The following is a 57,671-nucleotide window of genomic DNA, read 5'->3' on the forward strand; positions in this document are numbered from 1 at the left end:
CTTGGAAAGATTGTTGAATGATGCGAAGGTAACCCGCCCCTGTTCCAGGGCCGGAAGCGGCGATATGTCTCCCGCCTCATCCGGCGGGGCATAACACAAAAACCCCTGCGGCAGCCGCACCAGTCGCTCGGTATGGTATGGGTCGGCCTCTCCCGCAGGATCGGCCACATCGTCTGTAATGCGATAATCCATGACCGGCATGCCCGTGGTGTTCGGGTACCCCAGCCAGGTCATCTGGACCGGTGCAGGCTTCCTGGCAAATACTAACAGACGGTTATTGGCCGTATGTCCTGCCAGGTCAACCAGGATATCGATCCGGTCGTCGTATATCTTCCGCGCCACATCGGCGTCACCGAGTCCCACAACAGAGCACCAGTGATCGGCCTGTCCCTTGATGCGTGTTGTCATGCCGTCCGGCCGTTTCACATCCGAATAACAGAAGATCTCCACCACATCCGGGTGATGACCCTGAAGCAGGGGCAGAAAAAAATAGCTGACCGAATGCTCTCTGAAATCGGGCGACACATAGCCCACCCTAAGCCTTCGGGAGGGGTCGGGCTCATTATGATGAATAAACTTCCCTGCATGAGGCGCCCCATGCTGCTGCCACCAGGCCTGGCATTCCTCAAATATCTCCCGGCTCCCTGAACCCGGATCATAGTGCATGGCAAAGAGGAGGTTGCTATGTGCCTCCGCATAGGTCGGTTTGAGTTCCAGTGCCTTTCGATGACATTGAATTGATTCTCCAATTTTTCCCTGGTCCTTGAGCAAACTCCCCAGGTTGTTGTGGACCTCAGCATTGTCCGGCGCCAGTGTTACGGCTTTCTGATAGCATTGGATGGCCTCATCGAGCCTGCCGGTCAGGTGATACACATTGCCCAGATTGTTCAGAGCATCGGCGTAGGCAGGCCTGAATGAAACCGCCTTTCGGTACCCCTCCACCGCCTCATCCAATTTCCCCAGCTCCTTGAAGGCCGTGGCCATGTTGCAGTATGCTTCGGCCGTATCCGGGTTGAGACGGATGGCGCTCCTGTAAGAGGCGATGGCTTCCGCCAATCTCCCCCTGCGCAGCAGGGCATTGCCCATGTTGAAATGGGCCGCAATGGAATCGGGGACCATCTGAATGGCCTTCTGATAACAGGCAATGGCTTCGTCCAATCGCGCTTGTGCCTGGAATGCATTACCCAATTCATAAATGGCTTCAACATGATCGGGCCGCAGTGTTATGGCCTTCTGATAGTAGGGAATCGCCTGGGCCGGCCTTCCGCGCCTCTGAAGCACATTGCCCTGTCGGTATAGGGCCTCCGAGGTGCCGGGATTCAATCTAAGATCTCCTGATTCATGGAGCTGCATTTCCATCTGTTTCTATGTGGTGTCTGAACGGAAATCCCGTCCCGAGTAATTGAGCCACTGTTTTGGAGTAAGGCGCCGTTTTCGAAAAGGGCCATACAAGCCTTCGCAGAGATTTGATTTCCCAGACTTTTGCAAAATCCATACCGCATCTGCTATCTCCGCAGGGATCCGATCAAACACCCATTGCCGGACCCCCTTTTCCAAGTTCCGGGGCTACGTCTTCCAATATTCGCTCTCTCAATGCATATCCTCCTGGTTGCGAGTCAATATTATGACGCATTCCGAATAGTGAAATGCCCCACTTTCAGGGATTTCGTTCGAAGGGCAACCGGCAAGATTTTTCCCTCCCCCTGGATATATCTGCTTGAGCATCATCATCCTTCTGGAGATGCGCTCCTGGAAATACTTTTTCACCGGAGCGGACTTTCCGCCGATTGAATAACGATAAACTGCTGTTTTAAAAAAACCTTTGCAGCACGTGATCGGAGTGAATACAGGGAGAAACCTGATGGGGATCCACTCAAACTGATTGGCATGAAAATTGTATCAATGTTGAATCGATAGGTGAATCGGCTTCGGTGAATTAAAGCCTGAATATTTCGGATTCGATGCTAAGACAAAGACAAAATACGGCGCCTCACAAGATGAAATCCTACTCAAAAATGGGAATATGGACAATTATCACCATGTTTCTCTTATCGGGGTGTGCATATCAGCGTGAAGCTACACTCCCTGCGGGTGAGCCTCCAGAGGAAATATATTTATTCCCTGAAATGAACGACACCACAGGGGCGAGAGTGGGGGTCTTTGCCTTTTCCGGACCTGACTATGCACCGGAGATGGGGCCGGTCGCAAGCCGGATATTGTGTAATCAACTTCAGAAGAGCCGGGCATTCCGAGAGGTGATATCTCAGCCTGACATATCGGATATGACCCTTGGCAATCTGGTCACCGTCGCCCGAAACAAGAGGTTTGACCTCATCATTACGGGCCGATTGCTTCACTATTTTGAAGGAGACGCTATTGAGGCATCCCGCGTCAGCGAAGAAATACGGGTAATCAGCGTTCGAGGGGGGAAACCGAGGGTTCTCTGGCATGCCAAGGCATCAGAAACCGCATCCCCTTCCAGGTCAAAAGACTTCATCTTTTTTCTGAGCCAAGGGGAATCGGCGCCAGACCCGGCTTCGCTCATGAGAAAAAATGCAGAGAAGTTCTGCCGTATGATCCTCACGGTTCCTCCACAGAAGTGACTTTCCATTTATCGAAGAAATGATGAGGATAGAGAGGAACCTTTCATAAGACGATGACAACCTATGGATAACCGCATATGTTAAAAAACATCATTCCTGAATATTTCCCTGAAGAAATTGAAAAGACGCCACATATCCAGACTTCTGAGATGCGCGGTTCGTCTTTTCTGAAAATCTTGCTGCAACCTCTCCTGGTATTGGGGCTGATACCCGTTCTGTTCGGCGCCTGCGCACCTTCTTACCATCATGACGGGCAAACTGCCAAAAATGCCGCTGTTTCCGGACCGATTGACACCGTTCCTGTGGAGCCTTATACGACGGTGCTCGAATCCAGTTATCTGGCTGCGGACAGATTGGCCGGCGCCCTCTTTAATCGACAATTTTCTCTGGATACGCCGATAATGGCCGCGAGTTTTGTCGACATTGACAGCCTGACAACATCCTCCACCTTCGGGCGAATCGTATCGGAACAGGTTGCCAGCCGGCTGGCCCAGCACGGCTTAAGGATCATCGAGATCAAACTTAGGCAGGAATCCGTGTTCATAAAGAAGGGACAGGGGGAATTCATACTCTCGAGGGAATTGAAGGACCTGGGCAGCTCCAGGGAAATACGCGCGGCGCTTGTCGGGACCTATGCGGTATCCGATCATTTCATCTTTGTTTCCGCCCGCATTGTGAGAACTCAGGACAGTTCCGTGCTGGCAGGCTGCGATTATGAAGTGCCGAACGACGACATCACCCGATCGATCTTGAGGTAATTGAACCGAATGGAGGAAATCCATATGCGCATTCACACAAAGGGCCTTTCCATACTCTTTCTGTGCCTGTTTGTTGTTGGGGGATGTCTGTCGGTTTCCCTTAAAAACCCACCCCCTGAACCTTTGCCCTCGGAAGCGCCTGTCCCGAAGCTCTTCCCCCTCACCACCCAGGAGAAAATCCAGGCGGTTCACCATTGGGATCATATTGCCGGGCACACGGCCGGCCTCGTCAAAAAGGGGCTGGAAACCAGCTATCCTCGGCGAGTCAGGGGCATTTACGTATCCCCGTCAGGGATCACGCCCTTTGAGAAGGTATTTCATGCCCTCCTGATTACCCATCTCTTTGAGCAGGGCTTAAGCGTCTCCAACGATCCGGAGGACAATCTGATACTCAGCTTTGATATAGAATTGGTAAAACACCCCAAGCGTGTCATTGGAATCGACAGCAAGGTGTATGATTCTTTGGGGCCTGGATTGCTTGTAAAGACAGGCCCCCCGGCCCCAGAGGACCGCAAAGATGTCGGCAGAAATTACCGGATCAGCAAAACGACCCGCCTGAGCCATGAGGTCGGAGACCATGTGTTTATCCTGCCGGAAAACGAAATCATCCTGACAACCTCCCTCACACAGAATGGAAGCTACATGATGCGAAATTCTTCCATTTACTATATCGATGATCCCGAATGGTGGCAGTATGTTCAAGAGACAGACATCACATATCCGCCTCAGTCCAATTATTCCCTTACCGATCGATAGGAGGCTGTCATGATTGCTGCCGCAAAACATCATTTTCGTCTCATTCTGACTCTTCCGGCAATCATCGTGATCGCCGTCCTCGGGTCAGGGATCTGTCACGCATCCCAGACAGTCGATTATGATGCGGACCTCATCAAGGCCGCATATGGGGCCGCCGACCATTTGGAAAGGCATCTGGTATCTGAACTCAACCGGATCATGCCCATACTCTCAACAGGCTTCATCAATCTTGAGCACCCAAAGGGATCTTCCACTTTTGGCACGTTATTGGGCGCACAGGTGGCATCCCGCTTTTCTCAACACGGGTACAGGGTAATCGATCTGAGAATGCCGAAACATCTCGCTTTTGCTGAAGGAAAGGCCGCCAACCCGGAACTGCTGCAAGACAGCAAGGGGATCACATCCCCCTATGAGCTACAGGCGGCAATTGTGGGAGACTTTATCGTCTCAGACGACCTGGCATATGTATCGGTGAGGCTCCTGAAGATCCCGGGCAACGCCATCCTCACGTCCTGTGACTTCTCCATCCGCCTGAACGAAGCGCTAAAAAAGGCGGCAAACACGATCCAACTTCCGGATGAACCCCTAATCCAAAAACCGATCGAGACCCGGCCTGCCGATAAAACAGAAAGTGGATTTTCAAACAAGCATCCGGAACAGGAAGCCCTTGACACAAAGATCCATAACAAGCCCACGGAAAATGAGATTGAAAGGCCGCAGAACGGTCCATTTGCCACAGGAACGATTGCGTTGAATCCGACCAATCCATTGGCTGCAAAGCTTATACAAGCGCGACTGGCGGAACTGGGCTTCTACAGAGACAGAATTGACGGGGTATGGAAGGGGCACTCAAAGGAGGCATTGAAGCGATTCAAAGAAACCCAGGGGCTTAGATACACCTTCAGGTGGGACATGGACACGCAAAAGGCCCTTTTCGAGGGAACAGGTCAATAGTGGATGCTGGAATGCCGGAATACAGGGATAATTCGAATGCCGGGGGTTCTAACCTTCGGCATCCGAAACCTCTGATCTCTGGCCCTTGCCGCTCGTTGCTCGCTCCTGACTCAGTCAATTCCAACTGTAGTCACTTGTTCTTGATGCCAACAGATGTCTGATATACCCAACAACTTCATTGATTGTCAGTATATTGCCGGGGCATCCCCGACGGCACCGCATACCCCTGATCTCTCCCATGAAGCCTTCACAGGGGATGTGTCTTTCCAGTCGCTACTGGTTGAGCAATCACCCCTATCAGATGGTGAGCCCATACAGCACCCCCCGTCCACATTGTTGCCTCCTGATCTCACGATGGAAACCAGAGGGTCTGGCCCAGTCATGACCGATACCCGGGCGGCAAGCCGGTGCAGCACGGTCTATGAAGAGGAACTCAGCGATTGGCAGAAATATAAGGACGACCAGCTCCTCAGCAATCCCGGCGGCGATCATTACGATTATAGGAAAAACACGGTTATTCCTCAGGAGAAAGGATCCGAACCCTTCTTGAACCGGATTGGAAAGGACATTTCTGATTCCTTTGACAACCTGAAAAATTGCTTCCACAATCTGTTTTTAGGGGCCAAGTTTCTGTACAGGGATGAAAACAATCAGATCCAGGAGGCAACTCACAAAGGGCTCTTAGGCGCAATAGGCGATTTTTTCACGGATATGGGCAGTGCTCTCAGTTTCGGGGCATGGCGTCCCGATGGGGAAGCAGCGCCCGTGGGGGTTACAGACCGGATGAAATTTTTCTTTCTGAAAATAAAAGAGGCTGTCTTTGGAGATATTGTCCAAGGGGTGGGAGGAAGCGCTGTCCGGAGCGGCGAAAGCCTTGTCCTTGCAGGTTGGAATCTTCTCGAAGTGATTCCGGATGCCACCATCGGCAATTTTAAAGAAGGGGCCAAGCTGACCACAACCATCTTTGACAACGGTCAGGTTGCCATCGATTATCTGACCGATATCGTCCCCACGGGCGAGGCATGGATTCGGGTCCATTCACCCGATTTCAGCGACCTCGACGATGCAAAAGCACCTGTTCTCTATAACATCCAGCTCCCCGAGCGATACAGCGACGATGCGAGATGGAAACATATCAGGAATACCTCCTTCAGAAAAACCATCGAGACCATCGGTGCTCTTCTTGCGGATGTTGCGACGGTGAAGATTCTGGGTGACACCAGTTTTTCGAGTGAAGGGAGGAAAGACTAGCCTGGAACAGAAGGCAGTTTTTTCCCGAGTTGGTCCGGACGGCAATGCTCGGCATCTGTCGACTCCTGAACCCGATGGCCCGGCATCCATAAGGAAATGTCTTATCCCAGGTAATGAAATAGTGACGGCATTTATGGCAGTCAATCATGGGTAACCAGAAAAAATGACTATGGTGAGCTAATGTTGTGTGACATGGGCCGCTATTATTGTCGGGGAACCGGATAATCCCGCCGACCGTCCACCAACAGACCCATCGAATCGAGCATGTCCCAGGCCCTTCGGTGTTCCATGTCGTCTCGATCTATGTTTCCTCTTGCGATTTCCTTGAGCACATCATCGCTGATGCCGGCCTCTTTCAGTTTGATCATGTCTTCAGGGCTGATGGACTTGAGGGTCTGGGTCGTTTTACCATAGACGACCTTCTGCGGACCCTTCATAAACGACCCCTTCTTTACAATGCCTTCAATCGCCTCATCTCTCATACCGGACTTCTTGAGATCGATAATTTCGTCAACCGTGAAGGCGCAGGTCTCAATCACCTTTTCATCAATGATCGTCTGAATCACGTTGCCGCCCAACCCGGCCTTTGTCAATCGGGCCATATCATCGGGATCGAGCGCCGCGGCCGTGCCATATCCCAGGCACCACAGCGCCATTGCCATTCCAAGAAAAGTTAACTTTTTCATTGTTTTTCCAGTTACGCCAGGAAGTCCAGAAGGTTCTTGTCCAATACACTCGACGCAGCGGCCAGGGCCATTTCATAGGCGGTTTCCTGGGCCTGCAGCTCGACAACCACCTGAGCCGCATCTGCATCTTCGGTCTTCGACAGCACATTCTCAAACTTCTGTTTCAGATTGTTCCAATAATTCTCGGTTTGATCAAGTCGTTTGAACGCAACGGATTGTTGAGACATGACATTTTCGACCTGATTCATCGCCTTGACCAGCTTGGAGACCTGGCCTTCAATGTCTGCCGGATTATAGACCGGTGCCTCCAGTGCGTCCTTGAGCTCTTTCAGCACTCCAAAGATATCAATCCCGTCCGTTACCCCCACCCCAGTAAAGGTCTCATCCCCGTGGGCGTTGATTTTTAATGACATCCCTTCACCCACAATGGCATTAATCTCTCCATCGTCGCCGTGGTATGTTGTCGCGTAATTCTCATCCGTGGTAAAGGGTGGGGCATCGGTCTTGTGACCCGCAAAAATGTATGATCCTCCCAGTCGCGTATTGCCGATATCGCGTATCCGGTCATAGATGCCGATTACCTCTCTTGCAGCAGTTTCCCTGCCGGATGCGTCATCCGCGGAAAATTGGGTGATGGCAATGTCCTTTGCATCATTGAGCAGCGCATGCACATCCTCGAGACCTGTCGCCGTCGTCTCAACCTGAATCTTTGCAGAAGCAATATTCCGGGTATACTGCTCGATGGAGGCTATCCTTTTACGGTAGTCAAGGACCTTGCTGATGCCGATCGGATCGTCAGAAGGCCGGTTAATCCGTTTCATGGAGGCAACCCTCTCCTGTGCCTTCAAGAGCTGTTGAGAACTGGTGGCCACACTTCGTGTCACGATATTCAGCAATTGCTTATTGGTAACCCTCACGCTTAATCTCCCTAAAATATGTCCGTTTATGCGATACTCATCAATGTTTCGAGCATCTTATCAACTGTATTGATCAGCTTGGCAGCGGCCTCGTACGCAGTCTCAAACTGGAGCATATTGATCATCTCCTCATCAAGGGATACCCCCGAGATGGATTCACGATAATTTTCCAGGTAGCTGACCATGGAATCCTGATGGTTATAACTGGAGGTGGCCGCTTGTACATCAAAGCCCACGCCGCTGACAATGGCATTGTAGAAGTCGTCAAAGGTTGCGGTGCTGCTGCTCATGGTCAAGGAATACTGGAGGTTCGCGATGGCAATGGCATTGTTGTTGTCGCCCGGCACGCCGAGCGCTGTGCCGGATGCGGCGATCTTGTTGACATCGGTCGAGAGGATCGAGGAAACCCCAAAGTCATTATCGGCCAAGGTGCCTGTAAAAAAGACGTTGCCCGAGGTCCCGTCCAGCCCAAAGCCGATTTCGTGTAGGCCATTGACAGCGTCCCGCATGCTGTCGGCGAGTTGCTCCAAATCCTCCTTGTAGCCTGAAATCACAACATCCCTCACCTCCAGATAGCCTTTCAGCGTGCCGCCTGAGATTGGAATCAAGGCGTCATCAGCTTCCCATGCCACATCACGAAAGCCGGAGGCATTCGTCACGGTTGTGAGGTCATTCGAGGTGAAATTATCCACCAATAGGTTCCCATCACCCAATGTGATATTGATGCTCCCGTTGTCTTGCTCATACGCGGTAATATCAATTATTCCGGCAAGTTCTTTAATCAGCAGATCCCGCTCATCCCTGTAATCATTTGCAGTCCCTCGGCCGGATTCAATCTGAACGATCTTTTGATTGATTTCAGCAATCTGCCCCGCCTTGACATTTATGTCGCTTACGGTCTGGGCGATATTGTTGTCCAGCTCGTCCTGAATCTCTCCCAGGTCATTATAGACCTGCTGGAAATTGGCGGCCAGGGCCTCCCCTGCGCCCAGAAGCATTTGCCGCTCCGTCTGTCCGGACGGATTGTTGGCAAGGTCCTGCCACGCATTCCAGAACTCCCCCATGGACTGGTTCAGCCCGTATCCGGACGTCTCATTAAACACAACCTCCACCTGTTCAAGACCGCCCTTCTCCGCCTCCCATCTTCCTAACGTTCCATTTTCATTTCTGATTTGATCAGTCACATACCGGTCGTAGACCCTTTCGATCCCATTGACCGTTACGCCGGTCCCCACCTGTCCAGCGCTCATGGTTACAGGTGCGTTTGTCTCCATCGCCACCCTCTGGCGAGAGTAGCCGGGGGTATTCACATTTGCCATGTTGTGCGCAGTCACATTGAGGGCCTCCTGCTGGGTTAACAGCGCTTGTTTCCCCACCTGAAGAACCCCGTAAATACTTGCCATCTCTTCCCCCTTATTTCCGACCGCCCTTGGACCTGTTGGACCAAATCCTCTAAAATCATTATCGACAAAAAGGCGGGCAAACTTTAGCCCGGTTTAAAACTTTTGGTTGCTGCTTCTCTGCACCATGCGGAGAAGTTGGTGCGCCATGGGTTAAGATCTTCTTTAGCGCCCTACCTTTCTGGTTGCGGCTACGCCGCCCTGGGTATTCTTCTCAAAACCCGATTTTTCCCTGAGCATGTCTATGATGGCGGCCGAGATGTGAAGCAGCGGGACGATTCTGTCCGCAGCCCGCATTTTTATGGCCTCCTTGGGCATTCCGAAGACCACGCAGGTCTTCTCATCCTGCACGATGGTGGGGGCGCCGCTATTTTTCATGGCCAGGAGCCCTTGATCCCTCCATCCACATAAATGGCCAAATCGCATTCCCCTTCATCGAATTCCAATCGAACCCTGGCCAAAGACTCTGATTCACGCATTTCATCCTGTGACAAAATCTTCGGCATTTCCATATTGAATATGGGCTCCCTCCCTGCAATGGCCGGCAACAGGTTTCCGCAGACAACATTCAAGGTTTCTTTCAGGGCATCATATTGCTGTTCCAGGGTGACATCCGCCTCATCGTGCAGCCCAAGCATGTTTGCCGCCAGTTCAGGAAGCAGGGCGGCGGATATGCCCATCAGCACCCGGCCCGAAAAAGGTCCGGAGAAGACCACACCGGCCAGGATCACATCTTCAATCTGCTGCCCGGGTTCTCCGGGTTCGGGAAAGGCAAACATAAATGCAAGTTTTTCAAAAGTATCGACTGCAACCTGTGAAAGGGCCTCACGGATCTGCTCTGCCATCGTCGTCCTCCATTCTCAAGAGATGTTTGACCGTATCCCGGATCGTTTCTGCTGAAAATGGCTTGTGAATAAAGGTGGCGCCCTTGTGCTGCAGGCTCTCGATTCTTGCCTTGCTCCCTTCAGTGGATATGACAACCACCGGGATCGCACACATTTCCGGATTCTCATTCATCCGATCGATCATCTCCTCGCCGTTCATTACCGGCATGTTGATATCAACGACCGCCAGATCTATCCAATGATTCTCCAGCAGATCAAGCCCCTCCTGCCCGTTCGCCGCTTCGTGGATCTCCGCGAGTTCAAGTCCCGCCATTCGCATGGTCTTCAAGATCATCGCCCGCATGACCCCACTGTCATCCACTACCAGGAGATTGATTGCCATGTTTCTCATCCCCCCCATAAGATGGGTATTATCCAGTATGTCAGACTTCCACAGTCCAGTCGGCGCGAGACCATTTACCGTGAACCCGTTTCAGAAAGGTCGGACAACTCATCGGCCCACTGCAATGTCTGACTTGCCACCAGCTCAAGCTGCGTTGTCTTTAATCCCAGCCGCCTTGTTGCCGCGGGAGACGGTTCGTATCGAAGACCTTCTCTTCCGACCCCGATGCCTATCATTAAACAGAGCATGTTGGCCACATGAACCAGGTCTATGATCGTGCTCGGCGCTTCCACGCCATCCGGCTCGTGGTGCCATCTAACCGATTCCACAAGTGATTTTGGAAAAGACCAACTCTCCAAAAGTCGAGCCCCGACCTCTGCATGATCCGTCCCCAGAACCCGGCGCTCTGCTGCCTGAAACGGGATTCCTTCTCCTGCTGCCGTCTCAATGGCCTGAAAGTCTTCTTTAACATAGTTTCCCAGCACCAGTTTTCCCATGTCGTGGAGAAGCGCTGCGGTAAAAATCTCATCATCGGCAGTAATATCGAGCTCTTTGGCAAGCAATTCTGCCGCGACGGAAACAGCGATGGAATGTCGCCAGAGTTCTCCCGAAGGCAAATCATATCCTGGAACGGGTTTATCCAGAATAGCGTTTATGCACGACGTCACCACCAACTTTCCCAAGCGTTTCCATCCCAACAACATAATCGCCTGTCTGATAGAGCCGATCCTGGCAGAAAGTCCAAAATAGGCGGAATTTGTCAACTTAAGAATATTCGCCGTGATACCGGGATCAACCCTGAGCAATTCCTCTATCCTGGACGCGGTGGATTCAGGGTCGTCAATAAGCTTCAGGATCTTCAAGGCCGTGCCAGACATGCTGGGAAACGATCTGACATCCGAAATAATATCATCCAAGCGTCCTTGTTTCACAGCTCACACTCCTGTTGCCCGCTCTTGATCACTGTTTTTCCGTTCGATATATGAAAATGGACCGTTCGGCTGACGGTTCCCCCGACATCCTCCGCATCCAGCAGGATGTTGTTCTTCCAGAGAAGCTTCTTCAAAACCGTATAATTTCTTTCCCCGATTTTGAACATCTCGTTGTTGCCCATCGGCCTGCCGCAACCAGCGGCCTTTACAACCAGCCTCGATTTCTTCCCTCCAAGGCGGTATATTTCTTTGAACAGCTTGACCACCCCTGTATCTACAAACATATAAGGGTTTACCTCAGCCTTCTGAGGGTTGATCTTGGAAAGGGGGAGCATGGCATGCAAAAGCCCTCCGATCCTGGCCACCGGATCATGTACCATCAACCCGAGACAACTGCCGAGCGCGTGGGTTACGACCACATCTCCATTCATCCCGACCTTCATATCGCCGACTTGAACAACGTGTCTCATTTTATTATCTGACCCGGAAGCATACCAAAAGGTTATTTCTTGTAGATTGCCGGTTGGACATATCGAAACCTGTGCTCGATTGCAGACAGGCCCTCAGAATGCCCCACAAAGAGGTAGCCGCCGGGTTCCAGGAGATCCCAGAACCGTGTGATCAACTCTTGTTGGGTGCGTCGATCAAAATAGATCATGACATTGCGACAGAATATCACGTTGAAGGGCCCCTTCATCGGCCATGGATCCATCAAATTGAGCCATGCAAAGCGTACATTTGCCATTACCTCATCCGTCACCCGATAAGTGCGCGGCCGCTCACTCCCAACTTGAACAAAATATTTTTTCAGAAATGCAGGAGGGAGATCACGAACCCTCTCTTCTTCGTACATTGCAGCGCGGGCTCTTTTCAGCATGCTCATGGAAATGTCTGTGGCCAAAATCAAAATGTCTTTAGACCGTATATCGGGAATGATCTCACGGAGGAGCATGGAAAGGGAAAACGGTTCCTCACCGGAAGAACAGGCAGCAGTCCAGAACCTCATCTTCTGGATGTTCATCTCCGGAATGATTCTGTCCCGGAGGTAGGTGAAATGTTCTGCCTCCCGGAAAAATCCGGTCTTGTTGGTGGTCATGACATCGATAAGCAGACCGACCTCCCCGGTTCCGTCATCGGTCTTGATAAAATTGATATACTCCTCGAAGCTTTCCATTTTGAGGGCTCTCAGACGCTTCATGAGCCGTGCCCTCACCAGGGCCTCTTTTCCATTTTTAAGATTGATGCCGCATATGCCATACACAATTTGGCTTACGTGCCTGAACTCCCTTTCATTCAACTCGGCTGACATCAGGTTCACAGAGCTGCTCCTTACGCGGTCCAAAAAACATATCTGGATGGACTCCCTCATCCAAGGGATATCTTAATTAGTGTCTGAACGAAAACCCCGTTCAGGCACAATTGAATATTCAAGAATTGAAAAGTGAAAATTGATGGAACAAGATTTACATTAACAGAACCTCCTCTTATATTTCACTGTCTCTTGATTTTCCGGGTTTCCGTTCGGGTACTAATTAGAAGGGAATTTGTTGAATTGGCGATTTTTACAACGCCCCCAACATCAAGAATCAGGCCGACCTGGCCATTGGGCATGATGGCGCCCCCTGAAATTCCAGGAATGTTCTTCATGCCTTCGCCCAGAGTCTTGATAACAATCTGCTGCCTCCCGACCAGATCATCTATGACCAGTCCCGCCCTTTTTTTGTTGTCATCCTCCACCACCACCACCAGCTTATTGTCATTTTGACCGGAGAGACCCTCCACATGGAAGAGCCTTCCCAGTTGAATCAGTGGAAGCAAATGACCCTGAAGCGATAACATCTCGCCCCGGTTTAGTACGGTTGAGAGCTCATTCTCTTGCGGTTTGACGGATCTAACGATGGAAACCGTCGGAATAATATAGGTCTCGTTTCCCACTCGAACCACCATTCCATCAATAATGGCCAGGGTCAGGGGAAGGCTCATCCTGAAAATGCTTCCCTTCCCCCATTCGGATTCGATTTCCACCTGGCCACGCAGGGACTCGATGTTCTTTTTTACCACATCCATGCCCACACCCCGACCGGAGACATCCGTTACTGTCTTGGCAGTAGAAAATCCCGGTTCGAAGACCAGATTGAAAATCTCCCTTTCTGTAAGTGAGGTATCTTCACCCACAAGGCCCTTTTCCCGGGCCTTGGCAAGAATCGAATCACGGTCAAGCCCTCTGCCGTCGTCTGCGATCTCCACCACCACGCTGCCTGCCGAATGATAGGCCGACAGCCGGAGCATGCCAATTCTCGGTTTGCCGACCCGCTCCCTCTCCTCAGGCGGCTCAATGCCATGATCCACGGAGTTGCGCACCATGTGCATCAGGGGATCATTGATGATATCCACCATATTCCTATCAATTTCGGTATCCTCCCCTTCAGTAACGAGATTCACGTTTTTTCCCACCTTCCGGGATATGTCTCGCACCAGCCGGGTCATTTTTCTAAACGTCCCTTTCAGGGGGATCATCCGCATGGACATGCCCAATGTCTGCAATTCCCTTACAATTTTACTCGTCTGGGTCACTTTCTTCGAGAGTTCGTAGTTATCTCCGTCCACCACTACCTTATCTTGTGCCACCATGGAATGGGCGATGACCAACTCGCCTACCATATCCACCAGTCTATCCAACCTGCCGGTGCTTACACGAACCGAAGAATCGACGACCTGCTTTCCCTGCATGCTGCGCTGCGTTCTCAGGGCCTGAGCCACGTCTTCCATCTTGGCAGCACTTGATTTCATTATCTTGACGCCGATCGGCTTTTCGCTCTTGCTGATTGCGGCCGCCTCCACATTTTTCCTGTCTGCCTTCCCCGTCGCCACCAGCAGATCCCCGATCCTCGGAGAGGGGGTACCCTCTTCAGACCCGTATTCATCGGATATGCCCGCCTCCTCCGGACTGGCAAGGAGCTCCATCAGGTCATCGTACCCCTCGGGTTTATATAAGGGTTTCCCCTCCAGGGCCCCGTGGACCAATTGAACCATGTGCTTGAGCATGTCCAGTGCACGTAGGGCCAGATCAGCATACGCACCCCCGTACCGGATCTCCCGGTCGCGCACGCGGCTGAGCAACGATTCAGCATGATGGGCCATCTCTGAGATGGTCATGAGTTCAAGAAATGCAGATACGCCTTTAACCGTATGAAAGGCACGAAAGACCGTGCCCACCGCCTCCATGTCCTCCGGGTCTGTTTCAAGGGCCAGCAGGGCTTCCTCTGCCGCCTCTATGAGATCAGCACTCTCACTGACAAACTCTGCAATGAGGTCCGTATCTGCGTCTTCGGGAAGGGCCATCGGTTCCGGGTCACCGGTTGAGGTCTGACACAAGGGTTCCCGTTCCGGAACCGGGAGCGGATCAGGCGGAGGAGATTCCATCTCATCTTCCACCATCGCATTCATGGCCTTTTCTACGAGTCTGCCGATGGCGGCCATGGCTTCTTCCACATCCGGCGCCTCCGATCCGATAAGCGCTTCCACCCTTAATGCCGCATCAGAGATGGCCTCCTTCGCCGAATCCGGATAGTCCTCATGTTTTTCCAGGGCGTGAAACAATTCCTGAAGACGCGTCATCTCAGTGAGATCATCCGGTTCCATCTGGATTAGCAGCGCTGCAGCGTCGTTAATGGAAAGCGTATCACCTCCGCCAATGGATCCCGTCACATCGGCCGCGTCACCGCCCCTAACCGGGAGGTCGCTCAGGACATCTTCCAGCATTCGCCCTGCCTTCCTGAGAAAGGCATCCCCATTTACATCCCCGCACAGGCATTCTGAAGAGGCGATCAATCCTTCGGAAATGGCCTCAACCAGGGACAAGAAGCCCTTGGCCGAATTTCTAGCAAGGAAGGTCAGCCCTTCTTCGCATAGACTCGACACGCTTTGCAAGTCAGGCATGGAAGAGGGAATGCGCCCGCTCACCTCCTGAAACTTTCTGCGGGTATCCTTCCATGCATCAATGTCACCGAGACCGGCACTCTCCATATCCTCAACAATCTTTTTGATGTCGTCAGCAATCTGATTTTCGCTCTTATTCATCCAATGCCTTGCCTTTCTTCCCTGTTAAATCGCCACAGGTTGAACACGTCATATCATCCACCACCCTGGCCAACGGTTTCGAACCAGCACCAAAAAAACGTGCTGTGCAAGCAATATTGCAAAAAACATGCCGCCTTATCCGGGGGATACAGGAACCCTTCCCCTCTTCGATGGCCGAACAGGTCATGGGGCATGGAGAGTTTACCGCCGTCAAAATTGTGACGTCACCGGCCATATTGCCATACGACCGGGCGTCTCACCGGATTTCCCCTCCCCCTTCCACAGGGGCGGGGAAGCCGAGCAGGCCCATGGCCTGATAGATATGCTTGGGCAAAATGAACGTCATGCAGGGGGAATAGAATTGGCCGGTCTTTTTCGCTAACGGACACTCGCCTTGACCATGTTCAAAACATGAACTGTACTCCCCGCGGGCAAATTCACACAAGGTCATTGAATCCACACCGATCGCATTCCTGTAATATTTCAGTCTGAGATCAGAATGGAACGGGCCGTACAATCCGATGAGGGGTCTTCGATACGCAGCCGCAACATGAAGCATGCTGCTGTCCGGCCCGATAACCAAATCCATCTCACCTATCAGAGCGGCGGCCTCGGCCAAGGCGGGCAGGTGTCTTGAGGCGTTAACGGCCTGTTGTTGCTTTTGTTGAGGCAGATGATTGAGGATTAAGTCCATCTCCTCCCACTGGGCCTCGCCTCCCACCAGGAATACCATAAATTCATCGCTCAGCCCTGAGACAAAATCGATAAACAATTGCGGCGGGACAGCACGAACAGGGAGGGAAGGCGAGACCTGAACGCCTATCTTATACCTCCTTGTATGTCCTGTTCTCGCCACAAAATTCCTTGCCCGCGTCCGAGCCCTTTCTTCCACATACACCCTGGGCAGAGGATCCTCCAGCTTTTCCAGATGGAACGCATCCTTGACCAAATCATAAGCATTCTTCTTTTCCGCCTCAGGGTTCCCTTCTATGATCCCCTGAAAAAAGAGAATGTAGTCGTATCGATCCATCATCTCCTTTTCAAGGGGCATGTATACCTGCTCAAACCCATCTCCCTTGCTGTCCAATATGGTGCTGAAGATGTAGTTGCACCCCAAGACCAATTGGGCAGAAGGAAATTTCTTTTTGAGCTGCCTGAGGGCCGTGGTGATGAAGAGGAGATCGCCGATTCCCCCTGTCCTGAAACAGAACAGGCTCTTCCCTTCAAGATCCTCTCCCCGATAGAAATTGTCAGGGACATAGTCCCTGGCCTCGACACAACCTGGACCCAATTCCTTCTCTGCTTTTTCAGGAAAATCGTCAGAGACTACGTACTCGATCCCTTTTTTCAGAATCATATTCGATTTGAAATCCTGGCTTACGGATAGGTCTAACCGCGCTGCAATTATCTTCATCCCTTCCTGCTTCCTCTTGATATTGGTTCGCTCCGCTTACGGGTCACGCCAAGGCGTGCTCCCGCCCTTCCATGCTCGGGGCGCAACAGGTCCTCTAAAAAAAATTTGGGATCATCTTCATTCTCCCGGAGGCACGTAAACCCTATGGGCGTCCGGGAAGAGCCTTTCACACAATGTATGGGTCACCCCCTTGTGAATCGCATACCAGTCAATCGACAGGCTCCCGTCAATCCCTACCAGGACCAATTTCCCGGCCCCCATATAGTAGGCCAGGTGCACGGCAGGGTGGGCGGAACTGGAATAACAGAACAGTTCTCTTGAAACAGCCAGTTCCTCCAGGGATTGATTCAGCCTGGAAATATCTCTCCATGTGGTCATTTTCCAAGGCACAATATTTTTTCCAGGCGCGGTCCGTTCTTTGGAAGGTATCCCGGGTCTTTCATTCATGTATTCGGGCAGGAACCATACCACCTCTTCGTTCCCATATTTGTCAAAAGCGTCTTTATCCGTTGTGATGCCATAGGTGCATCCAACGGTTTTTACCGCTTCATTGATTCCTATTGAGAAGTGGGGAACTTTTTCTGCATGGGCAAATTTCATTGAACTCGGACCCGCCCCAACGATGTAACATGTTTCACCCCGGTGTTTTAACTTGAAATCTCTGAATTCCTTGGTAGTGTTGATGCTGTCTTTTGGTGCGACCGCCTGTTGTCTCTTGACATCCTTGGCATCTTCACGGCCATCCATATTGTAGGTGTTTATGTCAATACGACCTGATAAGTTGTGATTGGTTGAAAAATACTCTGCCAGTTCTTTTTGTATGTCGGGCAAAGGACCTTCCAATCGTGATAACAGGAAAAGGAGCGCGTCTCGCAATTGGAGCTGTTCGGCCCTTTGCGACTGCATCACCTTCATGTTTACCTGCAATTCGTGGAGCTGCCGATAAAGAATATCTTGATCCGTACAGTTCCTGGCCTGTTTCTGCTGATGGGTCTCTTCTCCGGACCCCGAATGGTGCGATTTCGGCTTTTGTTTTCCTTTCTTTTTAGCCATTCTTCCCTCTCATGAGCATCCATCTGCAATCGTGCTGAGGACCAGCCCCACGGCACTCAATTGCGTCTCTATCATCTTCTAAATCATGATACAGTCTGCAATTAATGGGCCAATTAATTTCTCGAGACCTCTGAGTTTGGTATTGTACATGCCCCCGTGCATATGCGAAAATTCAGAATATAGCAGCCGTACTCAGGCTCACCCTTCCTGTTACGCGGGTCACTGGACAATTCCTTCGGGCTGGTTTCTTTCAACCCCATAATGGCTGGGTTATGACGAGAATACACCGGATGGTGTTGAAAATATTTGTTCTGCAGGAATCTGATCGAGAAAGGGTTCAGGCACTTCGGACGTTGGTCGCGCAGGGTCTTCAGGATTCAGAAGCGAAAGGGAAATCTTCCCGATAATGAGACCCCCTGCTCTCTTCCCTTATGAGAGCGCTCCTCACCACCAATTTGGACGTTACAATCATATTTCGGATCTCAACATATCTCAGGGCCGATAAGGCTTTTCTTTCTTTCATTTCCTCCAACCTCACACCACAGTCGTTGAGGCGGTTGCTGCATCTTTTTAGCCCATTTTCATCCCTTAGCACCATTGCATGCCTCCCCATGCTGTGTTTTAAATGCGCTATCATCTCCATACTGTCTTGGTCCATATGACACCGGCTTAACGCCGGAAATTTTGTCGCGTCCGGCGCCTTGGGCTGAGGAAAAGCAGATCGCCGCATCCGTACCCCACGCCTCGCTGCATATTTTCCTGCCCTGCATCCAAAAACCTGGGTCGCCGTCATCATGCAACCTCCGATACGATCCGCGCCGTGTGGGCCTGCGGCAACCTCGCCGCAGGCATACAATCCCGGGACCGTGGTCCGTCCCATTTTATCTATCTTGATACCTCCATTGAAGGCATGGGCGAAATGGTGCAGTGACGTATCGGCCCCGCCCGGCACCTCTTTTAAAAAAACGCTTCTCCCCCCCCTAATAGAGCGCCCGATACTGACATCCACCAGGTAGGATGAATCCCGACAGCTGAAAGGCGCATGACGCTCTCGATCCTTCAGGGCAACGGATCTCAAGTCCGGATCAGGAATGGCGACCTCAAGAAAATCCCGCCCCTCGGGGTCCTGGATCATGTGTGGCCGGTTGAGGCCGGAAAGGGATACGTAAGGACGGTTTTTTCCGGGCCTCGCACCCAACATAAATTGAATGAATTCCATGTTTGTGAGCAGGGCGCCCGCATGATGAGCGAGGGCATAGCCGTCGCCGATTTCAGCATCACTGACCAAGTTGTGTTCATAGATCCCTGCGCCCCCTCCGGTTGCCAGGACAGTGGCCTTTGAATCGATCCTCAGAAACTCGCCATTGGACAAGAGACAAACAGCGCCCCAGCAGGCCTGCTCAGCTGTAATCAAATCCACCGCATAACCCTTCAATGTCTTGACGGGAACGCGTCTAAGCGCTTTCAGAAACGAATGGCTGATATTGCGGCTGTCATGGGCAAGGAAGGACCGTTTCGCCTCACTGAAACACCCTTTGACCCGGATATAACGACCTTGAGAATCTTTTGAAAAATGAATTCCCAAAGCGATCAGATCGTCCACTCGGGGTCCGGACTCCTCCACAAGAATACGGGCCAACACCGGATCGCATTCCCCAAGACCGACCCTCATGATATCTTCATAAAAACGCTTCAGGCCGGCGTCTGTCCGCTCTGCACCAACAAGCCCCTGAATGCCCCAGCCTTTTGAAATCGGTTGAAATGTTGCGCCGGACGCGGCGACGGGGCCTTTCCCGAGGAGCAAAACCCTTGCCCCTTCTTCACTGGCGGCGAGGGCGGCCCGGATACCGGCCGCCCCCTCTCCTATAATCACGACATCTGTAGCTATGTTTTCCATTTTTCCTTGTGCGCAAAAAAGACCCCTCAAGAAGTAAAGCCACCTATTGCCAGAGAGGAATTCACTTTAACTGACGTATGGTTACAAATCCACAAGGATTTGCAGAAAAATATGCAGAAATCCCTTCTTCCCTGTTGCCCAAAACCGTCATTACGGACTTTCATGATGATGAAACATATTGAAAAACGTTGTTGATTCAGATATATAATTGGCGCCGGGGCATATGCGCCGAACCATTGAACCTCAACTTGAGATGATCATGAAAATCGTTCATTTTTCCATAACCCCCCTTGCCGGGGCCCCATTGCGCCTGGTGAAGGCCATAAACACCTTGTTGCCGGACCATGAAGCCCATCTCGTTGACTTAAGACGGTATGGTTCAGAGGATTTCGGCCAGGATGTGATCTTTTCGGAAGAGAAGGAGCGTGCGGTTGAACTCGCCAACGAGGCCGATATTATCCATCTTCACAATTACCTCTATTATGATTCCAGGCAGTTTGAGCCCATTAGCTTTAGGGAACTCAGGAATAAAGGCAAACCCTTTGTCAGGCAGTATCACAGCGAACCCAAACTCATTGCACGTGTTATGGGCATAACAGTGACGGAACTCATGGCGCAGGATATCCCTGGGCTGGTGGTCGCCCAGTTTCAGGAACGTAAATACCCCTATTCCATGGTTGTTCCAAACATGGTTCCCGAGAATGACCCGCCTTACACACCCTCTGAAGCGGATCCACAGTTTGATATCTTCTTTGCTCCTACCTTGACCATCGGTGCCTGGGATGCCAGGTGGAATACAAAAGGGATGCCGGAAACCGAACAGATTATCGTTGAAGTTTGCCGAAAAAATGGGGCAAAACATACCATCATGCACAGAATTCCGCTTGAGCAGGTGCTAACGGCCAAGAGATCATCCCGAATCGTGGTGGATGAAATGGTGACGGGCAGCTACCATATCTCAGGCCTCGAAGGGTTAAGCCAGGGCAAACCGGTGCTCTCATATCTTGATGACCGTGCCCGATGGATCATGGCCCATTTTGCAGGGACCTGCGCCTCTCCTTTTATCAATGTGCGCATGGAAGATGCGTATACGGTACTGGATTACCTCCTGACACATCCCGAGGAAGCCGCTGAAATCGGCCGCGATTCCCGTATTTTTGTGGAAAACCACTGGTCTCAGAAAATCCTTGTGGATCATTTTCGAGACGTATATCAAAAACTGGTTCATGACCCCGGGCTTATCTGCAGGCAACCGGAATTGCGGGTAGACAGGCGTGTCAACCGCTTTTTTGCGGGGACATTGCCTGATCTGATTTATAAGAGTCGAAAAGAGCATTTCAAAAGCGATGTAGTCCAAAGCGCAACGACAGGGGGCTGAAGTGAAAAAGGTGTCACTCATAGTGCCAAGCTACAATCACGGGGAGTATATTGAAGCCTGTCTCGATTCCATTTTTTTTCAGGACTATGGCAATATTGAAATTATCGTGGTTGATGACTGTTCCAACGACGATACCAGAGAAATCCTCCACGATTACGCCAAAAAGGTAACAACGGAAAAAACATCCTACGCCTTCAACTACGACGAAAAGAAAGATATGATAGAGCGCAGAGAGATCTTCCGTTATCCGCAAGAAGGGCGCGAGCTTCGCATCATTCATAACGATCACAACATGGGCGCAACCCGGACGTACAACCGGGGCCTCAAGGAAGCCAGCGGGGAGTATTGCTCTTTTGTTGCCTCTGACGACATCTGTCATCCTCTGATGATTTCGGAGCTGGCCAGAATCCTGGATGCAGGGCTGGCTGATTTTGTTTATGGAGACATGTTCATCATAGATGACAGGCACAGGATATTGAGGGAGTTCAAACTGCCGGACTACAGCTTTGAAGCCTCCTTTTGCAGCTGGTTTCTGTGCGGAGTAGCCACCCTTTACCGTAGAGAGCTCCACGATCAATTCGGATATTATGATGAGAATGCCGCAGCCGATGACCACGAATGCTACCTGAGATTTGCCCGAAACGGCGCCCGCTTTTACCATATTCCAAAGGTGCTCTATTCTGTTCGCAGCCATGCGCAGAGAAATGTGGGACTGCATGCTCCTGACCGTTTTGGCAAGCTCCTTCAGCACTCCAAGCAACTGGTGTTAGCAGCGAGAAGGCGGCATGGACGCATCGAGTCATAATCGGCATGGACACAGAGGTTGGCAAAGAATATCGTAAAGCGGAATCACGCGAGGGCAAGCGGAATGGCATCGACAAAGGTCGTCATCGTCCTGGGCATGAGCAGATCCGGAACCAGTCTTTTAACCAAGGGCATTAATGTCCTCGGTGTCGAACTGGGCGACCATTTGTTACCGTCAACCACCGCCAATCCGAAAGGATATTGGGAAAATGCCGATATTTTTGACATCAATGAGCGGCTTCTGGAGTTGATAGGCAGCAGCTGGCACAGCGTTGCATTAACCGGTGAGATCGATTTTTCCAGCCACTGCTTTGATCCTATAAAGGGCGCCGCGCGCGCCGTGATAGCAAACCTCGCCTCCCGATATCCTATCTGGGGATTTAAGGATCCGCGGGCATGCCGCTTGCTTCCATTTTGGCAGGGCCTCTTGAATGATTTGGATGCGGACATCCATTATGTCGTATGTTTAAGGTCCCCGACGGATGTGGCGCTGTCATTGGAGAGGAGAAACCGTTTTGGAACACGCAAAAGCCTTCTTCTCTGGCTTGTGCATATGTATTGCATCGCGAAATACATCAACAATGATCAATCTATCATAATTCAGTATGAAGTATTAATGAACAGTGCCCATGAGCAGATCAATAGAATTGCCAGTTTTTTGAACATTGACGTTTCTGATAAGCAAGAAGCCATTCGTGAATACTGCAGCTGTTTCCTGGATGCGGATTTGCATCATCATTGTTCCGATCGGAATAAATTGCAGGCCATGTCTGATTTCCGGCAAATTATTACCTGCTATGATCATCTGGTGTCGTTGGCCTCACGCGACCGTGTCAAAAGAGAAGATTGGATGGAGCTGTCAAGCCATCTTAATGGCATTGAACTTATTTGGAGCTTTTTTCATGAGGTTTCGGAATGGGAGATTAGAAATCTGAGGGCTGCTCCACTGACTCAATGCAGTTTTTTAGCGGAGCAACACCTTCTCTTGTTAAATGATCCGGATACGTCGCAAGGGCCGGAGGAATCCCTTATCCTTTTTGTGGATTACCCCGAAAAGACCCATCCTGCTCCCGTTTTTAGAAAGCTCGCCGTTTCCGGCTGGGCATTGTCCCTTTCGGGCATCGCACAGGTCCAAGTCTTGCAACCTGATGGCAGACTCGTTCACCTGGATTACGGATTGCCGCGAAAAGATGTACAAGAACTTCACCCAGCTTATCCGTATGCGGATTCAAGTGGTTTCAGCGGCTGCCTCAATTTGTCGCGCCTTGGGCCTGGGAGTTATGAACTTTGCGTAAGGGTCACCTCGCGATCAGGCGAGGTGAAAGAATCGCGCATACCGTTCGTCAAAATCGGACCCTCGGCCGCCGTATCAGACGCTTGATATGGATGGAGAATTTTATATGGTATTCAGCATCGTCATTCCCCTTTACAACAACCTTCCCTACACAGAAAAGTGCCTCCAGAGTATCCTGTTGCACACCCCGAAGGAACCTCTATTTGAGATCGTTGTCATTGACAACGGATCTACGGATGGTACGGGCGAATATCTCAACGCCTTTGCTGCCCGTCATTCCCGAACAATCTTCCGCGCCGTCTCCAATCCCGAAAACCTGGGTTTCGCCAGGGCATGCAATCAGGCGGCGAGACTGGCGGGCGGAGCCATCCTTGTCTTTCTTAACAACGATACGCTGGTTCATAGCGGCTGGAGCAGTGCCCTCATCGATGAACTTTCTTCTCAACCGGAAACAGGTGTTGTGGGTGCCAGGTTGTTATACCCGGATGGCACGATACAGCACAGCGGCGTGGCAATCGGCGGAAACCGTATCCCTTACCACATCCATCGCGGCCTCGATAAAGGCCATCCAGTGGTTAGTAACCGACGGAGGTTCCGCATTGTCACCGGGGCATGCATGGCCGTACACCGAGGAGAGTTTCTCCGACTGGGGGGGTTTGACGAGGGCTATGTAAATGGTCATGAAGATGTTGATCTGTGCCTCCGTTATGATGCAGCCGGACGGCATGTCATCTATCGTCCCGACTGCGTTGTCACTCATTTTGAGGAAAGCAGCGAAGGGAGACTGGCCTGCTGTCAGGCGAACACGCATCGGACCTTCTTCAAATGGGGCCGAATCCTTCGACAGGATGACTTCAACTTTCAATTTCCGGAAACAGAACGCCAACAACCCGACACGCCCTTGGCTTTTTCCCTTAAAATCTGCGCCCCGGATCGAAGATGCTGCGACTGGGGAGACCTCTTTTTTGCCCAAGGTCTGGCAAAGGCACTCTGCAAGCGCGGCCACGGCTGCCGTATCGACTATATGAACGAATGGGGAAGCCGCGACACCGATATCGACATCGTTGTTCACATCGCCGGGTTGTCGCGGTATTATCCTAAACCTTACAACTACAATATTCTTTGGATCGTCAGTCATCCCTCAAGGATCACTCCTCAAGAACTGGCGTCCTATGATTTGGTATTGGTGGCCTCATCGAAATTTGCGCCAAAAGTGAAGGCCATGACTCACACACCCGTGCATACTTTCTTACAGGCCTCTGACGTGGAACACTTCTATCCGTTTCCGGAGAAGGAGAAAGACCTGGACGTGGTATTTGTCGGTAACAATATCGGCACCGGGAGATTAAAGATGCGCCGGGTTGTGGCGGAGGCGTTAAGATTGGGACGTCCGCTGGCGGTATGGGGCAAGGGGTGGAAGGGGCTTCTGCCCGATGATGTATGGCAGGGCGAATTTGTTCCATGGGGGGAGTTGCCGGATACCTATAGAAGAGCCAAGGTCGTTCTCAACGACCACCATCCTGACATGCTGTGCAACGGTTTTGTAAACAACCGGACCTTTGACGTACTCGCATGCGGGGCACAACTGGTAACCGACTCCCTGTCCGGTCTTGAACAGGAGCTTGGATGCGTCCCTGTCTTTAGCGAAACAAGACCGATTAAACAGATTTTCCGCGGCCTGGAGGCGGTCAGAACCGAGGAAAGACAGCGCATTTCAAATGAATTGAGACGGATCGTACAAGACCGCTTTTCTTTTGATGCGCGGGCAGGGGAACTGTTGGCGCTTGCCGACCATTACGGTTTCTCATCTCGAAAGCTGAAGAAGCAGCGTGCCACTGCTGCAAGGACGGAAACGGAGGGACCTTTGGTGTCGGTCCTCATGAGCACCTACAACCGGAAGAATCTATTGCCCGCAGCTGTGAGATCCGTGCTCGACCAGACCTACCGTAGTCTGGAACTCATCGTGGTCAATGACGGGGGGGACAGCGCAAAAACGATCGTCGAAAGCATGGAAGATAACCGAGTGCTGTATATAGACGCGCCCCATGTCTCAAAAGGACACGCCCTCAACACCGCCTTTTCCCATTCCCGGGGGGAATTCATCGCATATCTGGATGACGACGATATCTGGTACCCCAACCACCTGGAAACCATTGTATTTTTTTTGCGAAATGTGCCCAGGGTACGTTTTGCCTACACCGACGCACTGCGTGCAGCCGATCCGTCTGAGCAAGACCTTTCTGTCGCGTCCAACATCTATAAAGAGTTGATTTATTCTCGACAGGTCTTTCTCCCGCAGCTTTTGGAATCGAACAGTATCCCGGGGATTGTCGCTGCCCACGATCGACACGCCTTTGAAGAAATCGGAGGTTTTGACCCTAAGCTCCAGGTGCTTGTGGATTTTGACTTTTTCAGACGGCTTGCCGCCATAACCGATCCCTATCATATTGCAGAAACCACGGCAGAATATTCCAAACGCCGGGACAGTGGCACCACCGGACAGGGGCACATGACCAACCTGCATAAAACGGACAGACCGCGCTATCTTGCCAACCATTGTCGGATCGTTAGGAAAAAACTGCCGCTTGATCAAAAACCGGATGCGACCGAAGTACTGGGTGAGGTTCGCAAGAAGATCGCCTGTATGTTTCTTAATGCACGAGGCGAGCATTTTTTTGCAGAGGGCAAACATTATCGCGCCGCTGCCAGCTTTCGACTGGCAGCAAAAATGGCATTCAAGGAAATGCGCAAATACCAAAGGTTTTAATCATCGTGGCTGACAAAATTGACCCGCATACAATATTTTCCCATTGGAAGCAGATGATGCCTCCTGAAGAATTGATCCTTGCGTATTCATTATACAGCAGCGGCGATGTCGTGCGGGCAAACGACCTGCTGGCGAAGTATGGGCTTCCCCCAGCGGTCTTGGCCGAAATGAAATATGTCCATGTATGGAGCGTCCACTCATATTTGGCGGACCCCGCGAACTGCGATATCCATAAGCCCCCAGAACAGTGGAATGTTGCTGCCGTTATCCCGGTACGCGGCGGGTCGCGCGGAATCCCACGTAAGGCCCTTGCATCGCTCGCCGGCCGGCCCCTGCTGGAACATGCCATTGAAAAATGCCGCCGAAGCCGTTACATAAAACGGGTCATTGTGAGCACGGATGATGAGGAAATCGCTGATGCCGCACGCCGGGCCGGAGCTGAAACACCTTACCTTAGGCCTCGTGAACTCTCTTCCGACAGGGCCACCCTGAAGGATGTACTCCGGTTTGCCCTTTACTGGTTGGAGGTCCAGGAACACTATTTTCATGATTTCCTGTTTATGGTTTCCGCGACCCACCCCCTCTGCCCAGCCGAAGAGATGGATCGCGCCTTGGAGCGGTTGTTTCAATCTGATGCCAAAAACCTCGCCTCTGTTGTGGAACGCATGGAGGAGGGGAAAGAATTCTTCAACCCGGAGGGGGAGGTTATTCTCATTCCAAAAGAGACGGGGCCGCTCTACGGTCAGTGCGGCGCATTTGCCCTCTGGTCGCGCCATCCCACCTACTATCTGCCGCAAGCCCTATATCAATCGCTCTTTGGGGCTGTTCCTCACTCGCTGCCTTATGTGCTCTGTCCAGAACACGGTTTGGACATTGACACGCCTTTTGACCTCAAATTGTGTGAGAACTGGTTGATGCGCGGCGATTTGATTCGAGTATTGGCCCCTGCAGATATCGACACCTTGTGGGACACCCCCTCTATGCACAAATCACTCCAGAATTCATCTCTCGGCGCTGTTATGTGGATAGAGGAATATCCCGAGGAATACGTGTTCGGTTCCAAGCCGGTTCTTTTCCACACCCTTGATGCGATACTCGACAGCGGCTGCTTTGGCATGGTTGTTCTTGCCGGAACAACCGCTGTCAGTGAGGCCCTGGCCAAAAAATCCGGAATGCCATTGTGTCGAAAACAGCCTTTTAACAGAAACGGCCGGCTTAATTTGGATGCGCAGTCTGAGTTGTGGAGGATATTGGGCCCGAATATTAAAGACACGGTGCTCATTAACGGGCACGCACCGCTTTTGGATGCGGCATTGATCCGCAAGTTTATTGAACACTATGAACGGATGGGGCAAAAGGGTTGCCGTTCAGTGTCGGAACCCAAAACCAACCCATATTGGTTGAAATATATAAAAAATGATCAAATTTATAATGTTTTAGAAAAGAACATAGGTTTTAGGCAAGAGCTTCCACAAATAGAGTATGTTGATGAAGTGCTGACCGCATACGGTGCAGGCAGGGGTGAAAGATTTGAGTCGCTGTTTCATATTCCACAAGACAAGGCCGTAATCGTCCGAGGCAGGCTTGATCTTATTCGAGCGGTTACAATCGCCCAGGAGAAGGAAGCTTCCCAGGAACGCTTAACGATACCTCCTTAGTTTTTTCAAAACCGTATCCTCACTTGGATAGACTTTTTTCATCCCATCACCCAGTGCCATCTCAATCTCGCGGATTTCCTCTACCAGTCTCTGCAAATCCGCAGGTTCAAGAGACGCAGCCTGATCATTGCCCCACAGGCCTCGATCAATGGTGATATGGCGTTCCACAAAAGAAGCCCCGATAGCCACTGCGGCACAGGTGGTAACCAGCCCCACCTCATGTCCTGAATAGCCGATAGGACAGTTGAACTCCCGTTGCAGCGTCCTGATCATATTCAGATTGAGCTCCTCCGGCGGACACGCATAACTGCTGGTACAGTGCGCGATGAGAAGGCGGTCCTGGTCGAGCAGGGAAACCGCATGCCGTATCTCTTCCATGGTCGACATGCCGGTAGACAGGATCAAAGGACGTCCCGTTGAATTCAGCCGTCGCAGGAGGTCGTCATTCGTGAGAACTGCGGAGCATGCCTTGTAGCAGGCCGGGGAAAACTGTTGCAGAAAATCAACCGATGGCTCATCCCAACACGATGCAAACCACAGGATGCCTCTTTTTTTGCAATATCGATCAATCTCCCTGTATTCGTCCTCATCAAACTCCACCTTATAACGATATTCCAGGTATGCCATGGCGCCCCAGGGGGTGTTTATCACGACGCTTTGTTGGTGCGGCGGTACACAGAGTTGAGGGGTCCGTTTTTGGAACTTGACGGCGTCACACCCAGCGGAGACAGCCGAATCTATCAGCTTTTTGGCCAGTTCGAGACTGCCGTTATGATTGATCCCAATCTCAGCAATAATGTATGCGGGCTGATGATCGCCTATCAGACGGTCTCCGATTTGGATGGACACGTGATCCATATCTCATATTCCCCTTGGCCAGCCGTCAGCCATGCCTTTTACAAATTGGACAGTTTCAGGACCCTGATCTTTGGATCCACAAACTGGCGAATAAAATCGTGGATTTCCTCCTGTCTGCCAAACGATGTGACCACCACAGCATCCACCTCCATGTCTCTCAAGGCCTCCGGCGGTTGAATCACCAGCCCCCCGAATCGATTCCCCTGTTTCTTCAGATCGCTGTCCACAATCCCCACCACATTCAATTGGACCTCGCTTATTCCGGCAGAAACGACCTCTGCAGTAGAGGAAGCCCCAAATAGCGCCACCCTGCGAACACCATCCTCGCGGATCTGACGAAGTCTTCCAACAATTTCCTCCTTGGCTTCGCCATAAAGGCGAATAATCTCTGCGGAATAGGAGATCAACAGGGAAAGGAGTTCATCCCTCCCCTTTGTCGTGAGGTGATATTCGCATGTCCTATTGGTATTTCCGGTGACGGTGATCAATTCCTGTTTCTGTAGCTCTTTCATATAATTATTGACCATTGAACTGCTCAGGCAGGCAATTTCACCGATCCTTCGCTGGCTGACTTCAGCAAAATTATGAATGGCCATAAGCACGGATAAGCGCCTGAAGTGTGTTTTAGGCGCGAGGAACTTGGACTCGAATAGCTGAATCATCTTACAAAACCCAGAGAATTGTTCGTTCAGTGAATGGACAGTAATATCACTTTTAAAACGTCAAATCTACTATTGGCTCAATGACCTTCGGGAATAAAGGGTTCTCCAGCGGACTAAAAGTCCCCGGACAGGACCCGGCCGCTACGATCCGATGTCATCGTCATTTTGCCGGTATTGCGGTAGACAGTGCTCGAAACAGTCACGTTGTTCAAGAAAAAAAAGGAACTCCGAACAAATTTAAGGCGATGGGTAATGAGTTCCCTATTCCGGAAACTAATGTCTGAAATGGATGCTGCCAGGCGTGAGAGGTGCGACCTGCACGCTTCCAATTGGGTGGCATAAGGTTCTTCAGCCAAACCCGAAATTTCACGAAGATTCAGCCCCTGAGTGGGTCGTCCCATGATCCCTGCCAGGTCTTCAGCAACGGCTTTCCTCTTTCGGTCCAGGTCCTGAATCCTGGGAACCAGCGATGTTTTTCCCTCCGTGGCCGTTCTGAGCGCATCGAGATCCGATCGCGTGACTGCATCTTTTTCGTCTTGCGCCAGATTCAGCATCATCCCGAAAAGGTCGGCTTCCTCTCGAAGGATCTTCAGAAGATTGTCCAGCATCCGTTCCATGTCACCCATTATTATGGTTTCGCGCTCCCTGCAGCGTCAGGTTTAGTGCCATACGGGTAAGGCGCCCTGTAAGAAATAGATAATCTTTGTGGTTTCGTGTCTTTGTTTGCCCCGTAGCTTCGGAAACTGGTACTGGGGTGTGGGTCCCGCTTGGGCGGGATTGGTTGCAGCTATCCGCATTAGACGGTGACTGCTCCTGCTTAAGCGCATAAAACACAGGAGCCCCCCTTCGCGAGCGCCCTGCCCCCCGCAAAGAGAGATGTCTCTTACATGACAACGCCGTCGGTCTGTCAAATCAGTTCATTTAACAGCGCTTCTTCTATCATTTTTGAGGCGATCTTTTCCCCATCAATCTGATATTCACCCGCTTCAATCCGGGCTCGTATTTCCGCCACTTTCTCCTCACGAATATCAGGAAGAGAATCTATCAATTCCTTTGCCCTCTGAATCTGTTTGGCTTCCGGGGATAACTCAACCTTATCCTTTGAAATACCGTCTCCTGAACCCGCGCCTGAAAAAGAATGGGGCTTTTCTCTGTCTCTGACATTCTTTGTATAGGCATCCAGATTTGCGAGACGATGGTCACCCGCTATTTTCACTTGAAAACCCTCCCTTCAACGGAACTGGCCCTGTGCGATCCCAAAAACAATCCCTTGCAATAGAAAGATATGCTGCTGATGTTTTCAGGCTTTGAATGATCATGCGGCCATACGCGATCCATTCAAAAGGATTATCGGTTGCCTGTATTAAAAACTTTAACATTTTTTTAGTCCTTGCCGCTATTTTTTTCTTCCGGTCCGGATGTCGACCCGAGACGCTCCATGAGAAGGGTCGAGAGGCCGATTCCACGTTCAGAGGCCAGTTCCCTCGCGATTTGAGCATCGAACATGGAGGTGTACATCTCTTCCCCCCTCCCTCCGGTCAAAAGACCGGCCTTGGGGACAGCTGACCGCATCTCCTTGAGCAGATGGAAAATGAAGAGGGACTCCAGCTCTGCGCAGGCCTTTTTCAGTTCAACGGGATCCCTCCCCTCTGCGGGGACCTGCCCGGCCTTGGGCCTTTCCTTTATCGGGTGGGTTTTACTGAGTGATTGAATGGCCTGCTGCATCTTGAGGGAGGATCCGGAGATGGCATCGGGCATTACATTACCTCCAGTTCGGCTTCCAGGGCCCCGGCAGCCCTGAGCGCCTGGAATATGGTCATCAGGTCCCGTGGAGATACCCCAAGGGCGTTGAGGCCCCTGACCACATCGGCGATGGTCACGCTCCGTTTCACAAGGAAGAGCTTGCTTTTTTCTTCTTCTGCGGAGATGTTCGTGTCACTGGTTACCACGGTGGCTCCTCCTGGAGCGGTGATGGTGCTCCCGTCCTCCGAGGTCATCGGCCCTGCCCCCGGCGCCGCGCCCGGGGCAAAGGGCATCGGTTGAGAGACATCCTCATTTTCCTTGATCTCGATGCTGAGATTCCCGTGGGCGATGGCGACCGTTGCAATCCGGACATTTTCTCCGATCACCACCGTACCGGTTCGCTCATTAATGACCACTTTTGAAGATTTGTCCGGATCAATATCCAATTGCTCTATCATGGCCACCAACTCAACCGTATGGCCTGAATATTCCTTCGGAATTTCAACCTCTATGGTGCCGGCATCCAAGGCCCTCGCCAACCGGTCTTTCAGTGCTGAATTAATGCTTTTCACAATCCTTATAGCGTTGGTAAAATCCGGATTTCTCAAGGAGAATGACAAGGCCCCCTTCTTGACAAACGCGTAAGGAATTTCATTTTCGATAATGCCGCCTCCTACAATCCGGCCTACGGTGGGGAAGTTCTTGGTGACCTTGGCCGCCTTTCCCGAAACCGCATAACCGCCGGTGCTGACCGGTCCCTGAGCCACCACATAGACTCTTCCATCGGCCCCCTTGAGCGGCGTAACCAGCAAGGTTCCGCCCGTGAGGCTTTCCGCATCGCCGATGGAACTGACCGTCACGTCAATTTTTGAGCCAACCTTTCCAAATGCGGGCAGATCCGCGGTAACCATCACCGCAGCGACATTTTCGATCTTTTCCACATTTTTGGGGTCCACCGTCACCCCCATCCTTTCCAGCAGACTGGCCAGTGACTGAAAAGTGAATTGGGAGTCCTTTCCATCCCCTGTTCCGCTCAACCCCACGACCAGGCCGTACCCTACCAGCTGATTGGTGCGAACCCCCTTCACTTCCGTCAGTTCCTTGATTCGGGAGGCGTCGGCGTCCCCAACGCAGAAGAATAGGGCCACACATGCAATCGTCGCCTTCGCAACCAAATTACTTGGGAACACGAAGATGTTTTTCATAATTCTCTCCTGCAGTGCCATGAGGGAACCATCTGCATTTAAAATGGCGACAATACATTGAAAAGGTTGGAAAACCAGCCTGGACGCTGACGTTGATTGATTACGCCCCTCCCCCTGTAAACCAGTTTTGCGTCCGAAATGCAGGATGAATCGACCTCATAGCGCCTCTTTTTGGGTTCGTAGCGGATGTCCCTCGGCTGAATAATCCCGGATATGAGCAGATCCTGGGTCTCATCATTTACCGTGATCTCCCGGCCCCCCACAATCACCAGGTTGCCGTCGGGGAGGACCTTGACGACTCTTGCAGTGATGGTTCCTGTGAGTATGCCGGTCCGTGTCGTTCTTCCACCACCCTTGGAACTGTTGCTGAGTTCTGCATCCGCGGATCCTTTATAGTCGCCCGCCTTCCAATTGGTGCCGGACCAGCCGGCCTTCATGCTGCCGCCGATGCCTCCTGTTCTTTCGACATCCGTATTGGCGCCTGACTCGCCCCTGAGTCTACTGTCCGGATCCAGATAAACCGTTACCACGTCTCCCACGTTGCTGGCCTTATAATCCTTGAATAATGAGCTCAGTTCCCCATTTTCCCGCCAGAGGGATCCCTCATATTTTGTCGGCTGCAGTCGATGCTCATAGTTGATTTCAGGACCGCCGGAGACGACTGGCATGGACAGGAGGGGTTCTTTACGGATCTCCTGGGAGCTGCCTCCGCATCCGGCAAGGGATAAGAGAAGGAAAACAACCGCAATTCCAAATGGTACTACCACCGTCCGCCCCCACCTGACAAACATCCCCTTGTCTCCTTTTTCAGAAATCGACCCGCACTGTTTTTGAATCCACCACCTGGGCGTAGATGCCCTTTTTGGAGTCAATATTTTCAACCAGGATTCTTTCCCCTTCACGACCTTCTCGTACCTTGACAACGCCTAATGCCGTTATCCTCATCCCCGCCGATTCGGCGAGCACCGTCACCACATCCCCCCGTTTGACCATGGGCGGGAATTCAATCATATCCGTTCTCAATACGGCCCTGACATTAACGGCCTTCCGAGTTCTTTTTCCAAGGATGTCTCCCAAATCCGCCAATGCATTGGAAGGGAGGTTCGCCACGTCCATTTCCTGCACTTCAATATCGTCTTCCGTGATCTCCCGGTATCTCCCCAAAGGCCTCTTGGCGACAATTACCTTCTTCAGAACTTCGACATCGGCTACGGCCCAAACCTTTTTCTCCAATTCTTCCCCGACATATATGCTGACCGCGAGAGGCATCTTCCCGGACCATTCCCTCTCCACGGGCGGTTCCACCTTGAATGTGACGACGCCCTTGGGGAGGATGATCTCCTTATCGAACTGGATCTCCTTAACGCGTATTTTTTCATTTCTGGGGATCACGGCCCGGCGGATATAGGCCAGGACCACCTCCTGGATCGTCTCTTTTGAAATCCGTTCAACTCCCCTTGTGACTTCAGCATTATCCGGGACGTGTAGCGCGACCTGCGACACGTCGACATCATACTGCTTCAGCCGAAGCTGTATACGGGCCTCATCAATACTGCGAGACTTTCCAGGCAGCGGAGACCTACCGATCTCAATGCCCCGGAGCTCCCGAACCAGCTTCCGATCGACACCTGTCACCTGCGAAATGTCCCCGAGACATATCTCATCCTTGTTCACCTCTGATTGCCGGGATACATCGACCACGACCACGGGGGCTGCGAACGCGGGCCGTGGCGTTCCCGGCATCGCGGACGTGAAAAACGCGATAAAAAACGTCGTGATGAACCATTTTGAAGCAGTCATAATCCGCATCTTACCGTTTGATGTTGTTTGCCATCTGAAGGATATCATCAGCCGCCTTGATGGCCTTGCTGTTGATCTCATATGCCCTCTGGGCGGCAATCATATGCACCATCTCTTCCACCACATTGACATTTGACATCTCCACATAACCTTGGGAAAGGGTCCCGAATCCGTCTTCGCCAGGCGTCCCGGTGATCTCATCTCCTGATGCTTTTGTGGGAAGAAAGAGGTTTTTTCCGATGCTGTTGAGCCCCCCGGGGTTCAGGAACTTGACCAATTCTATGCTGCCGATTTCGCTGGGCTCGACATCTCCTGCCTGAAGTACCGATACCGTCCCATCCGATCCGATGGATATGGAAGTGGCATCGTCTGGAATGGTTATCTCCGGCTCCAGTGAAAACCCGTCAGAAGTAACGATTCGTCCATCGCTGTCCAGCTTGAATGCCCCGGATCTCGTATAGGCGGTTTCTCCGTTGGGCTGAAGGATCTGGAAAAAACCATCCCCCTCAATGGCCATATCCAGCTCATTATTGGTTGCCTGGAAATCTCCCTCGCTGAAGATTTTCTGGGTGGCAACCGAACGTGTTCCATGGCCCAGTTGGATTCCCGTCGGCACCTCGTTCCCCTGGGCCGAGGATACTCCGGCCGGCCGCATCGTCTGATACAAGAGGTCCTGAAAATCGATTCGGCTTTTTTTGAAACCCGCTGTATTGACATTGGCCAGGTTATTGGCAATCACGTCAATATTCATATTCTGCGCCTGCATCCCGGTGGACGCAATCCACAATGTTCGTAACATACTTACCTCCTGCCGCCCTGAATCCTGCGGCCCCTGTTTATGCTACAGTTTGCCCACATCCGTTATCGCCCTGCGGGTGACATCATCAAGATGCTGGATCACCTTTTGATACGATTCATATCCCCTCATCACATCGATCATCTCGGTCATGGCCCGCAAACCGTTCACGTTAGACATTTCAATAAAGCCTTGTTTCACCATGGCATCCTCACTCTTGACTTCTCTGGCCTCTCTCTGGGACGGTGCGAACATGGTTTCACCCATCTTCCTGAGGTTGTGAAGATCCAGAACCCTGACCACTTTTATGGCGCCGACGGGCGCTCCGTCCGCATACACAGTCCCACTCTCGTCAATCCTCACATCCTGTCCGGATATGGTTATGGTGCCGCCCTCGCCCTCAACCGGATACCCCGCTTTTGTGACCAGCACCCCTTCCTGATTGAGGGCGAAACTGCCGTTCCGGGTATACTGTCTTCCATCGGGGGATTGGATACAGAAGAAGCCGCTCCCATCCAGGGCAAGGTCCAGGGGATGGTCGGTGTGTTTGAGGTCGCCCTGGGTAAAATCTATGGTGGTCCCGGAAGGCAGAGGGGCAGGTGCGTACAGGGAAGTCATCACTTTTGAATCCTCCACCCCGGTTGGCTTCTCTTTCGGGACCCTGAAGATCAGTCTGTCCTGCTTAAATCCGGCCGTATTGATATTGGACAAATTGTTTGCCAGGATATCCAATCTCTTTTCATGATATGTGGCGCCTGAAGCAGCGGAAAACAAGGCCTGGCTCATATATTCACCTCCAGAGGCTATAGGGACATCTTCTGCAATTTCCTAATCCTTCAATTTACTTAATTGCCAACATGCAAGGTGTATACCAGAAGCCCATATCCGAGGCATCCTCAATCTTGCTGAACCCAGGAAGTCTGTTTACAATCCTTATCTGCGACTTCTCTGCACCATGCGGAGAAGTTGGCGCCGTATCAGTCAGCGCTCAAAAATTGCCGGGATTTGCACCTATACCTTTTGGGTTGCGGCGTTAGGCCGCCTTGGGGAAACAGAACCTGAGTGGCAAAAGCCGGTAGGCAGTATTTTCCCCTCCAGCCGTTTTCCGCAACCGAATGCCGATCGGAAAACGTCCTTCCGGTCCTGATTAAACCAAAAATGAATGACCGGTCCGAACATCCCTCCCGGCGCCGGCTCTCAGACGACTCACCTTCAAAACCAGTTCAATCTCCCTTTTGGGCAGCCCAACCCTCTCAAAAATTTCATCCTTATCAAGACCCAAATCGGCAAGTCTCTTCACCTCTTTGTAGCGATCACCCGTGGATGAAACAGACACATCGCAACCTCTTTCCTCGGCATGTCCGCGTTCCTGAACCGGGTCGGAGAGGGGTTGCGCTATCGGGGGATCATTGTCTATGATATTTTCCGGGTTTGCACTCTCCCCCCCCTCGAATTCGCCCAAGGTCGCCAGAGACGCCCTGTCCGCCCGTGTCAATTTCCTGAATTCCTGGTTGAAATCCCTCACGCTTCCCGCGACGCCCCGCATCGGAAAATTACGCCTGTACCGGGCCCTCTGATGAACCAGCAATACCACGGTAACCGCACACATGCAGATCGCCACCACATCTCCAATCCATTGAATCTGTTCCACCATCAAGACCCCGTTTACACCCTGTCTGTTCGCGTCTTAAGCCGCATCTACACGTGAATATCCACAACCGATCCCGGCTGGGACGATACATCCGTCTTCCCTTCATTATCCGGACCCCGGTTTTCTTCCTCTTTCCCGAGGGAAGCAGCATCTATCGGTGAGATCATTTCCCCGGCCACGTCTTCCCTGTTGCCGCCAAAATCTGCCGTGTCTTCCTGATCCTGTGCATTTTCTTCGGTGAGCTGCCGTTCAAAGCGCCTTTTGTCAGGATCCCGGTTCTCTCGTTTCACAGAAGCTATCTTCTGAGCAGGCGCAAATGCGACACCCAGTTTATGCAAAACAATTTTGTCCGCCAATTTTCCACCTCCCCACTTATGAAAAAAATGGAGGCCCTGTTTCAACGGCCGAACACGGCCGATCCAAAAAGTCAACCACCCGGCCCGGACCTAATACACGGTGGGCCTGGGATCACGCAAATTCATCATTGCCGAAGCCCATTTTGCTCAACTTTTTCCTCAAATGGATTATCGCCTGTGAGTGAATTTGAGAGACTCTCGATTCGGTAATGTCCAAAGTTGCGCCGATTTCTTTCATATTCAATTCGTCCCAATAATAGAGCGACATTACGAGCTTTTCCTTCTCCGGAAGTTCTTCAATGGCATCGGCAATGCAGTCCTTCAGTTCCTTCAGACCCGTTAGATTCGATGGGTCCTCTCCACTCCCGTCAATCAGATAGTCCATGAGGCCGGCCTTTTCTTCTTTGGAAGAAAGGCCTATTTCTTCAAAACTCACAAAAGACATGTTGGACATGGCCCGTATTCTGTAAAAATCGTCGAGATCGAGATCCATCTCATCTGCGATCTCTTCGTCGGTCGCTTCTCTGCCAAGTTTCTGTTCAAGGGCCTTATGGGCAGCCATCAGTTCCCGTATCTTGCTCCGGCTTGATCTCGATAAATGATCTCTGGAACGAAGTTCGGTGAGGACGGCGCCTTTCACCTTGAAGACAGCATAGGTGGAAAATTTGTTGTCTCTTCGATGGTCATAATTCTCCATGGCGTGCATCAACCCTATCACCCCTGCATTGATCAGATCGTCAACCTCAACAGTGGCCGGGAGATGCACGGCAATCCGGTGTACGATATTCTTGACAAAGGGGAGATACTGGAGGATCGACTGATTCCTCAGAATGACATCATCCTGCTCATATGCATCGCATTCCCATTTCGGCAAACCCATAGTTAGTAGACTACCTCCACACATTCATTGATAACACAGGTAACCCGCATCCAACTTCTCTTGTCATTGCTGACAATCCTTTTCCACAACATTTCTCCAGAAGAAATTGGCGACGCCTTCCGGTGGCTGCAGCGCCGGTGTCTCGCAGATTTTCTTTGCCAGCACAGCAAAACATTTGCTCGCCTGGGAATTGGGGCAAAGTTCGCTGACAACTCTTTGCAGCTTCACGCCTTTTCTGACCTCTTCGTCGGCCAGTACATATCCGGTATACTCCAATGTAATGTCCAGGAACTTGTCCGTTACCAGTTTAAGCTGCCTGTACAGTTCACTCGCTTCTTTTGCGGTTTTGGCGAAATTGACAATCAGCTTGAAATACTTCTGCGAATAGTGCAGGCGCAGAACCTTCATTAACGCATATGCATCCGTAACAGACGTCGGTTCCGGGGAGACCACGACAATAATCTCCTGGGCGCTGCTGTTAAAATACATTACATTCGCTGAAATGCCCGCACCTGTATCGATTAAGAAGACATCCACGGAATCAAGCATACGCTCAAGGGAAGAAAGGATCCTGACTCTCTGCTGATCCGTCAGGTGCGTCAGAGATTCGATGCCGGAGGAGGCGGGGAGAATCTTCATATTGCCCGGACCTGTTATGGCAATATCCGATATGTTCATCGTACCCATCGCCACATGGGAGATGTTGTGCTTGGGTGCAAGCCCCAGCAACACATCCATATTTCCGAGACCCAGATCGGCGTCGAAGATCAGGACCCTTTTGTCCAGCTGCGTCATGGCGAATCCGAGGTTAGCGACAATATTTGTCTTTCCCACGCCTCCCTTTCCGCTCGTTATGGCAATGACGCGGGTATTCGACTTTTGAGTCTGTTTGGGCTCTTTGCCCAAAACAGTTCCCTTCTCGGCGAGTTTATCCGTCAATCTGATCACATTGCTACGGGAAGTCTCATGTTGCATTTTATTTTTCCCCTCGAGCCAAGCATAAGGTTGTCAGTAAGCGACGATTTCTTTCATTTCTTGGGTTGCGGCCCCCGTCAATGACGGTTCATCATTTTCTTCTTCAACTTCGGGTTGACACGCCCTGCAAGGACGAAAATTGTTTGCCAACGCTTCGGCCCGGGTATTAAAAACGACCCTGTTTCGGTTGCCGATTCTTTCCACCCATTTGCAGGAAGGATGGTGAAAAAGATCAGAATTCGTGTTGGCCACATATGCCTCGGCTTCAAACCCTCTCTCTCGGTTCCATTCGAGCGTCCGGGAGTTCTCTTCAGGCAATTGCTTCAATCCGTGTGCACGCCTTTTTTTCTGTCCTGCACATAATAGGCCTATCAGGCGATCCACCGATCCTTCTTCAATATTTTCCGGGATCTCCTGTCCGTTCGCAAAGTAAGACACCGGGAGCTTTGCGTGCACCACGGCATTCAGCATGGATCCATATTCAATCGTCTCATCGATTTTTGTAAACAGCAGCCAATCGATATGAAGCATATTGAATTTATTGAAAATGGATTCAAAATCCTTGCCTTTAGTTCCGGCCGCCGCCAAGAGATGGATCTCTAAAGAATCAAGCCCCTCCAAAAGCGCCTTCAGCTCATTAATTTCATATATGTCATGGTGACTGATTCCGGGCGTATCAATCAGGATGAGATCTTTATCCCTGAACCTTTTCAGACATCCCTTGAGTTCCTTCTGGTTCGACACAGCGGCTACGGGCACGTCCAGGATGTTCCCATAGGCTTCCATCTGCGCCGCGGCCCCGATTCGATGATCATTGAGGGTGATGAGTGCTATCTTTTTCCCATTCTGAAAAGTCTCGCTCACGGCCATTTTGGCCATGGTCGTTGTTTTCCCAACGCCGGTCGGTCCCACAAGGACCACAATGCGATGCTTCTCGGCACCCATTTTATGGATGCGGTCCGTCACTCCCAGCTCCTTGAGCTGGTCCTTCAGATGCCCCTTGACCTCAGCGTCCCCCAACACCTTTTCTGAGGCTATCTCCTCTCTGAGACTTTCAATCAAACCGGAGGCAATGGTTTCTTCCACACCCTGTTTCAGCAATTCCTCATAGAGATTGAGAAATCGGATGAGGTTGTCGTTTCTGCGAAAATGCGGCTTCGCCGGGTCGGAAGGCTGGATCCTTTTCATCCGCTCTCTCTGTCCAAGGTTCAGTTGACGGGACGCCCCGGTGTCCGATTGATCTTTGTGACCTGCACCCGCGGACCGGCCCTTTTGAAGCGTCCATTTCCTGGCCGCAAAGTATTCCATTTTGGGCTTTCCATTTCCATGGGGAGTGTCGGTCGCCGCGGTCACCTCCACGCCAGGGCTTCTCAGCAACCCAAGGACGCCTTTCCCCTTGGTGACGTCCCTGGCCGAAAGAATAACCGCCTGAGGCCCAAATTCCCGCTTGATCATTTTCAGGGCCTCTGCCATATCTCGTGCCTCAAATCTTTTGATCTGCATGTCACACCTTCACTGTTCCAATGGATTGAATTTTAGCACTGCTGACGATCTCATTGTATGATAGGACCGCTAAATCCGGGACAAACCGTTCCACAAGCCTCTTGAAATGGGGGCGGATTTGCGGTGAGCACAAGACCACGGGGTGTCTGTTGAGTTCTGAAAATCTTTCCATGTTCTCGCTGAGGTTTGCTATAATCTTTTGCGCCAGATGTGGCTCCAGGGGTAAAAATTGTCCCTGATCGGTCTGCTGAAGGGCATCTGCGATGGTCTTCTCCAGCTGTTGATCGAGTGTGATCACGGAGATATCCCCGTCGGGAGACTGATAAAGTGCGGTGATGGTTCTTCTCAATGCCTGGCGGACGTATTCGGTTAAGAGATCCGGATCCTTAATCACCGGTGCCCAATCCGCCAGTGTCTCCAAGATCGTCAGCAGATCCCGGATTGAGATCTGCTCTTTGAGAAGATTCTGCAGCACACGGACCACCGCCCCGATAGGGAGCAAATTGGGTATCAGTTCTTCAATGACCTTGGGATTCGTAACCTTCAGATTGTCCAGGAACTTTTGGACCTCCTGTCTTCCCAGACATTCGTGTGAATGATGCCGGATGACGTCGGAGACATGCGTTATCAGGACAGTAGCCAGATCAACCACCGTATATCCCTTGGCCAGCACATCCTCCCTGTCCTTTTCTTTGATCCAGACGGCCGGAAGACCGTAGGTGGGCTCTGTTGTGGAGATTCCATTAATTTTTTCAGTGGTGGTGCCGGGGTTCATCGCCAAAAGGTGGTTCTTCATCAATTCCCCGCTGGCCACCTCGTTCCCCCTCAGCAGAATGGAATATGCATTGGGTTTCAGCTTCATGTTATCCTGAATATGAATGGGGGGAACAATAATGCCCATGTCCCGAGCCATCTGCTCCCTGGTGGATTTAACCCGCTCCATGAATTGTCCACCCTGATCCACATCCACCAGGGGAATAAGCCCATACCCCACCTCCATAGCCATCACATCTACCGGGGGAACCGCTTCCACCCGCGCAGGGGTCCTTCTCTTCGATTCGGCCACTTCAGTGTCTCTGGCCTTCGCCGTATCAGCCTTTCTGGTTTTGGTTACCACGTATGCAACACCTCCGGCGACCGCCGATAGCGCCAGAAAAGGGACCGTCGGAAGTCCCGGAACCATTGCAAAACCAAAGAGCACTGCAGAAGCAACGATCAACGCCCGGGGCTCGGTCAGGATCTGGGATATCACCTCGTGTCCCAGTGCGGATTCAGAGCCGGCCCTGCTGACCACAATACCGGCTGCAGTGGATATCATCAGCGCGGGGATCTGGGTAACCAGCCCGTCGCCTACTGTCAGGAGGGTATAGGTCTGGGCTGCGTCGGCAAACCCCATCCCGTTTTGCAGGACCCCGATGGCAAGTCCCCCCACGATATTAATAAGCGTGATGATGATCCCCGCAATGGCATCCCCCTTTACAAACTTACTGGCGCCGTCCATGGCTCCGTAAAAATCAGCCTCCCTGGAAATTTCGCGACGCCGGGACTTTGCCTCTGCCTCGTCAATGAGTCCTGCATTCAGGTCGGCATCGATGCTCATCTGCTTGCCGGGCATGGCATCCAGGGTAAATCGGGCTGCCACTTCGCCGATCCGCCCCGATCCCTTGGTGATGACCATCAAATTGATGAGGACAAGGACCATGAAAACAATAGCGCCTACCACATAATTGCCGCCTACCACAAACCCGCCAAAGGCCTTTATCACATTTCCGGCTGCTGCAGGCCCCTCGCTGCCGTGCAGCAGAATTATCCGGGTCGAGGCGATATTAAGAGAGAGCCTGAACAATGTGGCGATCAGAAGCACCGATGGAAACGATGAGAAGTCCAATGGTCGCAACAGATACGTGCCTACCAGCAGAATGGTCAGGGCAAAGGTGATATTGAATGACAGCAGGAGATCCAGGACAACCGCCGGCAGGGGCATCACCATCAAGACCACAATGCCCACAACGCCTATGGAGGCGATGACCTCGCTGTTCTTGGTCAGAAATGGAATATTCACTGAATGACTTGCCTGATTGGGTATTGCCATGATTTTACTCTTCAGTTTAGGGACGTCGCACAGTCGGTTTCGGAATTATCGCGATGATCTCTCTCTTCAGTCAGAGGAGGCTTCTGCATTTTCCGTGCCCGAGTATACTGCGGGCCTTGCCGTAATCTGAGATTGGGCGCCTGTAGCCGGATGTGCGTTGCGCTTCAGCGATCTGCGGGATATGCGCACAGGTGAAACGGCGGTTGAGGGTGTGGCAGACCATCGCCGGTTCATCCCGGTACTGCGTGGACGTTCCAGGAGGTTTCGTCTGTCAAGGCGGGAACAAATATCGGTGAAAGCGCGCTTCAGGTCTCAACAGAGGCCAATACCCTATACGAATCAATGCGACCCCCATAATTTGACTGGGGGCGTCAAAAAATTGAACCTCTCTGCAAAGGCGTCAAAGCTCGAAAGGTATCACCCCGAATTGCCCATCCTGCGCAACCGGTAGACATAGGCCAGTATCTCTGCCACTGCACGGTAAAGGGAGTCCGGGATTGTCTCCCCTATCTCGCAGGTTTTATAGAGAACCTGCGCCAAGGGTTTATTTTCAACGGTCGGAACCCCGTTTTCCAGACCGATTTCCTTGATCCTTTCAGCAACAAACGCCGCCCCTTTTGCCACCACCTGGGGGGCGACCATCTCTTCCGCGTTGTATTTAAGGGCGATGGCCAAATGGGTAGGGTTGGTAATGATCACATCCGCATCCGGGACCGCCTGCATCATGCGCCGCATGGCCATTTCCTTCTGGGCCTGTCTGATTTTGCCCTTGATCCGTGGATCGCCTTCAGCCTGCTTCCATTCGTCCTTGATTTCCTGCTTTGTCATCATGAGGTCTTTGGTGTATTGCCATTTCTGATAGATGAAATCCAGAACCGCCATGACAAGCATGGCCAAGGCCACATAAAGAAGGATCTTCAGGGAAGCCGTCCCAATAAAGGACATAATCTGGCCTACGCTCATGGCCATGAGCGAAGGGAGCATCTCTATTTCTCCCATAATGACGGCATAGGCAATGCCGCCGATGAGAAGAATTTTTAACATCGATTTAAGGAGTTCAACCAACGATTTCAAGGAAATAAGATTCTTCATGCCTGAAATCGGATTGAATTTGGATAATTTGGGAACAAAGGGCTCCAGTGTAAACAGAAACCCCACCTGAATAAGGTTGGCCCCAATTCCCACAATCAAGAGGATCCCCATCAGGGGAATAATAAGGATGAAAACCTGTTCAAAAACCTCCAATAAAAACGTGGCCGCAGAGTCTCCCTGGATGTGAATCGTGCCGAGATTTCCGAAAATCCCGTGCATGAACTTGGTGAGGGTCCAGAACATCCAGGCCCCTGCGAAGGCCATCACCCCCAAGGAACCGATGAGTATCAGGGCAGATGACACCTCCGGGCTTTTTGTCACCTGACCTTTCTTTCTGGCCTCCTGGAGTCGCTTGGAAGTCGGTTTTTCAGTCTTTTCTTGGTCGCCTTTCTGGGGCATGCAACGCCTCTTTCATAATCGATTCAAAATTGCCCCGAAGGGGCCCGCTTTATCCGAGCAGAATCCCGGGAAACGCATAGGCCCTTACATGGCCTTGAGGAGATACAAAATAGTCATTTCCAGGCCCGTAAAAACCGTCTTCAGGAAGGATAACAGATAGGGAAGTGAAAAGCCTATGAACAACAGCCCCACGAGGATCTGTATAGGCATTGCCACAAAAAAGATATTCATCTGAGGGACGGTTCGGGCCGCTACGCCAAAGGCCACGCTCATGAGAAACAGGGCCGCTATCACGGGGGCCCCCACTTTGATGGCGATGACAAACATATCGCCCCCTAGACTTACCAACTGCTCCATCAGTGAGTTGCTGAAATGAAAGGCAAATGGGGGCACCAGCCGAAAGCTGTCCGCCACGGCATGAAGAAACCAGTGATGCGCATTGATGGTCAGAAAGATCAATATCGCAAAGATGTTGTTGAGTTCACCAAGGAGCGGAAGTTGCTCGCTGGTGGAGGGATCCATAACGTTGGCCATGGCCAGGCCCATCTGGAATCCCACCAACTGTCCTGCCAGCTGCACCCCTGCAAAAACCATCCTGACAGACAGCCCGATGATGACGCCCAGCATAATTTCGCTGATCATTCCTAAACTCAAGGGGAGGATACTCAGTTGAACCGGAAATTCCTCCAGATTCAATATGGGATACAGAAGCAGAGCGACGGCGAATGACAGCCCGACCTTGAATGCAGCGGGGATGCTCGCGCTTCCGAATATCGGCAGGGTGAGCAATATTGCGCCAACCCTTAAAAAGATGAGTAGAAATAACTGTACCTCCGTCAATGAGACATTGAAATATGCCATCTTTTTCCTGGAGTGAGACGTCTTCTCATCGCTTTGTCAGCGGGCAAAAGTGGGAATGTTTAAAAAAATATTCTGTGTAAAATCGATAACGACCTCAAGCATCCATGGGAAAAAAATCAGGAGCGCAACCCCGACTGCCAGCATCTTGGGTATGAACACCAAGGTCATTTCATTGATCTGTGTGGCGGCCTGAAACATACTCACCAGAAGGCCTACGATCAGGCCGGCGCCCAGCATCGGCGCAGCCAACAGCATGGCGATCTTCAGGGCCTCTATGAAGAAACCGGTTACGAAATCAGGACTCACGTCAACACCTCCTTACCGGCGGTTATTCAAAGCTTTTTACCACTGATCCGACAATCAAGTACCAACCATCGGCCAGAACAAACAACATCAATTTAAAAGGGAGTGACACCATGATAGGCGGGAGCATCATCATCCCCATGGAAAGAAGGACGCTTGCGACAACCATATCAATCACAAGGAACGGGACATACAGGAGCATGCCTATCTGAAACGCCGTCTTCAGCTCACTGATGATAAAGGAGGGGATCAGTACCATTGTCGGCACATCCTCCACACTTTTGGGTCGTTCCACCCCTGCGATATCCACAAACAGGGCCATATCCTTCTCCCTGGTCTGCTTTATCATGAATTTTCTCAGAGGGATGATTGCAGCGTCCAATGCCTCTTCATTGCTGATCCGCTTTTCCATGTAAGGCTGGATCGCATTCTGGTTAACCTCCGTCCAGACAGGCGTCATGATGAAAATGGTGAGAAAGAGCGACAATCCTATAATAATCTGGTTCGGGGGGCTCTGCATCGTCCCCAACGCCCTCCTGAGAAGGGAGAGGACGATCACTATGCGCGTAAAGGAGGTGAGGGTGATAAGGATTGCAGGGGCCAGGGATAATACGGTTAGCAGAAGAAAGATTTGAAGGACAACCGATACCTGATCGTTGCTTCCGGTCCTGTCCAAACCGATGTTTAGAAGAGACATCCCCCCTGGCGGGGTTGCCCCCCAGCACACCGTGTCCGGGATGGCGGCAAGGGCCATAAGAAGACATAGTGCAATCGCCAAGAATCTCAAGTGGATCCCCCTGTCGCCCCCAAATTTTTTAACGTCTCTGCCATTAATGATCATGATGAGGGTTTCAATACCCGATACTCCAAAAGCCTGCGAGGGCTCAACCTTACAGCCCGGTTCCTTTTAAGATTACAGCGCCGTTTCACCGCCAATGGAGGGCTTTATGGATAACCACTCCCTGCAATGCGCCCGGTGGTAATTTTTTTTGCTGAATGGCAGGATGCATAATGAACACAGACAACTCGTGACGATTCCGACAGGTTATCCGGAAGATGTTCCCCCCCAAACTAACGCCCTTCCTTTTTGTATCGTGATTTTATCTTGTGAATATGATCGGAAAACGACCACCCCATCGGCTCGTTCTCAGCAGCAGTCAGCTGTTGCATGAGTTCCGCATCGTCGATTTTGGTCAGAAGGCTGATACGATCGTTCGTAATTCCCAAAACCAGCACTGCACCGGGGACCTCAACGAGTGAGATGCTTTTTTTGACGCCGACATAGCTGTTTGCCAGGACCCGGATCATTTTCCCCTTTGCCTGGCCCTCCCTCCGGCCAATCATCTTTTTCACAAGGTAGAGAGAGACAATCAGGCCGCCCAGCAATACGCCAAAGACGATGAACATCTTAATGGCGGTAGCGATTAGATCAGGCGGCTGATTCATTTCAGTTTCTCGACCCTTTCGGTCGGGCTCACAATCTCGGTTATTCGGATCGCATATTTATCTTTGACCACAACGACCTCCCCCTTGGCAATCAACTGCCGGTTGGCCAGGATATCAAGGGTCTGCCCTGCGGACTTCGTAAGCTCGACAATGGATCCCTGGGCCAGTTTGAGAAGTTCACTGACCACCATTTCCGTTCGCCCGAGTTCTACGGTGACCTGCAAGGGGATATCCAGGACGAAGTCCAGCTTTACAGCGGCTGAAGCACCCGGTTCACTTCCCTGGCCTGGAACTTCGTACGATTCTTTGGCTTTCTCATTCATATTGCGCCCCGTCTCCCGGCAGTATAGGCTCTCCCATCGACTGCCTGATGCTTACCCTACTTTTCCTCGCCCTGGGTGTTAAACAGCTCCGTGACTTGGACGGCCCGATTTCCGGCCACAACGCCCGGGATGCCCAACATCTTCGGAATCTTCTCAATCATGACGGCAATCGGACTTTGGGGTCCTGTATTCAGCCTGATTACATCGCCTTCCTTGAGGTTGAGAACATCCCTCACCCGCCATGAAGATTTACCTAATTCAACAGACAGCGTTACCTCCGTATCGCTTAAGAGCTTTTGCAGTTGCATATTCCATGCATTTTCCAGTTCCGCTTCTCTGATATTCCGATAAGAAAGCTTGTCCTTGATCGGCTCCAGCAATAGGTAAGGGATGCATAGCCACAGCTGGCCTGAAAACTCATCTAATGATACGGAAAACGCCACCGCAATAACCAGATCACTTGGGGCAACCAGACGCACGAATTGCTGTTTTGTCTCACTTTTTCCTAACGACATCCGCAGGTTCTTGACAAATTCCCACGATTTTTCAAGATCTTTGAGTGTCTCGATGGTGAACTTTCGCATCACCCGTTGTTCAATAAGGGTGAAGTCCCTCTCCTGAGAGACCATTGATTTACCGGTCCCCCCGAACATGCAATCGATGAGAAAAAAGACGAGGTTGGGCTCAATTACCAGCAATGCGGACCCGATGAGCGGCTCCATTCGAAACGTATGGAAGCTTGAAGGGTTGGGAAGCCCCTCCAGGAAATCCCCGAATTTGACCATCTCAGTGGAGGCCAGAGTGGTGTCGATGGGGGCCCTGAAGGATGTTGACAACGAACTGCGAAAAAAATTGGCAAATCTGTCAAACACCTCATCGAGAACATCGAATTGCTCCCGCATCATGATATTCTGAGATGTCAGGTCATAGACCGGAATCTGCGTCGGGGAGCTTTCCGCTTCTTCTTCACTGACCTCCAGATCGACATCCCCTGCCTTCATGGAAGACAGGAGGGCATCCACTTCTTCCTGGCTCAGTATCTGGTCAGCCATCTAAATCCCCCTCTATTGGACCACAAACTCTTGAAAAAAAATATTCGTTATCTTACCTTCCTGCAATATTTCATTCAATGCAACGATGAGACTGCTTCTGAGCGCATGTTTGCCCTCCACACTTTGAATCTCTTTATAGGTTTTGGTGGGAAGGATCATCAATATTCGATCGCGAATCTCAGGCACCTTTTTTTCCAGGGATACGAGCAAATCCTTATCGCTGAACTCCAGGACGATTCTTGTACTGAAGTATCGTTTTCCTCCTGGATCAGCCAGATTCACTATAAAGCTTTCCAATGGAAAATTGATCTTATTTTTGTTAATTTCCGATTTTTTTGCACTGTCTTTACTTTCTTCAGTGCCCGTATCCCTTTCAGAATCGGATCCTTTGCCCTGAAAATAGAAAAAGCCCCCGCTTCCGACGATGGCTGCTATCAGCAGTCCGCTTACCAGTATGATCAGCTTTTTTTTCGACATCTCATCCTTCCTCGTTCGTTACCAAAACGATCTCCACCCTCCGGTTCCTGGCCCTCTGTTCCGGCGTATCATTCGGCTCGATGGGCCTCAATTCCCCGTATCCGACTGCCGACAACCGCTCGGGGGCGATATTTCCCTCTTGGATAAAGTATCTGGCGATATTTACCGCCCTTGCAGCCGATAGCTCCCAGTTTGAATCGAATTTCTCCGTAAAGATGGGAACATTGTCCGTATGCCCTTCCACGCGTACCCGGCACCAACGGGCCTTGATAATCTTGGTCAACTCGTTCAAAACCGGAAAGGCGTCAGGGCTGATACTGGCAGAACCCGATTCAAAGAGGGCCCTCCCGTCAAGCGTCATCACCTGATCCTTTCCCCTGAATCGAACCTCCGTGCCCTCGAATGATTTGAGGGCCTCGATGTAATCCTCAATGCTTTCTTCTCCCTCGGGAATCATCTTCCCTTTGATTCTCCCCATACGTGAACCCTTGTCGCCGAATGATTCAATGACCCCCACAGGCGCTCCCTCTCCCTTGTCGAGGACGCCGAGGCCTTTCATTACAGAGAACTGAAATTGCTTGAGCTTTGCCACATCCGTGGTCGCCATGGTAAACAGAAGAACAAAAAAAACCATCAAGAGGGTCACCAGATCATTGAAGGTGGTCAGCCATCCGCTGGCGTTTCCCTCCTCTTTTAATCGACGACGGCTCATTTAGGACCATCCTCCTTGAGGGCATCGTCAATGGTCGTGTTCTCTTTATCTAATGTAAAAATAATTTCCACCCGCCTGTTTTGTGCGCGGAGTTCCGGGCTTTCATTTGAAACGATCGGTTGGAACTCTCCAAACCCTGCTGCAGAGAGCCGTTCTGCTGAGATTCCCGGGATTTCCAGAAAATATCGCAAGACATTGACTGCACGTGCGGTAGACAATTCCCAGTTTGAAGGGAACCTGTGTGTGTGGATAGGAAGAGCATCGGTATGGCCCCGTATTTCTACGGAGTAAGACCCCTTGGATATGATGGCCCCTATCTTGTCCAAAAGGGGAAAGGCGTCTGATGAAATCTCCGCAACCCCCAGGTTAAACACGGCCTTATCCGCCAACCGGACCACAAGGCCATTGCGTAAGGAGGTAAAGGAAAGCTCTTCTGCCAATCCAAGCTCATCCACGGCACTCTGGATTTCTTGAAAAATCAAAGCCATTTCACCCTGATCAAAAGCAATATCCGGCAGGGAATGGCGGGACTGGTCTCCGGGACGGACCTTGACGCCACCTGGCATGACACTTACTGCACGCGTAAAGGACGCAACAAAGTGTTCCACCTTTGACTTTTCAATCGTCGAAAATGAGCACAGCATGATGAAAAAACAGAGCATAATGAGGATGAAGCCGGTATAGACGACTTCCCATCCTGGTCCAGAGGCCTCCCCCGATCTCTTTCGGGTGTTTCCGGCGTCTTCTGCCATCGTCCGCATCACTCACTCCCGTCGCTTTTCTCTTGCTCCGCTGGGTCTTCACCAACAGGGACCTTTGTGCTCTTGGGCAGGAAGGCCCTCAATTTCTGTTCAATAACCCGATGGTTATCGCCTGATTGGATGGACATGATGCCCTCGAGCACAAGTTCCTTCAGAAAGATCTCCTCCTTGCTCCGCGTCTTCAATTTGGCGGCAATAGGGAGAAAAAGGAGGTTGGCCAGAAGCGTTCCATAAAATGTGGTTAGGAGGGCGACCGCCATCGGGGCGCCTATGGAACTGGGGTCTTCCATCTGCATGAGCATCTGGACCAGACCGATAATGGTTCCCAGCATGCCGACGGCCGGGGCATAAGAACCCATGCTGACAAATATTTCGGCACCCAGGGAGTGACGTTCCTCCACATAGGATATCTCGGTTCTGAGAACATTCGCTATTGCCTGGGATTCCACCCCATCGATGGCAAGTTCCAGACCCTTCACAAAAAAGGGATCATCAATGTCCTTCAGCTTTGATTCAAATGAGAGAATCCCCTCTTTCCGGGCAAGTTTGCCGAACTCAATCATCATGTTGATAACTTTATCCGTCGACTGGGAGCGATGAAAAAAGACATTCATGACGATCTTGAACACGCCTAGGATCTGCGCAAGAGGATAACTGAGCAGTGTGGCACCCATGGTCCCCCCGATGACGATCATCAAGGAAGGTCCGTTAATGAACCAGGCCCCTGAACCGCCAAGCAGAATAGCGCTGACTACCAGCACACCGGAAAAAAGAATGCCGGCGAATGTAGCAAGATCCAACTGAATATCCTCCTTTACACGTGGATTGCACGATACATTAAGCAAGCATCGTGCCATGAATTGAGCATCCCTTTCACGGCAGGAGGGCGTCCACCCCAATCTTAAGATGACATGAAGTTTTTGGAAATCAGGTGAAGATTGTCCTCAGGGACACGGCATGGAGGCGTGGTGGGTAAAGGATTCCAGGATATCTTTCCCCGGGATTCCTTAACAATAGAAATGTTCCTTGTTTTCAGCCGGGCATGACAAGCTTTGGTTCAGAAACTCATACCTGTTTCTGAACTATTGAACAGGCTCAAATCACGCAACACCCGCCGATCCAATGCGACCGTTAATCAGAGGATATCCCCAAGCCTGTCAAAGTCATATTTTTTGGCAATTGTCATCGAATTGACGTTTTCGTAAGGAAAGTATTCTTCCTGACGGCAAGGGGAGGACCGCAGGATTGCCCGGGGGTGCGCCTAAAGGCCCGGCGGATCGCCTTTTACTGAATAGTAAAGAGATCTGGGCCAGAGGCCCCGGCTTTACGCTCGACTCATGGCTTCGCCATCACGATTTCTAGGGCGTCACGAGCAACAGAACCGTTATGGTTCTGACCTGGCCCAGAGGGCCAGGGTTTCCATGGTGCACTGAATATGGATCTTCTCTTTATATCGAAGACGCACAGGAATATTCATACCGCATTTTCCGCATTCTCTTCGGCATATAAGTGATCCCCATCGCTGTGGATGGTACGCTGATATGCCAAGATCCTCCTGGAGATCTCTTCCACCGGCTCCTTTACCATCATCCTGTCATGGGTGGTAAAGGTGATGATCGTATCGGGGGTTGCCCTTAAAGACTGAATCATTTCCACATTTAACACCATCAGGGTATTATCTAACCGGGTTACCTGAATCATGATGCGTTCTCCCAATTCAAGAAAATTGTTGTCACTTATGCGAATGATATTTTCTCATCATTACCGTTTAATGCTAAGCAGCTGCTGCAGCACCTCATCACTTGCCGTAATGACCTTGGCCGCGGCCTGATAAGATCGCTGGGTGGTGATCATTTTGCCGAACTCCGATGCCAGATCCACATTGGACATCTCCAGCGAATAGCTGCTGAGGCTTCCTTTTCCTGCACTTCCAGGCGCCCCTGTGGACGCCTCCCCCGACGCATCCGTGGTTGTATACAGATTCCTGTCCATAGCCGCCAGTCCCCAGTTGCACGGGAATGTGGCCAGTGTAATGGTTCCCACCTCCGTCCCAGCTGTGCTGCCCGTACTATATGAGGTGATAACTCCCGCACTGGAGATTGAGATGCTTGTTGTCCCGGTGGTATCCGTGAGCTGCAGGTCGCCGTCCACCCCCTGGACCTTGTATCCGTTATTGTCAACCAGGTATCCTTCCTTGTCAAAATGGAAGGTTCCCGCCCTCGTGTAAAATTCGTTTCCGTTTTCATCCGTTACCACGAAAAAACCGTTTCCGTTGATCGCAAGGTCTGTGGCGTTAGACGTAGACTGAATCGAACCCTGGGTCCAGTCACGACTCAATTTTTGCACGGTGACACCGGAGCCCACCTCCTGTCCGCTATATCCCCCCACAGACTGGCTCAGGAGATTTGCAAAATCCATCCTGCTGCCTTTGAACCCGGTGGTGCCCACATTCGCGATATTGTCTCCTATGACGCCCATTGCCTGCGTATTGGCCTGCAATGCCGTTATTCCGGAAAATAGTGATTTTATCATCAGCAATTCCTCCCTTACTTTTTAACTGTCTGTTTAAAAACGCTTCTGCCCTAGTCTATCCGTATCATATCCTCAGCATCATCTGGGACCTGATTGATCTTGATGACGCTGCTCAAGGGGATTTCAATATCCCCGATCAGCAGATATGTCATCCCGTCACCAAAAGTTGCACCCGTAACTATCCCCTTTATCAAGGAGGTAGATTCAACGATGTTTCCACCCGTGTCCACGGCCTGAATGTCTACGGTATATTTTCCGTCGGGAACCATATTTCCGTTGTCATCTCTCCCATCCCATGCCAGGGTCTGTCTTCCTTCGCCCAAGGGACCGACTTGCATGGTCCTGACATACACTCCGTCGGAATTACTAATGGAGGCAAATACGGCTGTGGCATCCGAAGCAAGATTAAAACGTATTGCATCCGCAGCCCCATCCTCGACTTTCACGATCGTGCCCAGGGCCTCCACTTCACGGTCGATCAGATTCGACGCATCTGAGAGCTTTGCAGTCAAATCATCTAATTTGTCGTTGATATTCTGTAGCTGTTCCAGGGAACTGAACTGGGCAAGTTGTGAAATATACTCTGTACTGTCCATCGGGTCCAGCGGATCCTGGTTCTGGAGCTGGGTAATAAGCAGCTTCATGAATTCATCTTTCCCGAGACTCCCGCCTACCTCGTAAGAAGAGTTGTTGTTCGCTGTGACGCCTGAAATTCCTGAAACGGTCATATTAGGTCATCTCCTCTCTCAAAACACTCAGTTTTCCCCATCACCGATCTCTCACAATTCTGCGTCAGAGGACGATTGTCGTCGGCCCCACTAACGTCCTTCTTCTCTCATGCAAACAGATTGATGGCGCCATTGCCGGACAATGGCAGTCGTGTCCAATCATCTCTTTCCGCGTCGGGCGCTGACGAGATTTCCTTTGCCCGCCCCCCTTGTCGAAAGGCCTTTTTCATCTTCTTTGATCCGGAAAAACCCTGCTCCACCCCACTTTTGTCCGAACCCTGCGAAAGAGAGACCTCAAATTTGTCAATTTCGAGGCCATGGCCATGAAGTTCGGCCTTGAGTTGATGGACATTGTTTTCAATCATCTCTTTGGCCAGGGGGAGTTCTGTCAGGATCCGGATGGTGACCTGGTGATTCTCTGTGGATACCTGGACCTTGACCTCCCCTAAGGATTCAGGTTTCAGCGCAATCCTGAATTCCTGCTGGCCGTTTCGTAAATTCAGGGACGCCTTTTCAACAAATTGCCGCACCCCACTTTCCTTGAAGGATTGCCTGACCATTTCCGTTTCTGCGAAACGGGGGATGTTCCCCGGAATTTTTGCAGAAGAGGACGTGTTGCCTGCAGAGAGCGTGGGATTATCTGAAGTGCTTGTTTCAGATTTTGAAACGCTCCTATCAAATCCCTGTTCGCCGGTGAGGGAGGATACCCTGCTTGCGAACTTGGCCGCCCCGGTCTCTTCCCTGTTTTTTTCCCCTGTCATTTCCACCCTCTGTTCCCCGGACCCGAGCTTGGAAGTGTCCCTCTTCTCCCGGCCATCCCGGGGAAGATCAAATCTCGAGGCCCTATTCCCGTTGCGGTCTTTCCGGGTTTCTCTAAGTTCACCCGCACCCGTAGGGTATCTCGATCCGGTCTGGCGTGGTTTGGACGCTGATTCCACGGAAGCCGCACTTTTTTTCGATGACTCCGCTGAATGCCTTCCAGACCCTTCCCTCCCCTGCGCAGAAAATGCGCCAGGAGAAATAAATCCTCCCCTGTGGGCTAACGCCTCATTGAAATGTGTCTTCAGCCATCCCCTTTCACTCCCCTGGACAGGCGATCCGGCCCCATGCGAATCGTTTGCTTTTGAATAGCCGATTTCCCCTTTTCCTGTCCCTGTCTCTGTATTGGAATGGCCATCGATCTTTACCTGAGAACCCGACCCGGAAACTGGGGTTCCCTTGTCTTTCGCCCCGGCCGTCTCCATCTTCAGGTCAGAGAGGCCACCTTTTCCTGCCTCAGCATTGATCCGGCCACCGACTCTTTCTGAAGAACCCGACCCGGAAACCGGGATTCCCTTGTCTTTCGTCCCTGTCGTCTCCGTCTTCAGATCAGTACGTCTGCTTTTTGCTGTCTCTGTATTGACCTGACCATCGATTTTTCCGGATGACCCTGACCCTGAAACAGCGATTGAAATTCCCTTGTCTTTGGTCCCGGCCGTCTCCATCTTCAGATCAGTATGTCCGTTTTTTACCGACATTGCACTGACCTGACCATGGAAATGCCTAACCGGCCGTTTACCGGCCGAACCGGCTTCACCCTCTGTTTGCCGGGTGGAACCGGAGCTTTTTTTCGCCGGAGATGTCTCTGAAAAAATGAGAGCGGTTTTGGGATTTCCATTTTCAGCCGATGCTATTCGTCTTTCCGGTTCCAGAATCGCCGGCCTGCCGGCCTTGAGGGTTTCCCATTCTTTGACGTCCCCTGCTTTTGCGTAATCTGAAAATGCCCGTTCTTTTGTCCCGGAATCCACAATTGCAGGGGTAGCGGATACATTTTCACCATCCATCTGAGTTGACGCCAGACCGACGGGCGCGGAAATCCCATTTTCCTCATCCGTTCGCTTGGAATCAGTTCCGGCCCCGGCCTCCATTTCATCCCCAGGCTCCAATGACCGGTCACCCATATCATCATCCTGCGGTCTTCTTCCGTTCAATTGATCGTCGATTTCAGAGGAACCATCATCTCGATGGTGGGACACTTCCATAAAAGTGGAATGGAAATCTACCTGTCCCCTGGAAGTCTCATCCTCCGAATAAAACTCGCCGAACATGTCTCCTGTCTTCCCCATTTTGTGCATTGCACTTTCCGAAGACGCACTTGTTTGCTCTTTAATCAGGAAAAATTCTGTCAGCATTTTATTGATTTCCATTCCCCTTGGCGAAATTTATTCGTGTTGTTGCTCTCATAATGCAACGTGAGTGCCAATTGGTCAGAGGTGGCCTACCCGCATATGAGAAGCAGACCCTTCAGATCGTCAAAGTCGTTTTAACACACTGTAATAACGATTAATATCTCCACATCACCCGTATTTGAATTCTTTGCACCTGGGATATTTGACCGGACTCTGGTAAACCCTGGAGCCTCCTTGCGGCAAAAGATGCCCTTTTGAGGGTAAACTTTTGCCGGATCAAAAATGGACCTTTCTTTGGGCTGGATCGTGCACGCCAGGATTGCGAAGGGGGGGGCATGTCAGACGTGTAAAGAGGGCGTGCTTTGGGACTTTCCCGTGCTGCAGTAGATCGATATCCACATAAGGGGTACCGACAGTCGTTCTATGGACCAGGCAGAAGGGAAGATTGGATTATTGAGGCTGTTTTCTCAGATTGAACCCGCTGACTGCAATTTCGCTCATGAGGATCTGTTCTTTTCGGTCCAGTTCTCTCCTGTATGTTTCCAGTTCCTTTTCTTTCAGTCTATCCAGGATCTTTCGGTCCTTCATGGCTTCAACCAGCGCGCTCATTTTTTGACGAAGTTGATTTTTTAATTCAATAATTCTGTGGATGTTTCGATCTCGGTCTATTGAGATTTGTTTGATGTATCTATCATACAATATAATATCCGAAACCATGACTCCGGCCTTCTGTTTCTCCTGAAGCGCTTCCAGATTCTGCATGATGACCTTCTCACGCCTCGCCAGCTTTTCTTCCTCCAGAAGGAGTTCCTTCTTGCATTTAGCAAATTCCTTCTGCAATGCGTCTTCCATGTGCTTTCGATGGGTCAAAACGGTTTCTAAACTGAATCTGTACATGCTGGCCTGGAATTGGAGGGATGTCGAGGTTTCTGTTGTCTATCTTGATAAGTAGAAACGCCTGTTTCCGAATCGCTCATGACGAATTTTCAAACATGGTGCACAGTTTCTGAATACTATCCTCAAATCTTTCCCTTTCCTCTATACCCTGTCTCAAGTACCCATTTGCCTGATCGATCATTTTTATTGCATAATCGATCTTGGGGTTGCTGCCCGCAGCATATGCGCCGATGTTTATAAGATCCTCGGCCTTCCGATAGGTGGCCAGAACTTCCTTCAGACGGGCGACCGACTCCTTGTGTGCTTTGCTTGAGATATCGCCCATCAACCTGCTCACGCTGTTCAAGATGTCGATGGCGGGATAATGGTTTTGTGCAGCGAGATCCCGTGACAGGACGATATGCCCGTCCAGGATGGCCCTGACAGCATCCGCAACAGGCTCATTCATGTCGTCTCCTTCAACCAGGACCGTATACAGACCCGTAATGGTACCGGAACCGGAACATGTTCCTGCCCTTTCCAGGATCTGAGGCAACAAGGTAAAAACAGACGGGGTGTAGCCTTTGGTGGTGGGCGGCTCTCCAACGGCGAGGCCCACTTCTCTTTGGGCCATGGCAAACCGGGTGACCGAATCCGTCATAAGGATCACGTGCTTCCCCATATCCCGGAAATATTCAGCGATGGTTGTGGCCACAAAAATTCCTCGCATCCTTACAAGGGGCGGGCTATCGGATGTGGCGACGACAACCACGGATCTTTTCAGGCCTTCTTTCCCAAGTTCCCTCTGGATAAATTCATTCAGTTCTCTCCCTCTTTCTCCGATCAATGCAATGACGTTCACATCCGCACTGGTATTCCGGGCGATCATCCCCAGCAGCACGCTCTTCCCAACGCCGGACCCTGCAAAAATACCCATCCTCTGGCCGCACCCGATGGTCAGGGCGCCATTTATCGCCCGGATCCCAAGATCCAATGGCTGACGAATCCGTTTCCTCAAAAATGGATTCATCGGTTTTGCATAGATGGGGTACATGGCCTTTGTCGCAACAGGACCTCTGTTATCGATGGGATTGCCGAGCCCATCAACAATCCTTCCCAGGAAACCCTCGCCCACGCCGATTACGGCCTGTTGTTCTCTGGCGACCACGCGACCCCCTGGCGCAATTCCTCGGATATCGCCAAAGGGCATTAAGAGGACCCGATTTTCTCTGAACCCTACAACCTCAGCCTTGACTTTAAGAGCGTTTCCCTTAAGATAAATATCGCAGACGCCGCCAAGCCTGCATGCAGGCCCTTCTGCTTCTGCAATGAACCCCACAACCTTTGTGATCCTTCCGCTTTCGGTTATTGGGCTGACCGCGTCGACGATCGAATGATAGGCTTCCAGATGTAATAATCCCATGTCTCGCCCGCTCAGCGCGCCCTTGTTCCTTCGTGAAGCAGAGCTCTCAGAGACTCTTCAACAGTCTGAAGCTGGCTTTCCATCCTGGCGTCAATATCCCCGAAATCGGTTTCAATAACGCATTCCCCCCGGCATATACCGTCTCCAGGTTCGAGAACGACAAGCCCC

The 57,671-nt window shown here is 51.3% G+C and carries 58 protein-coding genes (1 of these 58 running past the window's edge); 10 read left to right on the plus strand and 48 right to left on the minus strand.

The annotated features are described in order from the left end of the window. Window positions 1-1,323 (minus strand): tetratricopeptide repeat protein (locus tag K9N21_04685; protein MCF8143198.1); only part of this gene is annotated, 1,323 nt, incomplete at its 3' end. Between the two features lie 692 nt (window positions 1,324-2,015). Here K9N21_04685 and K9N21_04690 point away from each other — a divergent pair. From K9N21_04690 to K9N21_04710, 5 genes are all read left to right on the plus strand, one after another. Further along, window positions 2,016-2,603 carry a hypothetical protein gene (locus K9N21_04690; protein MCF8143199.1) on the plus strand — a complete coding sequence of 196 codons (588 nt, stop codon included), beginning with the start codon at window positions 2,016-2,018 and terminating at the stop codon, window positions 2,601-2,603. Window positions 2,604-2,680: 77 nt separating this feature from the next. Next, window positions 2,681-3,361, plus strand: coding sequence for a hypothetical protein (locus tag K9N21_04695; protein ID MCF8143200.1), 681 nt, complete (start codon window positions 2,681-2,683; stop codon window positions 3,359-3,361). 24 nt (window positions 3,362-3,385) lie between these two features. After that, window positions 3,386-4,117, plus strand: coding sequence for a hypothetical protein (locus K9N21_04700; protein MCF8143201.1), 732 nt, complete (start codon window positions 3,386-3,388; stop codon window positions 4,115-4,117). Window positions 4,118-4,126: 9 nt separating this feature from the next. After that, window positions 4,127-5,071, plus strand: coding sequence for a peptidoglycan-binding protein (locus K9N21_04705; protein MCF8143202.1), 945 nt, complete (start codon window positions 4,127-4,129; stop codon window positions 5,069-5,071). Window positions 5,072-5,452: 381 nt separating this feature from the next. Then, window positions 5,453-6,322: a hypothetical protein gene (locus K9N21_04710; protein MCF8143203.1), complete on the plus strand. Its 870-nt coding sequence runs from the start codon at window positions 5,453-5,455 to the stop codon at window positions 6,320-6,322. Window positions 6,323-6,525: 203 nt separating this feature from the next. Here the strand turns inward: K9N21_04710 and K9N21_04715 are convergent, their stop codons facing one another. The 13 genes from K9N21_04715 to K9N21_04775 all read right to left on the minus strand — a co-directional run bounded on the left by K9N21_04715 (window position 6,526) and on the right by K9N21_04775 (window position 19,928). Then, window positions 6,526-7,008, minus strand: coding sequence for a hypothetical protein (locus tag K9N21_04715; protein ID MCF8143204.1), 483 nt, complete (start codon window positions 7,006-7,008; stop codon window positions 6,526-6,528). Between the two features lie 11 nt (window positions 7,009-7,019). Beyond that, entirely contained in the window at window positions 7,020-7,925 is a 906-nt protein-coding gene (gene flgL / locus K9N21_04720; protein ID MCF8143205.1) for a flagellar hook-associated protein FlgL, read from the minus strand. 26 nt (window positions 7,926-7,951) lie between these two features. Then, on the minus strand, window positions 7,952-9,328 hold the full coding sequence (gene flgK / locus K9N21_04725) for a flagellar hook-associated protein FlgK (protein MCF8143206.1): 1,377 nt from the start codon (window positions 9,326-9,328) through the stop codon (window positions 7,952-7,954). Between the two features lie 162 nt (window positions 9,329-9,490). Next, window positions 9,491-9,751 (minus strand): hypothetical protein, encoded by a 261-nt coding sequence (locus K9N21_04730; protein MCF8143207.1) that lies wholly within the window; start codon window positions 9,749-9,751, stop codon window positions 9,491-9,493. Continuing rightward, window positions 9,700-10,170 (minus strand): chemotaxis protein CheX, encoded by a 471-nt coding sequence (locus tag K9N21_04735; protein MCF8143208.1) that lies wholly within the window; start codon window positions 10,168-10,170, stop codon window positions 9,700-9,702. The genes K9N21_04730 and K9N21_04735 overlap by 52 nt, the downstream gene beginning before the upstream one ends. Then, complete coding sequence (locus K9N21_04740) at window positions 10,151-10,552, minus strand: response regulator (protein MCF8143209.1); 402 nt, start codon at window positions 10,550-10,552, stop codon at window positions 10,151-10,153. The genes K9N21_04735 and K9N21_04740 overlap by 20 nt, the downstream gene beginning before the upstream one ends. Window positions 10,553-10,626: 74 nt before the next feature. Continuing rightward, window positions 10,627-11,484, minus strand: coding sequence for an HDOD domain-containing protein (locus K9N21_04745; GenBank protein MCF8143210.1), 858 nt, complete (start codon window positions 11,482-11,484; stop codon window positions 10,627-10,629). Continuing rightward, a complete protein-coding gene (locus K9N21_04750; GenBank protein MCF8143211.1) occupies window positions 11,481-11,954 on the minus strand; it encodes a chemotaxis protein CheD in 474 nt (157 codons plus the stop codon). The genes K9N21_04745 and K9N21_04750 overlap by 4 nt, the downstream gene beginning before the upstream one ends. A 32-nt stretch (window positions 11,955-11,986) precedes the next feature. After that, a complete protein-coding gene (locus K9N21_04755; protein MCF8143212.1) occupies window positions 11,987-12,802 on the minus strand; it encodes a protein-glutamate O-methyltransferase CheR in 816 nt (271 codons plus the stop codon). 173 nt (window positions 12,803-12,975) lie between these two features. Further along, window positions 12,976-15,564, minus strand: a complete 2,589-nt coding sequence (locus K9N21_04760; GenBank protein ID MCF8143213.1) for a chemotaxis protein CheA — start codon at window positions 15,562-15,564, stop codon at window positions 12,976-12,978. A 256-nt stretch (window positions 15,565-15,820) separates the two neighbouring features. Further along, window positions 15,821-16,978, minus strand: coding sequence for a hypothetical protein (locus K9N21_04765; protein MCF8143214.1), 1,158 nt, complete (start codon window positions 16,976-16,978; stop codon window positions 15,821-15,823). Between the two features lie 117 nt (window positions 16,979-17,095). Next, window positions 17,096-18,031, minus strand: coding sequence for a hypothetical protein (locus K9N21_04770; GenBank protein MCF8143215.1), 936 nt, complete (start codon window positions 18,029-18,031; stop codon window positions 17,096-17,098). Window positions 18,032-18,401: 370 nt separating this feature from the next. Continuing rightward, the gene (locus K9N21_04775) at window positions 18,402-19,928 is read right to left on the minus strand and encodes an FAD-binding protein (protein MCF8143216.1); all 1,527 of its coding nucleotides are present in this window, start codon (window positions 19,926-19,928) and stop codon (window positions 18,402-18,404) included. Window positions 19,929-20,187: 259 nt separating this feature from the next. Here K9N21_04775 and K9N21_04780 point away from each other — a divergent pair, with 259 nt between their 5' ends. The 5 genes from K9N21_04780 to K9N21_04800 all read left to right on the plus strand — a co-directional run bounded on the left by K9N21_04780 (window position 20,188) and on the right by K9N21_04800 (window position 27,829). Beyond that, on the plus strand, window positions 20,188-21,306 hold the full coding sequence (locus K9N21_04780; GenBank protein ID MCF8143217.1) for a glycosyltransferase family 1 protein: 1,119 nt from the start codon (window positions 20,188-20,190) through the stop codon (window positions 21,304-21,306). A 1-nt stretch (window position 21,307) separates the two neighbouring features. After that, entirely contained in the window at window positions 21,308-22,111 is an 804-nt protein-coding gene (locus K9N21_04785; GenBank protein MCF8143218.1) for a glycosyltransferase, read from the plus strand. 63 nt (window positions 22,112-22,174) lie between these two features. Then, window positions 22,175-23,491 (plus strand): hypothetical protein, encoded by a 1,317-nt coding sequence (locus tag K9N21_04790; GenBank protein ID MCF8143219.1) that lies wholly within the window; start codon window positions 22,175-22,177, stop codon window positions 23,489-23,491. 19 nt (window positions 23,492-23,510) lie between these two features. Beyond that, the gene (locus tag K9N21_04795; GenBank protein ID MCF8143220.1) at window positions 23,511-26,171 is read left to right on the plus strand and encodes a glycosyltransferase; all 2,661 of its coding nucleotides are present in this window, start codon (window positions 23,511-23,513) and stop codon (window positions 26,169-26,171) included. Between the two features lie 5 nt (window positions 26,172-26,176). Further along, a complete protein-coding gene (locus K9N21_04800; GenBank protein MCF8143221.1) occupies window positions 26,177-27,829 on the plus strand; it encodes an NTP transferase domain-containing protein in 1,653 nt (550 codons plus the stop codon). On the opposite strand, the gene K9N21_04805 is transcribed toward K9N21_04800, so the two are convergent. From K9N21_04805 to K9N21_04970, 34 genes are all read right to left on the minus strand, one after another. Further along, window positions 27,812-28,687, minus strand: a complete 876-nt coding sequence (locus K9N21_04805; GenBank protein ID MCF8143222.1) for an N-acetylneuraminate synthase family protein — start codon at window positions 28,685-28,687, stop codon at window positions 27,812-27,814. The genes K9N21_04800 and K9N21_04805 overlap by 18 nt on opposite strands. A gap of 38 nt (window positions 28,688-28,725) precedes the next feature. Continuing rightward, window positions 28,726-29,349, minus strand: a complete 624-nt coding sequence (locus tag K9N21_04810; GenBank protein MCF8143223.1) for a hypothetical protein — start codon at window positions 29,347-29,349, stop codon at window positions 28,726-28,728. Between the two features lie 113 nt (window positions 29,350-29,462). Beyond that, window positions 29,463-29,975, minus strand: a complete 513-nt coding sequence (locus K9N21_04815) for a flagellar protein FlgN (GenBank protein ID MCF8143224.1) — start codon at window positions 29,973-29,975, stop codon at window positions 29,463-29,465. 281 nt (window positions 29,976-30,256) lie between these two features. Next, window positions 30,257-30,565 carry a flagellar biosynthesis anti-sigma factor FlgM gene (gene flgM / locus K9N21_04820; GenBank protein MCF8143225.1) on the minus strand — a complete coding sequence of 103 codons (309 nt, stop codon included), beginning with the start codon at window positions 30,563-30,565 and terminating at the stop codon, window positions 30,257-30,259. A 167-nt stretch (window positions 30,566-30,732) separates the two neighbouring features. Next, window positions 30,733-31,107 carry a rod-binding protein gene (locus K9N21_04825; GenBank protein ID MCF8143226.1) on the minus strand — a complete coding sequence of 125 codons (375 nt, stop codon included), beginning with the start codon at window positions 31,105-31,107 and terminating at the stop codon, window positions 30,733-30,735. After that, window positions 31,107-32,297: a flagellar basal body P-ring protein FlgI gene (locus K9N21_04830; GenBank protein MCF8143227.1), complete on the minus strand. Its 1,191-nt coding sequence runs from the start codon at window positions 32,295-32,297 to the stop codon at window positions 31,107-31,109. The genes K9N21_04825 and K9N21_04830 overlap by 1 nt, the downstream gene beginning before the upstream one ends. A gap of 38 nt (window positions 32,298-32,335) precedes the next feature. After that, window positions 32,336-33,064 (minus strand): flagellar basal body L-ring protein FlgH, encoded by a 729-nt coding sequence (locus K9N21_04835; protein ID MCF8143228.1) that lies wholly within the window; start codon window positions 33,062-33,064, stop codon window positions 32,336-32,338. Window positions 33,065-33,104: 40 nt separating this feature from the next. Beyond that, the gene (flgA, locus tag K9N21_04840) at window positions 33,105-34,097 is read right to left on the minus strand and encodes a flagellar basal body P-ring formation chaperone FlgA (GenBank protein ID MCF8143229.1); all 993 of its coding nucleotides are present in this window, start codon (window positions 34,095-34,097) and stop codon (window positions 33,105-33,107) included. A 10-nt stretch (window positions 34,098-34,107) separates the two neighbouring features. Further along, entirely contained in the window at window positions 34,108-34,896 is a 789-nt protein-coding gene (gene flgG, locus K9N21_04845) for a flagellar basal-body rod protein FlgG (protein ID MCF8143230.1), read from the minus strand. A gap of 42 nt (window positions 34,897-34,938) precedes the next feature. Further along, window positions 34,939-35,679, minus strand: coding sequence for a flagellar basal-body rod protein FlgF (gene flgF / locus K9N21_04850; GenBank protein MCF8143231.1), 741 nt, complete (start codon window positions 35,677-35,679; stop codon window positions 34,939-34,941). A gap of 361 nt (window positions 35,680-36,040) precedes the next feature. Then, window positions 36,041-36,547, minus strand: coding sequence for a DUF2802 domain-containing protein (locus K9N21_04855; protein ID MCF8143232.1), 507 nt, complete (start codon window positions 36,545-36,547; stop codon window positions 36,041-36,043). Window positions 36,548-36,591: 44 nt separating this feature from the next. Then, entirely contained in the window at window positions 36,592-36,834 is a 243-nt protein-coding gene (locus tag K9N21_04860; GenBank protein MCF8143233.1) for a hypothetical protein, read from the minus strand. Window positions 36,835-37,012: 178 nt separating this feature from the next. Next, window positions 37,013-37,780 (minus strand): FliA/WhiG family RNA polymerase sigma factor, encoded by a 768-nt coding sequence (locus K9N21_04865; protein MCF8143234.1) that lies wholly within the window; start codon window positions 37,778-37,780, stop codon window positions 37,013-37,015. Window positions 37,781-37,843: 63 nt separating this feature from the next. After that, window positions 37,844-38,755, minus strand: coding sequence for a MinD/ParA family protein (locus tag K9N21_04870; GenBank protein MCF8143235.1), 912 nt, complete (start codon window positions 38,753-38,755; stop codon window positions 37,844-37,846). A gap of 33 nt (window positions 38,756-38,788) precedes the next feature. Continuing rightward, entirely contained in the window at window positions 38,789-40,258 is a 1,470-nt protein-coding gene (gene flhF / locus K9N21_04875) for a flagellar biosynthesis protein FlhF (GenBank protein MCF8143236.1), read from the minus strand. 1 nt (window position 40,259) lies between these two features. Beyond that, window positions 40,260-42,350, minus strand: a complete 2,091-nt coding sequence (gene flhA / locus K9N21_04880) for a flagellar biosynthesis protein FlhA (protein ID MCF8143237.1) — start codon at window positions 42,348-42,350, stop codon at window positions 40,260-40,262. A 417-nt stretch (window positions 42,351-42,767) separates the two neighbouring features. Beyond that, window positions 42,768-43,841, minus strand: coding sequence for a flagellar biosynthesis protein FlhB (flhB, locus tag K9N21_04885; GenBank protein MCF8143238.1), 1,074 nt, complete (start codon window positions 43,839-43,841; stop codon window positions 42,768-42,770). A gap of 84 nt (window positions 43,842-43,925) precedes the next feature. Beyond that, on the minus strand, window positions 43,926-44,702 hold the full coding sequence (fliR, locus tag K9N21_04890) for a flagellar biosynthetic protein FliR (GenBank protein ID MCF8143239.1): 777 nt from the start codon (window positions 44,700-44,702) through the stop codon (window positions 43,926-43,928). A gap of 36 nt (window positions 44,703-44,738) precedes the next feature. Continuing rightward, window positions 44,739-45,008 (minus strand): flagellar biosynthesis protein FliQ, encoded by a 270-nt coding sequence (gene fliQ, locus K9N21_04895; protein MCF8143240.1) that lies wholly within the window; start codon window positions 45,006-45,008, stop codon window positions 44,739-44,741. A gap of 22 nt (window positions 45,009-45,030) precedes the next feature. Next, on the minus strand, window positions 45,031-45,759 hold the full coding sequence (gene fliP / locus K9N21_04900; GenBank protein ID MCF8143241.1) for a flagellar type III secretion system pore protein FliP: 729 nt from the start codon (window positions 45,757-45,759) through the stop codon (window positions 45,031-45,033). Between the two features lie 317 nt (window positions 45,760-46,076). Further along, window positions 46,077-46,451 carry a flagellar biosynthetic protein FliO gene (locus tag K9N21_04905; GenBank protein MCF8143242.1) on the minus strand — a complete coding sequence of 125 codons (375 nt, stop codon included), beginning with the start codon at window positions 46,449-46,451 and terminating at the stop codon, window positions 46,077-46,079. Next, entirely contained in the window at window positions 46,448-46,774 is a 327-nt protein-coding gene (gene fliN, locus K9N21_04910; protein ID MCF8143243.1) for a flagellar motor switch protein FliN, read from the minus strand. The genes K9N21_04905 and fliN overlap by 4 nt, the downstream gene beginning before the upstream one ends. A gap of 56 nt (window positions 46,775-46,830) precedes the next feature. After that, on the minus strand, window positions 46,831-47,826 hold the full coding sequence (fliM, locus tag K9N21_04915; protein ID MCF8143244.1) for a flagellar motor switch protein FliM: 996 nt from the start codon (window positions 47,824-47,826) through the stop codon (window positions 46,831-46,833). A gap of 12 nt (window positions 47,827-47,838) precedes the next feature. Beyond that, window positions 47,839-48,303: a flagellar basal body-associated FliL family protein gene (locus tag K9N21_04920; protein ID MCF8143245.1), complete on the minus strand. Its 465-nt coding sequence runs from the start codon at window positions 48,301-48,303 to the stop codon at window positions 47,839-47,841. A 1-nt stretch (window position 48,304) separates the two neighbouring features. Continuing rightward, a complete protein-coding gene (locus K9N21_04925) occupies window positions 48,305-49,015 on the minus strand; it encodes a flagellar motor protein MotB (GenBank protein MCF8143246.1) in 711 nt (236 codons plus the stop codon). Next, window positions 49,012-49,776 carry a flagellar motor protein MotB gene (locus K9N21_04930; protein ID MCF8143247.1) on the minus strand — a complete coding sequence of 255 codons (765 nt, stop codon included), beginning with the start codon at window positions 49,774-49,776 and terminating at the stop codon, window positions 49,012-49,014. Before K9N21_04930 ends, K9N21_04925 begins: the two co-directional genes overlap by 4 nt. Further along, complete coding sequence (locus K9N21_04935; GenBank protein ID MCF8143248.1) at window positions 49,776-50,576, minus strand: motility protein A; 801 nt, start codon at window positions 50,574-50,576, stop codon at window positions 49,776-49,778. Before K9N21_04935 ends, K9N21_04930 begins: the two co-directional genes overlap by 1 nt. Before the next feature lie 673 nt (window positions 50,577-51,249). Then, window positions 51,250-51,477: a flagellar FlbD family protein gene (locus tag K9N21_04940; protein MCF8143249.1), complete on the minus strand. Its 228-nt coding sequence runs from the start codon at window positions 51,475-51,477 to the stop codon at window positions 51,250-51,252. Between the two features lie 60 nt (window positions 51,478-51,537). After that, window positions 51,538-52,308 (minus strand): flagellar hook basal-body protein, encoded by a 771-nt coding sequence (locus K9N21_04945; GenBank protein ID MCF8143250.1) that lies wholly within the window; start codon window positions 52,306-52,308, stop codon window positions 51,538-51,540. Between the two features lie 50 nt (window positions 52,309-52,358). Beyond that, window positions 52,359-53,036, minus strand: coding sequence for a flagellar hook assembly protein FlgD (locus K9N21_04950; protein MCF8143251.1), 678 nt, complete (start codon window positions 53,034-53,036; stop codon window positions 52,359-52,361). 107 nt (window positions 53,037-53,143) lie between these two features. Then, the gene (locus K9N21_04955; protein ID MCF8143252.1) at window positions 53,144-55,150 is read right to left on the minus strand and encodes a flagellar hook-length control protein FliK; all 2,007 of its coding nucleotides are present in this window, start codon (window positions 55,148-55,150) and stop codon (window positions 53,144-53,146) included. 504 nt (window positions 55,151-55,654) lie between these two features. Then, on the minus strand, window positions 55,655-56,056 hold the full coding sequence (fliJ, locus tag K9N21_04960; protein ID MCF8143253.1) for a flagellar export protein FliJ: 402 nt from the start codon (window positions 56,054-56,056) through the stop codon (window positions 55,655-55,657). 121 nt (window positions 56,057-56,177) lie between these two features. Continuing rightward, a complete protein-coding gene (gene fliI, locus K9N21_04965; protein MCF8143254.1) occupies window positions 56,178-57,503 on the minus strand; it encodes a flagellar protein export ATPase FliI in 1,326 nt (441 codons plus the stop codon). A gap of 11 nt (window positions 57,504-57,514) precedes the next feature. Continuing rightward, window positions 57,515-57,671, minus strand: partial view of a hypothetical protein gene (locus tag K9N21_04970; protein ID MCF8143255.1) — the 3' end only. Its footprint extends 605 nt past the window's final position; only the last 157 of its 762 coding nucleotides appear in the window; its start codon lies off the right edge, out of view; its stop codon occupies window positions 57,515-57,517.

It is taken from the genome of Deltaproteobacteria bacterium, from assembly GCA_021737785.1.
GTDB lineage: Bacteria > Desulfobacterota > DSM-4660 > Desulfatiglandales > Desulfatiglandaceae > AUK324.

Coding starts and splice junctions, on each gene's coding strand:
- K9N21_04690 (MCF8143199.1), top strand. CDS start 2,016: ATGGGAATATGGACAATTATCACCATGTTTCTCTTATCGGGGTGTGCA.
- K9N21_04695 (MCF8143200.1), top strand. CDS start 2,681: ATGTTAAAAAACATCATTCCTGAATATTTCCCTGAAGAAATTGAAAAG.
- K9N21_04700 (MCF8143201.1), top strand. CDS start 3,386: ATGCGCATTCACACAAAGGGCCTTTCCATACTCTTTCTGTGCCTGTTT.
- K9N21_04705 (MCF8143202.1), top strand. CDS start 4,127: ATGATTGCTGCCGCAAAACATCATTTTCGTCTCATTCTGACTCTTCCG.
- K9N21_04710 (MCF8143203.1), top strand. CDS start 5,453: ATGACCGATACCCGGGCGGCAAGCCGGTGCAGCACGGTCTATGAAGAG.
- K9N21_04715 (MCF8143204.1), bottom strand. CDS start 7,008: ATGAAAAAGTTAACTTTTCTTGGAATGGCAATGGCGCTGTGGTGCCTG.
- flgK (MCF8143206.1), bottom strand. CDS start 9,328: ATGGCAAGTATTTACGGGGTTCTTCAGGTGGGGAAACAAGCGCTGTTA.
- K9N21_04730 (MCF8143207.1), bottom strand. CDS start 9,751: ATGCGATTTGGCCATTTATGTGGATGGAGGGATCAAGGGCTCCTGGCC.
- K9N21_04735 (MCF8143208.1), bottom strand. CDS start 10,170: ATGGCAGAGCAGATCCGTGAGGCCCTTTCACAGGTTGCAGTCGATACT.
- K9N21_04740 (MCF8143209.1), bottom strand. CDS start 10,552: ATGGCAATCAATCTCCTGGTAGTGGATGACAGTGGGGTCATGCGGGCG.
- K9N21_04750 (MCF8143211.1), bottom strand. CDS start 11,954: ATGAGACACGTTGTTCAAGTCGGCGATATGAAGGTCGGGATGAATGGA.
- K9N21_04760 (MCF8143213.1), bottom strand. CDS start 15,564: ATGAATAAGAGCGAAAATCAGATTGCTGACGACATCAAAAAGATTGTT.
- K9N21_04765 (MCF8143214.1), bottom strand. CDS start 16,978: ATGAAGATAATTGCAGCGCGGTTAGACCTATCCGTAAGCCAGGATTTC.
- K9N21_04770 (MCF8143215.1), bottom strand. CDS start 18,031: ATGGCTAAAAAGAAAGGAAAACAAAAGCCGAAATCGCACCATTCGGGG.
- K9N21_04775 (MCF8143216.1), bottom strand. CDS start 19,928: ATGGAAAACATAGCTACAGATGTCGTGATTATAGGAGAGGGGGCGGCC.
- K9N21_04780 (MCF8143217.1), top strand. CDS start 20,188: ATGAAAATCGTTCATTTTTCCATAACCCCCCTTGCCGGGGCCCCATTG.
- K9N21_04790 (MCF8143219.1), top strand. CDS start 22,175: ATGGCATCGACAAAGGTCGTCATCGTCCTGGGCATGAGCAGATCCGGA.
- K9N21_04795 (MCF8143220.1), top strand. CDS start 23,511: ATGGTATTCAGCATCGTCATTCCCCTTTACAACAACCTTCCCTACACA.
- K9N21_04805 (MCF8143222.1), bottom strand. CDS start 28,687: ATGGATCACGTGTCCATCCAAATCGGAGACCGTCTGATAGGCGATCAT.
- K9N21_04810 (MCF8143223.1), bottom strand. CDS start 29,349: ATGATTCAGCTATTCGAGTCCAAGTTCCTCGCGCCTAAAACACACTTC.
- K9N21_04815 (MCF8143224.1), bottom strand. CDS start 29,975: ATGGGTGACATGGAACGGATGCTGGACAATCTTCTGAAGATCCTTCGA.
- K9N21_04825 (MCF8143226.1), bottom strand. CDS start 31,107: ATGCCCGATGCCATCTCCGGATCCTCCCTCAAGATGCAGCAGGCCATT.
- K9N21_04830 (MCF8143227.1), bottom strand. CDS start 32,297: ATGAAAAACATCTTCGTGTTCCCAAGTAATTTGGTTGCGAAGGCGACG.
- flgA (MCF8143229.1), bottom strand. CDS start 34,097: ATGACTGCTTCAAAATGGTTCATCACGACGTTTTTTATCGCGTTTTTC.
- flgG (MCF8143230.1), bottom strand. CDS start 34,896: ATGTTACGAACATTGTGGATTGCGTCCACCGGGATGCAGGCGCAGAAT.
- flgF (MCF8143231.1), bottom strand. CDS start 35,679: ATGAGCCAGGCCTTGTTTTCCGCTGCTTCAGGCGCCACATATCATGAA.
- K9N21_04855 (MCF8143232.1), bottom strand. CDS start 36,547: ATGGTGGAACAGATTCAATGGATTGGAGATGTGGTGGCGATCTGCATG.
- K9N21_04865 (MCF8143234.1), bottom strand. CDS start 37,780: ATGGGTTTGCCGAAATGGGAATGCGATGCATATGAGCAGGATGATGTC.
- K9N21_04870 (MCF8143235.1), bottom strand. CDS start 38,755: ATGCAACATGAGACTTCCCGTAGCAATGTGATCAGATTGACGGATAAA.
- flhF (MCF8143236.1), bottom strand. CDS start 40,258: ATGCAGATCAAAAGATTTGAGGCACGAGATATGGCAGAGGCCCTGAAA.
- flhA (MCF8143237.1), bottom strand. CDS start 42,350: ATGGCAATACCCAATCAGGCAAGTCATTCAGTGAATATTCCATTTCTG.
- flhB (MCF8143238.1), bottom strand. CDS start 43,841: ATGCCCCAGAAAGGCGACCAAGAAAAGACTGAAAAACCGACTTCCAAG.
- fliR (MCF8143239.1), bottom strand. CDS start 44,702: ATGGCATATTTCAATGTCTCATTGACGGAGGTACAGTTATTTCTACTC.
- fliP (MCF8143241.1), bottom strand. CDS start 45,759: ATGGCCCTTGCCGCCATCCCGGACACGGTGTGCTGGGGGGCAACCCCG.
- K9N21_04905 (MCF8143242.1), bottom strand. CDS start 46,451: ATGAATCAGCCGCCTGATCTAATCGCTACCGCCATTAAGATGTTCATC.
- fliN (MCF8143243.1), bottom strand. CDS start 46,774: ATGAATGAGAAAGCCAAAGAATCGTACGAAGTTCCAGGCCAGGGAAGT.
- fliM (MCF8143244.1), bottom strand. CDS start 47,826: ATGGCTGACCAGATACTGAGCCAGGAAGAAGTGGATGCCCTCCTGTCT.
- K9N21_04920 (MCF8143245.1), bottom strand. CDS start 48,303: ATGTCGAAAAAAAAGCTGATCATACTGGTAAGCGGACTGCTGATAGCA.
- K9N21_04925 (MCF8143246.1), bottom strand. CDS start 49,015: ATGAGCCGTCGTCGATTAAAAGAGGAGGGAAACGCCAGCGGATGGCTG.
- K9N21_04930 (MCF8143247.1), bottom strand. CDS start 49,776: ATGCGGACGATGGCAGAAGACGCCGGAAACACCCGAAAGAGATCGGGG.
- K9N21_04940 (MCF8143249.1), bottom strand. CDS start 51,477: ATGATTCAGGTAACCCGGTTAGATAATACCCTGATGGTGTTAAATGTG.
- K9N21_04945 (MCF8143250.1), bottom strand. CDS start 52,308: ATGATAAAATCACTATTTTCCGGAATAACGGCATTGCAGGCCAATACG.
- K9N21_04950 (MCF8143251.1), bottom strand. CDS start 53,036: ATGACCGTTTCAGGAATTTCAGGCGTCACAGCGAACAACAACTCTTCT.
- K9N21_04955 (MCF8143252.1), bottom strand. CDS start 55,150: ATGCACAAAATGGGGAAGACAGGAGACATGTTCGGCGAGTTTTATTCG.
- fliJ (MCF8143253.1), bottom strand. CDS start 56,056: ATGGAAGACGCATTGCAGAAGGAATTTGCTAAATGCAAGAAGGAACTC.
- fliI (MCF8143254.1), bottom strand. CDS start 57,503: ATGGGATTATTACATCTGGAAGCCTATCATTCGATCGTCGACGCGGTC.